The organism is Hoskinsella mucinilytica (assembly GCF_045223415.1).
Classification (GTDB): Bacteria; Bacillota_I; Bacilli_A; order Erysipelotrichales; family Erysipelotrichaceae; genus Hoskinsella; species Hoskinsella mucinilytica.
Genome location: NZ_JBEQZJ010000001.1, coordinates 57,672 through 115,342, shown reverse-complemented (window position 1 = coordinate 115,342; position 57,671 = coordinate 57,672). Strand labels below are relative to the sequence as shown.

Below are 57,671 nucleotides of genomic sequence, written 5' to 3'. Positions count from 1 at the left end.
CCCACACGAAGCGTAAAAAACATATCACGATATTGCTCAGGATTACTTGCACCATAAATACAAGCAACTGACGCAATGATAATGGTATCTCTACGCTCTAAAATAGAATTGACTGCTGCCATACGAAGCATATCTAGTTCCATATTCGTTGTCGCATTCTTATCGATATAGGTATCTGTACTTGGAAGATACGCCTCTGGTTGATAATAATCAAAATTAGAAACAAAATATTCTACTCGATTATGTGGAAAAAATTCTTTAAACTCACTATACAATTGTCCGGCTAGTGTCTTATTATGCGCAAATACCAACGTAGGCTTATTCACCTGTGCAATGACATTAGAAATGGTAAACGTCTTCCCTGTACCGGTAGCCCCCAATAAAACCTGTTGTTTCTTACCATCTTCAATTCCCTTTACCAACGCTTTGATAGCCTTCGGCTGATCTCCTTGAGGCTGATATTCTGAAACAAGCTCAAATAGTTTTTCTTCTTTATCCATTTGCTATTTCCACCGCCTTTTTCATTTGTAAATCATATTTGTCCTTATTCATGCTCCATTCATAGGATACGCTAGATAACAAATCTTTTGTTACAGAAGCATCGATTACACCGGTTACCTTTAAATGATGATCCTGTTGATATTGTTTCAATGCTTCAGAAGACGCAACAGAAAAATATTCATCGCTTCGATCCACTGGATATCCCAAAAACTTCAAATAGGATTGTACTGATTTTGCGGCCACATTAACTGTATCAGGTTGAAATGATTCATCCTCTTCTAGCTTCGGCATACCTAATGAAATCGCAGGATCCAGTTTTACCTCAACATCAGGTTTGATACCTACACCATTTATCTTGGCTCCTTTTGCACTCATCCATTCCGCAATGGTATATTTAAACATACTGCCATCTTTAAATGTCACCGGAATCTGTACCGTACCTTTACCATAAGTATTCACACCTACAACAGTAGCATTTAATTGCTCTTTGAGCGCTGCCGTCAACACCTCAGCAGCACTTGCCGTGTTTTCATTTACAATAAGAACGATCTTATCAAAGGTATAATGCTCATAACCAGACTCCGTTTTATACTCTGTTTTATTTCCATTTTTATCAATTTCATTAAAAATCACTTGATCCTCACCCAATAAATAACTTGCGACCTCTTGTGCTGCCACAAGATAACCGCCACCATTATCTCTGAAATCAATGATCAGATTTTTACATCCTGCCTTCTTCATATCTTTTAGATGCACACCAACCTCATCTCCGGTCGTTTCCGCAATGGAGCTGATTTCCATGATACCGTTTTTGCCTTTGATCTCACTAAATACAGAATCATTCACAGTACCTCTTTTTATTGTTTTTTTGATATGCTCATGATTTCGTATAAATTCTAATTCTAAGGTTGTTCCTTCCTTACCTGCAACCAAATCTTTTACACCATCGATATCCACTTCACTCAATAGCTTTCCATCAACAGCATAAAGCTGATCTCCACTCATCAATCCGACTTCTTCCGCAGGAGATCCTTTATAGACTTTAGATATGATATAAACACCGGTATCCTGTTCATAATAAGCAACACCAATACCAACAAAGCTTCCTTCCATAGAGCTCGTAAAACGTTCACTTTCATTATGATCCAGATAGGTGGTATGCTTGTCTCCACCCGCCGCAATCATGCCATCGATCGCTCCATTGATCAATGTATCTTTTAAATCTTCAATATCCTTACCAAAGTAAAAACCTGTATTCATACTATGATAGATGTCAAAAAACTTATCAAAATCTTCATTGGACGATACAGAGGTAGAGCTATTCCATAAATAATTACTTAAAAATCCACCAATAAAGAAAACAACACATGTTGCCACTGTTAAAATTCTTCTTTTTCTAACTTTCTTTTCTGCTTCTATCTCATCTGGCCATTTATGACGTACCAGTTTATATCGTACTACTTTTTTTGCCATGTGTTTACTCACCTCATATGTTTAATTTACGTGATATATCATACCATATTTATCCTTTAATGATAAGTCCTGCACTCTAAAACGAAAAGAATGTCGTTTCGACATTCCTTCTTCTTTAAAGCTGTTCTTGTATTTTCTTTAATTGTTCATTTGCTTCTTTGAACATAAACAATTGATATGCCATCAATATAACAAGATAAACATAGTAGAGCTTCAAAAATAAAGTTACATAATAAGGCACATTCCAAAGCAGGATACAGCTTATAATTAATATGAAATAGATCCATTTACTTTTTTTATAAATCATAGGTAAAAGATAACACCAGCATTCCATCCATAAAGCAGTAATACATGCGATCACAAAATGATACAACATGACTCCACCGCTAAACCCTGTCATCATACGTTCTTCCATTTGGTTTAAATACATCATTTGGATCATAGAAAACACGATACAGATAAAGAAAGTAGATACTGCATGGGAATACATTCTGTTTTTCATCTAATCACCTCTTTCTAATTTTGCTTTAAACATTTTCCAATATTGCCTAGAACACTCTAAACATACACCATTGACCATTTCCAGTGTATAACAAGAATTTAAAGCAGGCATGATACATTTGATCTTTCTTATGTTGGCAATCATACTTTTGTTGATCCTTATAAAGCCTTCATCTTCTAAAAGTGCTTCTGCTTCATATAAACGATAGGATATCGTATAGGAATGTTTCAGGGTATGAAGATAGGCTTCCCTACGATAACCTTCGATATAAACAATGTCATTGGTTAGAATCGGATACCATCGACCATCCTTTTGTGCCATGACGGTTTTTCTTTGTCGGTGCATCATTAAGTCTAATACCTCATGGAGTTCTTCTAACTGAGTTGGATCAAAAGTGATATGAACTCCTTTTGCTTCACAACCGACTTGAACCAAGGTTACTTGTAAATCAGCATAAGGTAATAATTCTAACTCCAGCTTCTTACGCTGACATTCCTCACAAATCAACCTCATGATACCTTCTCCAAAGGTAATTCGATGGTTTTATCTGATGCAGTTCCTCCCTGAAATACGATGATAAGTACAGCTTGATCATAATCAATCGTAGATTCACTTTCAAACACACGTTCATCCCATGATTGATTTCCTCCCCAATAAGCATCAAGATACCCTTGATGATATGGCATAAAACTGATATTCTCCATTGTGATCGTATTACTACGTGCGACTACGACATCTTTCTTACGATATTCCATTTGAAATTTCATTGTGTCATAATCTCGATATTGTGGTAAAGCAAGCATAGATATCTGCATATCCGGTGTTGTCAACAAGGAGGTATTTCCCGCTAAGATATGTTTTACACGAATGCCAGAACCCTTTCCTTCATAGACCAAAGCATCACGATTTTCAATTTCATAAGTCTGATCAAAAAGGACTTCCTTTTGTTTATCATAAAGGCAAACCTTCATCTCTATCACATCATTAGAAGCAACCTCTATGGAATCAAAGCGCATAGATCTATTCATACGCATTTGATAGCCTTCCGCTTTCTCCACAACTCTGGCAGTAACCATGTCATCCTTTTCATCTTCAACTTGTGTGCTTGTATCATACATATCGACCTTATTTCCATTCTTCAACAAGGTTACGTTCATATAAAAGGTTTGTTCCATCAAAGCTTCATCTTTTGTGTAGAAAAACGGTTCATCATATTCTAACCCTGTCATCACATTTGGCCATGTTACATCGATTCCCAAACCAGTCAAATAGGTATCGTCCACTTTTGAGCTTTCATAAAATATCGGTATTTCTTTTAGAGAAGATGTATTCGTCAGCATGCTCTTTAGATAAACACCTTGTGTCAAATATAACGCAACAATGGAAACGAATAGGATAGTGATCACAAGAACGGTATGCTTTTTTGTATGAGGAATGTGATATTCACGATATTCCAAAACTACCATATGTTCTAATTCTGAATTCACTCTACGACATAACAGAATGATCCAAATTGCCAATAGGAAACGTATGAAAACAATAGGAATCATGATCTGTGTGGTTAACACCTGAAACCCCGATAACAGATAAATACCTATAGATAAAACATATGTTGCCACATACAGTATTGTAAAATAACGCATACTTTTTTGAATCTTATCATTGCATTCTTTTTTTACCGCATAAAGTACACTTAATACCATCCATGGTTCTGTGATATCTATCAACCATCTTACCTGTTGATCTGGCAAGGTAAACACAAATACTGTTATAAGAATACACAGTATCATAGAAATAGACAATAAACGATGATGCATTCTTCGTTGTACCTGATACAGTCCCATGAGCATAAAAATATAGACCAACGAATGTAATCCCGAAAGTGGAATAAATAATGAAAAATTAAGTCTAATCGGAAACATAAGCAGAAAATATGCAAACGCCAATATTCCAAATCCCATACCATCACCTTCCTTCAACTATATTGTATCTATGATGTTTTTCTTCGTATAGCTTTTATGTTCCTACCTGCAAAAATCGCATATCAAGTTACATATAGTATAACAGATATTTCCTTCTAAAATAAAAAAACACATCTCATTTTATTTAAGATGTGTTTCATTCTTACTCTTTTACGATACTGTTATGCGTTTGCTTTTCTTTTAAACAAATAAACAGCAGCACCTGCCAAAATTACTAATCCTGACATATAATAAATTGAGTTATTCTTTGTTTCTACTACTTCTGCAGTTCCTTTGATAATATCGTTTGGTTTTGATCCATTACCATAATCCTTGATATTACCGATTTCAGATACTTTATCTTTTGGTACATAAACGACAGCAACTGGAGATAAATCTGGGAATGTTACTGTTACTGATTTAGTGCTATAATCAACAGCATCTGGAATCAATAATTCCCAAACATTACGTACAGTACTATAGTGAAGAATTCTGATAACACCGGCATTTGTTGTTAGATTTGGAACTTCCCATGTCATAGTGACATTTTTAGCATCTTTGATTGGTTCTCCTGTAGTTTGGTCAATCAATTCAAGATTCTGAATGCTAGTTAGCATTGCGACATGCTCCATCTTGACACCATCACCTGCTGGAAGATTTACCTTTTCATTGTTTAATACTTCCAATAGCTTTGTAGGATTTTCATTCAACTGTTCGATTTCTGTTACTACTGCAGCAGAAACTACCGTTTTATCGAATGTGGTTTTGAAGCCAGCCTTTACGCTATCCTTTTCGACTTTTTTGCCATCGATGATAATCTCATCAGACACAGCTCCGTTTTTTGTTACACTTCCTAATGCTGAGATGCTACCAAGACTTAATGCAAAAGCCATAGCAGCTGCCGCCATAATTTTGAAACTTTTCTTCATACTTTTCACCTTTACCTTTCTTTATAAAACAACCTAAGTATCAGATCATTCTTTGCGCTTTCATCGATCCAATATTCATCATGAAAATCGCCTTGTTTCTCTTTACCTGTCAGGTTGTAGAAACCATTTGTGTCAAAATCATATGTCATTACCATTTCTGCATAAGCATCCAATTCATTTAATGACAGATTTGTTGTCACTTGATCATACACACTCGCCATCTTTTTGACTGTGGTTTGAAAATCTGCTGTTAACATAGATTTCAGCTTTTTTATATATGCATCCATATATGCTTTTTGTCGCATGCGTCGCATTTCACTTGAATATGCCACATTCGTATTTCTAGATCTTAGAAATTTCTCTGCAGTATCTGCTGTTAAAGTAATTTCTTTTCCTTCATCCCATCCCATATTAAGATATGATAAGGAATCATCAGGAACAACTACGTTTAAATTACCGACAATATTTTGGAAAGAAGCAATCGTTGAGACATCAGCTGTCACAAAATTAATCACCGGTATATCATTCAACAGCTTTGAAACAGCTGACATTGTTAACATACTACCATTTTCTTCTGAAGAACCATATGCATAAGATAATGCTAGATGCTGTGTATCCCATCCTAAATCATTACCTGAGGCATCCTTCAACTGTATTTGGGTCATCGTATCTCTTGATATGGATAATAATTTCATGGTCTCTTTTTCACGATCCATCAATAGAAGTGATATAAAGTCTGCTTGACCCAGATTTTTAGTATCACTGGAATCCACACCTAATAGTAGGATACCAACCAAACTGCTATTGTATTCATAGCTTTTTCCATTTACTTCAACTTGATGATAATCGTGTTGTTCCTCTGTAGTAGCACTAACCTTCGTCTCTTGATTTTTCTTCATCATGACCAAGATACCCGATGTTAATCCCAACAGAATAACCACAATCGCAATGCTGATTTTTTTATTCATATGTGCCATAGTAGCCGTAGTAATAATCGTCCTGATATTTATTTACTCTATTTAATACCACACCAAGCAATTTACCACCATTCCTAATGATATCCTGTTTGGAACGCTGTACTACGATTTTCTTTACATAATCGTTTCTAACGACCAACACAACACCATCGACAACTCGACCAATTATTGATGTATCAGCACCAATACTAACAGGTGGAGTATCTAAAATAATGTAATCATAATTTGCTCTTAGCTTCTTAATAAATTTAGCAAACGTTTCAGAAGACAACAATTCAGATGGATTCACAGGACTCTTTCCACTAAAGATAATGGATAAGTTATCTGTATCTGTTTCATATAAAGCATCATCAATTTGACCACTCAATAATTCACTTAGACCATTGACCTTAGTACGTACTTTCAAAAATCGTTTCATATATGCTTTTCGCATATCGCAATCTATTAAGATCGTTTTTTTGCCAAGTTCCGCAAAACTTTTCGCAAGTTGAAATGATGTATTTGATTTACCTTCTCCAGCAACAGAGCTTGTTACCGCAATCACATGTACATTCTCCGTATATAGAAGATTTGTACGTAAGGATTTATATGCTTCCGCAAGCGCATGTTCTACTTCAAGATATTGAATATCAACCGTACCTATCATGTGTGTGCCTCCCGCTTCCTTTTTCTAGATGCTTTTTCATTTGTTGTTAAAATAGCACTTTCTGAAACGATACACAAAACCGGCAATTCAAGATATCGCTCAACATCCTCAACTGATGAAATACGATCATTAAGAATAAACAACAAGGTAATCGTACCTGCACTCAACAACAAGCCAAGCAACCCACCAATCATAAGATACATCTTATAAGATGGGCTTACCTTATCCTCATTAACAATTGCCTTTTCTATCATATATGGTTCTTTGGCATCGATTTCCTTTACCTCAGATGTACCATATTTTACTACGCTGTTTGTAATGTCTTTTGCTCTTTTAGCATCAACATCTGTTACTACGACTTTTAAGATTCGAGTATCCGTTGGATTACTGAAGCTAATCAAACTACCTAATTCAGTAACCGTCATATCTAATTTTAACTCTTTGATTACCTTTTCTAATACTGGTCTACTTTTATAAATGACTTCATAATCTTTTGTCAATTCAGCACCTAGCTGTAAATCCTGTAATGAAGTAATCTTTGAAGTAGAGCTACCTCGAATATAAATCAATGAAGACGATTGATATTTTGGTTTGACAAATCCGAATCCATAGATTCCGGCAAGTAGAACACCAATGATGATACTTACCATAATCACCCACCAATAATGTTTAAATCTTAACATTAAGGCACGAAGATCTATTTCTATTTCATCAGAAGCAACGGTATGTTCTTCTATCATTTCTTCCATCTGATTCCCTCTTTCTATTCCTATATGCTAAAAATGTTTATAAATGTATGATTTTTGAGATACTCATTTTTTGTGAAAAATTTCCAATAAATGGGTGAAAAAAGGCTATTTAAATAAAAAAAAAGACGATTTTCTAAGAAAATCTATCTATTTCATAACCTATACTAAAATAAACATAGCATGCCCATTTCTATCTATACGAATTCATTCTACTACATATGAATAACTTTTTCAAGAAATTTTAGCAATTTATGGTAAAATACTATACATAATTATCTTGTTTCATACATATAAATTCATTATCCTTTTTAAATACATCTATCGTTATTCATTAACAAATGGTATCCTTCATGAATTCTTTATACTTACAAGATTAAATCACAATCACATACAACATTCTTTCAAATAATAAAAGCATCGAATAACCTAATATATAAAGGTTATTCGATGCTTTTTCGATTTTAAAGTGTCAAACTTTAAATACTATTACATATGTTTGTTAGGATAAAGAGGAATATTATCTCTTCCAGTGAAGGTATTTGGTCGTTGAGAAGAAGCTTCCTACTAAACCTACTGCCATACCACTTATCAATAACAATCCACAAACCTGTAATCCGAATGGATTTACCGGCAATAATCCAAACATACTATTTACGATTTGTCCTCCCATCATATCATAGAGATAGGAATAACCAAAGTAGGCAATCAAACAAGGAATGATAGCACCTAGAAGACCAATCAACATTCCTTCAATCATAAATGGAACCTTGATATACCAATTGGCAGCCCCTACATTACGCATAATAGAAATCTCATTATTTCTTGCGTAAATGGTCATTTTAATTGCATTAGAGATCAGGAATATTGCCAGTGCACTTAATAATACAACGAAAATCAAACCGCCTGTTCTGATCTTATTCAACATTTGAACCATCTGAGAAACACTGGTACCACCATATTCCGATGCTCTGACACCTTCTATTTTTCTTATTTGTTCGTTGACTTCCTTAATCTTGTTTGCGTCTTTTACAGATACAAAGAATGCATAAGACATTGGATTCTCATCACCACGATACATGGCGAATTCTTCACCCATTTCTTTGATATATAACTCCAACTCTTGATCAGGATCAGATAAAGATACTTTTTTCACACCGGATATCGCTTCGATATTTTTCTGTACCTTTTCAATATCCTCATTCCTTGTGAGCTTAACATTCAACGTTGTATGTATTTGTAAATCTTGAGCAACGTTATCGGTAAACTGTCCAACATTTCCGGCAATCAATAAGAAAGCGGCGAACAAAATCAAGGTTACCGTAACTGCACTGGATGCACTTAAGGACATTGCCAAGTGACGGAAGATACTTAGAAATGCAGTTTTGATGTGCTTTGGTAGCGACTTAAAAAATTTAATCATGTTTCAGATATCCCCCCTTCATAATATCTGCGACAACATAGCCTTCTTCTAGACATATGGTACGTTTTTTGAAACGATCAACGATGGTAGAGTCATGGGTAACCATAACAATTGTCGTATGCTCTACTTCATTTATTTTTTCAAGTAATTCCATGATTTCCGCACTTTTCTCAGGATCAAGATTTCCCGTAGGTTCATCCGCAATCAAAACTTTAGGATGATTGGCAATTGCTCTACCTATGGTTGCTCTTTGTTGTTGTCCTCCACTTAATTCATTTGGAAATGATTTTGCCTTATCTTCTAAAGAAACAAGTTCTAAGACTTCTCGTACCCTTCTTCGGATATCGACCTTGTTCATTCCAATGACTTCCAAAGCGAATGCAATATTTTCAAAAATTGTCAGTCGTGGTAACAAACGATAGTCTTGAAACACCACGCCGATATTTCGACGATAAACAGGAACTTTGGAGTGCTTCAGTTTTCCAACATTGATATTTTCCACCATTACAACACCACTTGTCGGTATTTCTTCTCCATCTAACACTTTGATCAATGTTGATTTTCCTGAACCTGTGGGACCTATGATATAGACAAATTCTCCATCATCAATTGCCAGGTTGATATCTCTAAGTGCATGCACACCGTTTTTGTATTCTTTTGAAACATTTTCTAAAAGAATCATACCATCACTCCTAACTTCCGCTATTATATCATATAATTCATCGTTTATGATGATGAATTAATACCCGAAAATCTCTTCCGGTCTTTCTCTACATGGCGTAGCACCACTTGCGCTACAGATTCTAGACAAGGCACTGCTACCCCAGCCGGTTCCCCATGCAAAATCCGCATTGGATTGGAAATAACTGATTGCAGAAGACATGCTCATGGAGCCTAGATTGAATACTTCCACATGAGAATGTGGCCCGGTGACATTACCACTTGCACCAACGCAGCCTAACTGTTGCCCTTTGCTGACTTGCTGACCTGCACTGACCATAAAGTTTTCTTGAGCCATATGAGCAAAACTAACCGCATAAGTCGTAGATCCTACTTGCGTCAAAAACATAATGGTATTTCCTCCACCTAATGGCCATCCGACCCAATTACCGAGGAATCCATCATAGGTACCAACAGGATTATTTGCATATAAAATGATACCGTCATTTGGAGCATAAATCGGTGTACCAACACCTGCTGCAAAATCCATTCCCAAATGGACTCCGCCACCATCATAATACCAAGTACCGGCAGATCTACTTGCTTTGATTGGTGATGTCATCGTACCATTTCCACTGAAATCCAAATGAGAGGCAACAGATGTGTTGATATTAATGATATTACCTTGTAATTCACTTAAATTTGCTTTGACACTACGCATCTTTTGATTCAGATCTGCTTCTTCCTTTTGATATTGATTCAATAGATCTTGTTTCTTCTTTCGGATTTCTTCTGCAGATGCCTTATCAGATTCATTTTGTTTCTTGTTTTCCTCTTCATCCTGCTTCAAACGATCTTGTTCTTCTTTTGCTAAATCAAGCTTCGCCTTTTCTTCTTTTAGCTTATCGATCTCTTTTTGATCACTTTCGGTAATCTTTTGTAAGCCTTCTGCCTTACGAATCAAATCGATCAGATCGCTTGCGCCCATTAATATTTCAATATTGGTATTCGTACCGATAGAAGCTTGACCTTCTAACATACGTTCTGTAATGATCTTATTTCGCTTTTCAATATCACTTGTTTTTTGTTTGATTTCAACGGCTAGCTTTTCGATTTCAGCTTGGATGGTTCTTAAATTCGCTTCATTCAAACTAATTTGTTTATCTATTTTTTTAATTAATTCATCTTGCTGATTGATCGTTGATTGTATCTTATCGATATTGCCTTGTATACTGGAAATCTGCTTATTCAAGTTATTGATGTCATCTTCTAACTCTCCACTTTTTCCGGCATAATACTCTTTAAAGGAAGCACAACGTTGTGCTTCTTGAGTAGTCTCTTGAGCAACCGAACATTTACTCAACCAATATTCCTCATCACTAAAATCTTCTGCATATAGAGTTGATCCCGGCGCAGCCAATACGCTCATACAAAGCAAGGAGGCTGCCATCACTATGTTTACTTTTTTCATCTTCGCCACCTCAAATATTTCGTTACCGCAAAAAAACTTCCCAATACACCTACAATTGCGCCACATGCAAAAAGCATGAGCGAAATGTATAACAAGAATGGAAATGGTTTCTGTAACACAAACATATTACTCAAGAACATCCCATTCATGGATCGATACAAAACAGAATAGCCCACACATGTAAGAAGAATAGGAATCAATGCTCCTATCATTCCAATCAACATACCTTCAAACATAAATGGTGTTTTGATATATCCATTGGTAGCTCCTACATTTCGCATAATTGAGATTTCTGTATTTCTTGTATAAATGGTCATTTTGATCGTATTGCTGATTAAGAAAATCGCCAACAACGATAGCACAAGCACAAAGATAGAACCACCGATCCTTAATGCTTCGAATATTTTGATCATATCATCGATCTGTTCTCCACCATATTGTGCTAATTCAATACCATCCATATCATTTAACTTCTTTGTGATGGTTGGAATATCACTTGCTTGATTCACTTCTACAACAAAGGCCGCAGGCATAGGATTACGATCTTTATATCTTGTAAATACGGAACCATTATCATCAATTAAAGATGCCAACTCGTCTTCACTACTGGAATACTCGATCGCTTTTACTCCTTGAATTGCCTTAATGTCTTTCTGCATCTTTTCAATATCTTTTTCTGTCTGGATAGAATCAATACTTGCATGAATTTTTAAACTGCCTTCCACATGTAACGCAAATTGATTCATATTACCGGTGATCAAAACAAACATTGCAATTAAAATCAGCGTCACCATGACCGCAGAAGCACTGGAAAAGGTCATCGCAAAATGTCTGCCCAATCCCTTTAATGCGGAAATAAAATGATGTGGAATTTGCTTCATAAAGTTAATCATGCTGACGATATCCGCCTTTCGCCAGATCACTTACGATAAAGCCTGCATCTAAGGCTACCGTTCTTTTTTTATAAGTATTTACTAAGGATGAATCATGAGTTACCATGACAACCGTTGTATGTTCTACTTCATTGATTTTTTCCAGTAATTCGATGATTTCTTTTGACATTTCAGGATCAAGATTTCCTGTTGGTTCATCCGCAATCAATACCTTAGGATGATTGGCAATTGCTCTTCCAATGGTAGCTCTTTGCTGTTGTCCACCACTCAATTCTCTTGGAAATGCTTTTGCTTTATCTTCTAAAGATACCAGTTGTAATACTTCTCTAACACGTCTGCGAATGGTTACTTTATCTAATGCCAATACTTCTAACGCAAATGCAATGTTTTCAAATACTGTCATTGTTGGTAATAATCTAAAATCTTGAAATACGACACCGATATTTCTTCGATAAACAGGAACACGTGAATGTTTTAATTTTCCCACGTTGGTATTCGCAACCCATACCTCGCCATGATCAGGTATTTCCTCTCCATCTAAGATTTTGATCAAGGTAGACTTCCCACATCCGGTAGGTCCGATAATATAAACAAATTCGCCTTCTTCAATTTCAAGATTGATATCTCTCAGCGCTTTTACACCGTTTTTATATGATTTTGATACGTTTTTTAAAAGGATCATGTCATCACTCCTTATGCATTCCATTATAACATAAAAATTCTCATATCTACATGAGAATATGTTAGTAAATTCTTACAATTTCATGGGATAGAAAAAAAGATCGATTCTTCTCTTTCTTAACGAAGATATCAATCTTTTCTTTACATTTCTTGTTGATAGGTAAACCCTTCTCCTTGTACTTCGTTGACGTTACTTACTACCATAAAGGCTTCCGGATCGATCATTGTTACGACATGATTCAATGCCGCATATTGCTTTTTATATACGACCACCATGATGACAGGTTTTTCTGTATTGGTATATGCTCCATGTGCATGTAAAACCGTTACACCTCGATCGATTTCTTTAAAGATCGCTTCAATCATTTCTTGTCGTTTTTCTGTAATGATCATAACTTGTTTGGCATCGTGACCACCTAGTGTAATCACTTTATCGATCATTTTTCCACAGATCCACACTGAAATCAATCCTATCATTGCAGCTTCTACACCATAAACACTTGCGCCTAAGATCACAGTTAATCCATCAATGCACATAACTAAGGTAGGTAATGGTATTCCTGTATATTTGTTGATTACCAATGGAGGTATGTCCATTCCTCCTGTACTACCCCCAACTCGATAAACCAAACCGATTCCGATACCGATGCAAATACCACCGTAAAGTGATCCCAGTAAAGCATTTTCAGTGATATGTACATCTTGTAACATTGTAGTTAAAAAAGTGATAAAAAACGGATAAACAAAGGTACTGGCAATTGTTTTCAACGCAAATTTCTTGCCTAATGTCACTGCTCCGACAAGATATAATCCTATCGTCAATACATTTACGACCAACGTTTTATCTAAATGAAACACAGGTTGTAAGGCAACCGCAATACCCGCAACGCCTCCACTTAAAATATTGAGTGGAAATATAAACAATGCTACCCCTGCTGCTATGATAAAATTCCCCAACATAATTGTGATAATGGATATCACATTTTCTTTCATATTCTCTGACATATTCTTTAGCTCCTGACTTATGACTACCATTGCTTATTATAACACGTTTTTATCTTTTATGTGATCCTATATAAAAGCACATCATGAAGGAATCGACTTAAATTCAACATCAAGAATCTTGGCAGAAAGAAGCAATCGTTTGATATCTTTGTAACGTAACGATTCTACATATTGCCATAAATTATCTAATTTATAAATTTAAACTTTTTTTCAATCATACGATTATCACAAAACCCCTGTATCACAAAATTGGAAGCTACTTACTTCATTTTTGTTGATACAGGGGTATTTATTGTCATGATAATGATCCACACATTTGCCTTTTTCAAGAACTTCATAAATATGGCATTCTTTTAATTATTCATGTATCAAATCTTCCCTAATAAATTTAGAAATATAACCGTTATTATGGCAATACAAGAATTTTCCATTTTTATCTGCATACACTTCTGTTCCCCATTCTTGATTTGACTCGAGCTGTTTATTAGGAAGTGTATATGGATCAGAAGTAACACATTCTAATTTGCCAATAAAGTCAAAATTCTCAGGGATTGCCAATCTTTCATTTTTTTCAGTATCTAACCAATACAACTTATCATTATAGAATATTACCGGTTTATAGCCACCATCTGCTTCATCATTATTTTTATATTGCGAAATTATATTTGTATACTCTTTAAACGAACAATGACAATTATCCTTTCTACTAGATTCTATGTTTTTTGAACAACCACCCACTAGCAATGAAATTAATATAATTTCACTTACAAAATAAACCGAACGCATACATTTGACATTGATTGCCCGTTTCAAGCTGTATATTGCACTCATATACAGCAACGATAACGTTACACATATTATTTTTTTCATTTTTTTCTGTAATCTTTTTGATTACTTTCCCTCCTTTTATTGAAAAATCTTTTTAAAAATTATTAACATCAATTAGTATTCATTTGTTCCAGAAACAATAGTTATCATGCCATTGAAACAAAGTATCATATTATGTCAAAGATTTTTATGATATGTCTTATGCAGTGAAAATCAAAGTATTATTTTATATATAATAGTACACTTCGCCTTTTATGTAAAGCGCTTACTTTAAGACACTTACGTCGCTAATGAATTTCAATTCACACTGATAAGAAATATCATATGATCCATTATTCCATTAGGGCTTTTATAACAAGGTTACAGAAAAAAGGACCATATTCCTAATTCGGTTATATGGTCCTATGTGAATTTATACTAATGTTTTTAGATATGCGAAAATGAATGCATCTAAATCACCATCCATGACACCTTGAACATCATTGGTTTCATAATTCGTACGATGATCTTTTACCATACTATAAGGATGGAACACATAACTTCTGATCTGGGAACCCCATTCATTGGCTTTTTGTTCTCCTTTGATTTCCGCAAGTTTTGCTTCTTGTTCTTCTATCAGCTTTTGGTATAATCTACTTTTCAAAACACGTAAGGCTTCTTCACGATTTTCATGTTGACTACGTCCATTCTGACATGTCGCTACCAATCCGGTAGGTTTATGCACCATACGAACCGCACTATCTGTTTTATTGATATGCTGTCCTCCTGCACCACTTGCCCTTTTGGTTTCTACGATCAGATCATCCGGTTTGATATCGATTTCGATTTCATCGTTAAATTGTGGCATCACATCTAATGACGCAAAAGATGTATGTCTTCTTCCACCTGCATCAAATGGGGAGATACGTACCAGACGATGTACACCTTTTTCTGCTTTTAAATAGCCATATGCCATATCACCTTCAACCAAAAAAGTAACGGATTTGATACCTGCTTCATCTCCTGGTAAATAGTCTAAGACACTGACCTTAAAGCCTTTTTTCTCTGCCCATCTGGAATACATACGATACAGCATTTCTGCCCAATCACAGGACTCTGTTCCTCCGGCTCCAGGATGTAGCTCAAGAATGGCACTGGAATGATCATACTCATGCGATAACAGTACCTTGATTTCAAAGTCTTCAAACAAAGGTACCATTTCTTGATATTCCATTTCGTACAATTCAAAAATTTCTGCATCAAAATCTGTTTTCAAAAGCTCTCCGGTTTCTTGAAGTGAGGTCAATGCATGCTGTAGCTTTTCATATGCCTCTACCACATCTTTCAAGCCGTTTAATTGGCGAATGACACCTTGTGCATGATCAGGGTCATTCCAAAAACCTTCTTCCAAAGTCCGGCTATCAAGCTCCATAATTTTATGTTTTTTTTCTGCTAAGTCAAAGTGACTCACCAAGAGAAGTCAACTTCTCCTGATGAGTATTCACCCCTTGTCTGATTTCATATAGTTCCATTGATCGTACCTCTTATGCATTCTGACGCTGTACTTGAACCTTTAACGCAAAGAATACAACCTCTCTTGCTATTCTGCTCATCATTTCTTCAAACATTTGATATCCTTCTTCAATATATGCTTGAAGTGGATTGTTTTGTGCATAAGAACGTAAATGAATACCGTTTCTTAATTTATCCATCATATCAATATGTTCGATCCAGTTACGATCCATATTACGTAACACAATGGTTCTTTCAAATGGTGTAAATTGTTCACGAATATCGGCTACCTTACCATCATATAAAGACCAAACCTTATCGGAACATAATTTTGCTGTATCATCTTGGCTCTTACCACGAATTTCTTCTATCGTTACATTATCCACTTGTTCCAAGCCAAGCAGTTCCAAACCTTGAATGACACCTGCATAATCTACATTATCATCACGCTTGTTATGATCGACATTGGCCGCAACTACATCTTGAATCACACGATCGATCATATCATGTACGACACCATGAACATCTTCATTTTCCAAAACATAGTTTCTTTGTTCATACATGATTTCACGTTGTTTACGTAAAACATCATCATAATCCAACAATTGCTTACGTACATCAAAGTTATATCCCTCAACACGTTTTTGCGCTTGAGAAATTGATTTTGTGACCATCTTTGATTCGATCTGCTGATCTCCAAGGGTATCAAATAGTTTTTCCAACTTTTCTCCACCAAATCGTATCATCAATTCATCTTTTAAGGAAACATAGAAACGTGAGAAACCAGGGTCTCCCTGACGTCCACTACGTCCACGTAACTGATTATCGATACGTCTTGATTCATGACGCTCACTACCTAATACTGCAAGTCCACCCAATGCCTTTGATTCTTCTGTTAACTTAATATCGGTACCACGTCCTGCCATATTGGTCGCAATGGTTACTGATTTTGGACGTCCTGCTTTTGCGATGATATCTGCTTCTCTTGCATGGTTTTTCGCATTCAATACTTCATGTGGAATATGTGCTTTGACCAACATCTGGTGTACAAGTTCACTTTTCTCTACAGAAATCGTACCAACCAAAACCGGTTGTCCTTTTTGATATAACTCTTTTACTTCTTCTACCAAAGCATTGAATTTTAAACGTTCATTTCCGAAAATAGCATCCGGATAATCAAGACGTGCTACTGGTCGATTCGTAGGAATCACGATAACACGCATATTATAAATATCTAAGAATTCTTCTTCTTCGGTCTTAGCAGTACCGGTCATACCTGCCAATTTATCGTATAAACGGAAGAAGTTCTGGTAAGTAATCGTAGCAAGTGTACTCGTTTCTTCTTTGATGGATACCCCTTCTTTGGCTTCAATTGCCTGGTGTAGTCCATCTGAATATGCACGTCCTGGCATCGTACGTCCTGTAAACTGATCAACGATAACGATTTCATCATCTTGAACCACATATTCTACTTCATTCTTCATGATGTAATTTGCTTTTAAAGCCTGTGTAATATGATGTACCAATTGCGTATGCTCAATATCATATAAGTTCTTGATCTTAAAACGACGTTCCGCTGTTGTTACACCTTTTTCCGTCAACATGATCTGTCTGGTTTTTTCATCTATTTCATAATCATCGCCTTTTAAAGATTTCGCAAATGCATCTGCTTGAAGATATAGATTTGCTGTTTTCTTTGCGCCACCGGAAATGATAAGTGGTGTTCTTGATTCATCGACCAAAATAGAATCGACCTCATCGACGATTGCGACATGCAATCCACGAAGTACACGATCCTGAATTTTTGTTACCATGTTGTCACGTAGATAATCAAAACCTAATTCTGCATTGGTCGTATAAGTAATATCACATTCATAAGCAGCACGTTTCTCACTTGGTGTCAAAGGTCTGGAATTCACCCCAACACTTAAACCAAGGAAACGATAGATCTGACCCATCCATTCCGCATCACGTCCTGCCAAATAATCATTGACAGTAACCACATGTACACCTTTTCCTTCTAAAGCATTTAAGTATACACACATCGTAGAGGTCAAGGTCTTACCTTCACCGGTCTTCATTTCTGCGATGTCTCCACCATGCATTGCTGCTGCACCCATGATCTGTACCTTATATGGGTATTCTCCGATCGTACGCTTTGCCGCTTCTCTTGCGACCGCAAAAGCCTCTACCTTAATATCCTCTAGGGTTTCTCCATTCGCAAGACGATCTCTAAATACCTGCGTCTGGCCCTTTAATTCATCATCACTCATTGCCTCCATGCGTTGTGCAAGAGCAATCACCGCATCGGCTGTCTTCTCTAAATTATGCAGTATTTTCTTTTCACCGCTGAACATGCGTTCAAACACATTTGCCATAAATATCCTCCATGTATCTTCATTTTTTCTAATCGCTATATATAGAAAGCTTATAATACCCTAACATTGTATCACAAATGGATAAACTATCAAACCAAAAAAAACAGGCAATCGCCCGTTTTTTCAGATTCTTAAAGTTTTACGATATCGTGTGCCTGTAAACCTCTATCTGTTTCCACAACCTCAAACTCAACCTGAGCATCATTATCGATTGTTTTGAAACCATCCATCTTTAATTGTGAATAGTGGAAGAATACATCTTTTCCATCTTCTAAAGTGATGAATCCGTATCCTTTTTCCTGGTTGAACATTTTAACTTTTCCTTGCATTGCTTAATAAACCCTATACCTTTCTATGCTAATCAAATGCATATCAACATTATAGACATTTTTTCTCTAAAAATCAATTAGATTTCTGCTTTCTTAACTCAATTTACATGATTTTTTCTGAAATGTTTTTTCATAGTGTACAAATAATTTTCTTTGTTTTTCATAACGAAACAAACATGTTCACTTTTCCACAAAATAATAAAGAAAAACCACAATTAGCTACCTTACACTAATTGTGGTTTCGATTATGCTTGTGCTCTTTCCGCTTGTTTTTTTACAACATGCAAGATCATAGATCGTTCTGGTATTTCTTCTCTTTGTGCATAGTTGCCCATATCAAGTAATGCATCATGGATTTCTTCTTCATCATCAAGATTCAAGATCATGAATCTTCCATTAAAGGCATTAACCATATGCTTATTCGCATCATGATATTCCTGATTGTTTGTTAAAGCGATAACTTCTTCATATGTATCCAATAAAGAGTCAATAGTCGTTTCTAATTCCTTAGCTCTTCTCGTTTTTAAAAAGTAAACATGATCACTTTCTTCTGTCTGGAAACGAAAATCACCAGCGGAATCTAATAGTAATGCTAGCTTTTTCATCGTAACCCTCCTCGTGTGCTTTCTAGCACGGTAGCATTATAACTGAATGGAACCGATGCCGCAACCACTATATGGTAATATTTGGAATTCTTAAGACATTTTTGTATATGTAAAGGCTTACAGCTATAGAAGAAAGGCATTTCATTTGCCGTTTCAAACGAAATGCCTTCTTTTCCTTAGCACTTTTCTACGTTTCTAGCCTGCAGTCCTTTGTCTACCTCTACAATATCAAAGTTCACCTGCTGGCCTTCTTCTAAAGATTTATAGCCATCTTGAAGAATATGGGAGTAATGAACAAAAATGTCCTTTCCCTCTTCTGTTGAGATAAAACCATACCCCTTTTCTGTGTTGAACCATTTTACTTTACCTTTCATTGTTACTTCACCTTCCATTTCTTGCTACGTGTTCAAGTATAGAGAAACAATCGCAATGTCGCAAATCTTTTTTATCGCAGGATTCGACAAACAAAGGATGTGCACATAATACAAATGCCTCTATTTTATATGTATGCTCTTGAATCAGTTCATATGCTCTTTTCAAAGAAGAACCGCTCGTACATACATCATCGAATAGTAATAAGGGGGTTTGGGGTAATGGAATCGCAGGATCTCGCTGAATCACTTGATTGATTAGCTTACGGTTTTCAAAGTTTTGTAAGGATTGTTTATGGTTATTCAGTTTATAGAAAGGTTGTAATGTCGGTATGGAAACATTACGCAGCATTTCTTTTACAGGTTGAAAGCCTCGCTCTTTTCGTTTCTCCTCACTACTCGGTAACAACACGATATGATAGTGTCGATATCTGTCGATGAGTTTTTTACGTTCTTCATATAGAAAGACAGGGGCCAATGCGATATCTCTTCCTTCCTTAAATTGAAATAGCATGCTTTCTAATGCTTCATTATATTCATATATGATATGAAGTGGTATACCATTGAGTTGCGTATCTAAATCAATACGTTTTAATTGCTTTTTACACTGACCACAAAGTAAGGCATCCTGTTTCCACCAATCTTTCCAGCTTATTTCTTGTTCAATATTACCAAAACAATTCAGACATCGATCATGCTTCATTCTCTTTCCTCCCTTATCCACCACTTTCATTCATCTTTTTTAAGGATGCAATGCATTGTTTGATATCTTTGGTATCCCTTTTACAAAGAAACAGTCCTTTTCCAGTTGGCATATCAATATTTCTACCGACACGTCCGATCATCTGAATCAAACTGGCTTCATTGAATACGGGATGATCCGCAAACAAAATCACTACATAAATACCTTTGATGGTGATACCTCGTTCCAATACGGTTGTCGCTATCAAAAATTCATAAGCTTTCTGATGAAATTGTTCGATCAGTTGTTCTTTGTTTTCTGTCTTAGAGGTGAAGGCAGCACAGCGAAATCTGATATGTAACCAACGTTGCATGCGATTGGCCATCGCTATGGTAGGTACGAAAACCAATGTTTGTATTCCTTCTTTTCTTTGTTTATGTAGAAAACATAATAGGTATAGCATTTGCATCCAAACAAATCCACGCTTCACTTCTGGCACGATCAAAGGATATCCATGTGGGCGTTGAAATAACTCGATCAACTTTAGGTTCCCTTTTTTCACCTCTTCTTTCATTTCATCATCCGGTGTTGCAGTCAGATAGATTTTTTCTCCAACACAAGCATGCATCGCTATCGCCTTCAGTATCTGGTTCCCTCTGTATGGAAAAGCATCGACTTCATCCATGATTAGCAAATCAAAGGTCTGATGATACCGGTATAACTGATGCATGGTACAAATGATCAAATCGCCGTCCACGATATCGGTATATCCCTCGCATACCGCAACAATTTGTAAGCTTGGAAAAGCTTCTTTCATACGTTGTGCAATCTCTAAGACCACTTGTCTTCTCGCAATCGCAAAGCCAACTTTTTTTCCTTGGTTTAAATAACTCGCAATGGCTTCCATTACAATTTCAGTCTTGCCCGCCCCGCAACATGCGAACGTTAAGCAATCTTCATGACAGGATAAATGGTACATCAACAAATCGCTGGCTTTTTTCTGAGCTGGTGTGAGAGGATACTTTAATTGTGGGTGACAAGTATGCCGTTTTCTTTGATATTGTTTTTTAGGCGGCAGTTCATTTACATTCACTCTTCCAAAAGCGATACATTTTCTACAATACCATGTATCCTTATCTTGATAAAAATAGATAGGATCACTGTTTCCACATCTAAGACATTTCATTTTTTCACCTCCTTATATATCTATTACGTAAAAAGAAGGTAAAAATCCTAAATTTTCTTGAAATTTCTTAAAAAAACCTATATATACATAAGAAATTTAAAAGAACATGCTAATAAATTCGAGAATACCTGCCAATTTTGTATAAAAAAACTGATGATCATACATCCTTCTTTACAAAGAACTAATTGACATCAGATTTTTATATGATGAAATATTTAGAAATAGGATATTTCCTTTTGTGATCAAAAAACTCAACGAATATATTATATTATTATTCATCCCCCTCATTTCTTTTATGTTCAAAATCATAATCATTGACCAATACAATTGCATTTTGTGCTTTTTCAATAACTAATCTAAGTTCTTTCTTTTGCATTGGTTCTGGTAAAAAACTCAATTCCATTAATAAGGGTAAGTTGAATCCAGCTATAATATATGTGTTCTCCCGCTTTAAGTAAGGTATCATAAACTGATTGACACTTCCACCTAATAAATCTGTACAAACAACTACTTCATCTTGTTCTTCTACTTTTGAAAAAAATTTTTGTATCTCTTTTTGTGGATCACAATGCTCAACATAGGCACAGATATATTTAAATGCATGATTTTCTCCTAAAAACATTTTTAAAGATTCACTCACACCCTGGGCCATTTTACCATGACTTATTAATAAATATTTACGCATTCTCATCCTCCTTTATTTTCATATGCTGTAAGATCATATCTTTATATTTTTCTGCTTTTCCCATAACAAGCTTTGTTACAGCTCCTCCATATCCTTTTTCAAACTGCTTTTTTTCAACGACATAGGTTGTCTGCCCATTACTATAACCAAAGATCATACAAATTTTTGCTTTGGAATGACTTTTCAATTCTGCTCCAAGAGCAGCTGATAGTTCACATGGTAATATGAGTATTTGTAAATCTCCCATATCTATAATTGTAGTATCAAATATCATCTTTACTCTTTTCATATGTAAACGTTCTTCATAATCTTGAATTTCAGATAATAACCATTTTCTCTGATCAAAATCTGTCGTAGTCGGTAACTGTTTTTTCAAATTTTGTAAAGTGGCATTTGCTTCTTTTTCATTAAATATAGTTTCACTTATATATTGAAAAGTGTCAACCTTTGGACTTGATAATGACAATATCTGCTGATTCTTAAAATTCATAATTTGATTTACAATTCCAGAAGAAACTCTTTCTAATTCAGAAAAATCATTTCCCTGTCTATATAATCTAGTGCTCATATCTCCAGCTGCACCATTATTAACAAGTGGCATAATTTGTAATTTATCATTTACCTTTTTTCTTATCGCTCCTAATAAATCAGCACTAAGTTGATATTCTATAGGACTTAGGACAGTTGCATGACAAGCCATATTTAATAATGCTGCTATCACATTACCTTTGTCATCTATAAACTTGAGGAAATCTATATGTTGGTCACCAAACCAATTTTTATCATTTCTATTTCCATAATACCCTTCTGAAAATCCTGTACTACAGATAATTTTTTCTACCGGTTTCGCCCTTTCATGGGATTGTATTGCCTCTTCAACAAGTTTTTCTATAATTGTTTTACGATACTGCTTATCATATTGCTTTGTGCTGTCACGATGATTTATAAGAGGTCCTGAGTGCGTATGTGTAGCACTAATATGAATCTGATCTTGTTGAATTTTAATTTTTTGAGTGATTTTATCTCTTACTTCATTTGTAAATTCATAGTCTACACCTAAAAGATCCACTGCGACAAAAAGGAATTCTCGATCATCTACAAATATCCATAAAAGAACGAATAATATAGCATCATGTACGCCTTTACTTTTTTCTTTGCGCATAGAATGACCAAGTATATGAATAGGGTAAGAAGGAGTGACGTCAATCCATGATGTAGATACCTTTACCATTTTTCTATCCTCTCCTTATGCAATGATTCCAATTACAGAAAGAATAGTAGTGACAAAAATTATCAGCCAAACCATTCTAATAGTATTCATTTTCTTGACATTGAACCCTAAATATATAATAAGAACAGCTAGTGCTGGTAGAATCTTCGGAATAATTTTATCCAAAATATCTTGTATAAGCAAAGAGGATTCTCCAATGGTAATATTTAGTGGTGTTGTTATTTTGACATTTGTCGCAATCATAGCACCAACGACTATAATACCCATGACGGATATTGCAGTTCTTAAATTATTCAATTGATTTTGTCGCTCTCCAATAAATTTAAGTCCTTGATAATATCCAATCTTAACCATTTCCCACCTTACAAAAAATAATAGAGGTGTGCAAATGAAGAATAATAATGCACCTGTCATAAAACTTCCTTCAATAGCTGCATATGCAGAAAGAGCAGAAAACACAACTTTTGGTAGTGTATTAAATAGCGCATCGCCAATACCTGCAAACGGTCCCATCATGCTTGTTTTCATTGCCGCAGCTATTTCACTAGCATCAGCTGCCTTTGTTTCTTCTATTGCCAAAGCCGCTGCATTGATTGCTCCACCAAAATAATGTTGACAATTAAAAAATTGAAAATAAGTACTGAATTTTTTCTTTAATAACTCTGGATCATCTCCATACAATTTTTCCAAAAAGGGACCAATTGCAAAAACAATACCACAGCTCTGCATACTTTCATAATTTTGACATGCACCTGAAGCAATTAGATATCGCATATGAAACTGCCAAAGATTTTGTTTAGATATTTTATTTTCACTCATCTCCAATACCTCCCTCCAAAGAATACTGATTTTGATTCTGATTTTGTAGATTCTTATATACAAGAACAGCAATAATTGCTCCAATAATGGCGATTGGTAAAATAGGCAATTCAAAATAAACCGCTAAAATGAAACCTAATATCAAATAATGAAGATTCCCTTTTACTGGTAAGAACTTCAATAAAAGTGCCATTCCCAATGCTGGTAAAACATTACCAACTGTCGTTAACGCAATTGTAAGCCATTCTGGTATATTTGCCACTAGAGATTCTACAAATACTGATCCTAGAATTAAGAATAGCAATGTTGGATACGTATTTCCAACGGCTGAACGACCACCAAATAAATTCCCAAAGAATATGATACGATATCCTTTTTTAAATTTACCTTCATCCATGGCCTTTTGGGCAAGATGTAACCAAAAAGAGCCAATCATTTTAGCTAACACATCAAATTGCACACCTAATGTTGCAGTCGGAATACCAATGACTAAGGCTGTTTCTAAGCCACTTCCAGTCGCTATTGCAAAAGCAGTCCCAACTGCTGCTCCAACTTCATAATTAGGTATAGATGATCCTCCAACCCCTACTAAACCTAAACTCATTAACTGCATGGTTCCACCAATCAATAATCCCGTAGTTACATCCCCCATAACTAATCCTGTCAAAAAACCAGTTAGTAGAACATAACCAGGACCCTTTGTAAATATTTGAATAATTGTTGCATCATAATCTATTACAGTAACAATTATTGCTATAAGTAATATTTGCATAAATGTAAACACAATAACTTACCTCCTCTTTATCTATTTTTTTATTTTCGCATTCATTAATTGGTAAAAATCTTGTGGTTGATCATCAGGAACTAATTGAGCAATCAATTTTAATCCCTGGTCATGAAGATAAATAACCTTTTTTGCACTGCTTTCATCAACGGTTAAATATTTTGTTATTGCAATACCATTGGTTCGATTAATATTCCCATAATTTCCCATAGTACATTTTTCGATTGCTATATCATGATTTGATAATTCTATTAAAACTTCTAATTCTTTGATCACAATCATCAATCTTTCCATTCCATAACGATCTACTTTTAGATTTGAAATTGCTTTTTCAGGCGTAAGCACAGATAATCGAACATTTGTTGGAGTTGCCATTCTTAAAATATTCTTCATCACTGGATTCTCCGCACTTTCTTTATCTATCACGATTACGCGTTCGATTTGCAGTTTAGGAATCCATGTGGTCGCAACAACACCATGTACTAATCGATCATCTACCCTAACATTAACGATATTCATATGAAATTTCTCCTTTCTAAATTTCAAGAAATGCATTTCCTTAATCACATTATAAGTTGTTTATAAGAATTATCAATGAATTAAATTGCACTTAGAAAAGGAAGTAAAAATGAATCTTCATTTGAAATATTCATCATATAAAAAACATCAGGAATATTCATAACGATAACAGAGTCAGAAAGAGGTTAATAGCTGAAAATCTGCACTGGTAATCCTTCTCAGTAGACTTTGACCACCTAGCTGTATAACATGTTTGGCACACAAAAAAAAGATCATCCTCTTTAATGATCTCTTAATAGCCAAAACTTTGAATTAATTTCAAGATTGCATGGTAATCTACGTTATTTGCAATAGCTGATACGGCATCAAAATTTTGTATTAATGAACAAATTTCTCTTGTTAAATACTGATAGTTAGAAAAATTATTTTTACGTAGGCAAAACACAAAAACAACTTGTACTACTTCGCGTTTCCATAAAAATGGCTGTTTATTGACTATGATCATAAATCGCTCTTTCACAAATATATCATCATATAAAAAGCATACCGCAACATTATTGCCACACTCATAAGAAATGACCGACTCTTTACGAACTAATTCCCTAAGAAGTAATGATTTATCTATACATGGATAGAACTTTCCAATAATGCTTACAATTCCATGGAACATTTCATTTCTATCAATTACTTCCCATCCATAAAATAGATTTTCTTCATAAAAGATATCAACCAACTTCATCTGTTTCATGCTCATAAGAAAATACATAACAGTTGTTATATCTCTAGGTTCTTCCATTAAACTACTTACTTGACAGATTGGTATATTATTTATATTCAATAATTTTGTTGAACAATCACTAATGATTATATCTATTCCTAAAAAATCATCTTTTGTAGTCAAATAGTATTCTTTTACATCAATATTATTAAAATAGGCTTCAAATTCATCCTTTAATTTTTCTTTAATTAAATTACCAAACATGACCCCGGATATGGTTATGACTAAAGCATTTAATTTATGTTTTTTCTTTAAACTATTATGATAGGTCACAAAACAAGGTAAAAGATATAATAATTCATCTTCATTTATCATATAGCCATAGGTATGATAAAGATATTCCAAACAATAATAGGCCATATCTAATGCTGCTAAAAAACTCCTTCTTATCTTAACATATGAGATATAATCAATGCGGATCATAATCTTATAGTAATTACGAAGTTGGAAAGAACGAAGATAGCACGTGATATTCATTAATGTATCATTTGCGTCTTCTTCTTGTATACCTAGACTTTTCTGTACATAATGTAAACATTCATTTGCTATCGTATATAATTCTTTACGCAAAGTTTCTTTAGCGTAGCTAATGTTGGATAAGCGATATGACATCAACAAAATCAGAAGAAATAAAACATCATCTTTTGTATACTGCATTTGAAATTTTTCTTTCAATTCTTTTATTATTTTTGAAGATGTTGCATAGGTGATTGGAAATTCTCTAATCAAATTTCTATCGTTTGAGGTAAATGATAGAACATTACCTTCTCTATTTCTTATATGGGAGAGATAAAGATAATCCACAATCTCATCAACTGAAACTTTTGATATTGCCTTCTCTTTTTCTTCATGCAGGTAATTAATAACCACTTCTATGATTTGCTTTTTTTCTTTAGGATTCCCTTTATAGTTATGAAATGCTTTTTGTACATAGGTATAATTACGTTTTAATAAATTATGAATAAACACTCTTTTATTATGCTCTTTGCCATATAAGAAATAACCTTTATTACTTGATTTCAACGCTAAGTCATATTCTAAAAATACTTGAACACTATGATTTATACATTGATAAATACTATTTCTGTTGGAATACATTTCATCTTCCAAATCTTGTAGATGAATTGCCTTATTACTTTTTATTAGTAGACATTGCAACATGCTGTTTCTTTCTTCAAATACATTATATTCATCATAGATACTATATTTTTCTAGTATGGATGACACTGATTCATTATCTATAACGATAATTTGATAGCCGGTACCTTTTTTGGAAATGATATGAAATGCACTATCTTCACACTGTTCCTTAATTAGGCCGATTTCTGTTTTTATTGTTCTTTGTGAAACACCCATTTTTTGTGCTATCATTTGACTGCTAATTGGCTTTTTCATTTCTAACAAAAACTTAATGATGTGATACTGCCGTTGCGTAATCATCCCTTCACCTTCTTTCAACTATTAGATAATGATAGTGTTTATTAGAGATATTTATATGCACATTTTTACTATATCATACAATTTGACAAAAGGATATTAACTATTAAGTATCCATTTTTTATTGATATAAAATGATTATAAATTCACGAAAAGTGAAACTCTTTAGAGTCCACTGTATCCACCACTTTTTCATAGCAAACGCATATATAATATCATGAGGTTAATTAAAATATCACGCAATTTCCAAAATACATAAAACTAAAAAGCAAACTATATAATTACGTTTTCTAATGCACATAATAATATCTCCTATTTCCTATTTTCACAATATAGTCCTATATATAAAAGCGTAAATCAGTAAATAAAAAGAGCAAACATCGCCCTTTTCACCTCTATTTCATAAGATATTGTTCTATGATTTCCAATACACCGTCTAATTCATGGTGTGGTGCATGTAAAGGAAATTGTTCTAACATTGCTTGACTTCCGTTTTCCATCACATAGCCATACTTTGCCAGTTTCAACATCTCCAAATCGTTTTCCGCATCACCAAATGCCAGTACTTCCTCAGATGTAACATTCCATTTCTCCATCAATTTCTTTAAGGCATTTCCTTTATGTACGCCCTTAACGATCAAATCAATACACTCATGACCACTGGTTACCACGCTCATGCTTTCATCTACTGCCGCTTGAAGCTGACGTACAACATCATCGAAATCTTTTGTTGCCACCAAAGCAAATTTCAGAATTTGATCATCAATTTCATCAAAACTTTTCACTTTTTTCATTACCGGAAAATAATCGATATAAAGATTGTAATCCTCATCCGAAATGGTATCTAAAACATACGCACTGTTTTTTCCACAAATAATGGTCATAATAGAAGGATACTGTTTCAATACGCTCACAATGTGATCATAGGTATCCTTGGCAATTGATACAGAGAACATTTCCTTACCTTGATCTACGATATATGCCCCATTCTCTGATACAAACGTAATTTCATTCTTCATTTCTTCAAAAAAGGAAACTAATTGAAAATATTGATTACCACTAGCTACTACAAAATGAATACCCTGTTTTTTCATTTCCTCATAAAGACGTAAGAAACGTACTTTATCATAGCTTAAGTCTCTATGATAAAAGGTTCCATCTAAATCCGTTGCGATTACTTTGATACTCATAAATGCTCCTTTCGGCCTCTAGCCTAAATATTTACTTGCTTCCCTAATACTTAAAGGGTGCATATCAGCTTTGTATTGTTCGATAAACTCATAGACCCAGGTTGGATTGGTCTTAGAATATTCTCTTAAGCTCCAACCAATGGCCTTATTCACAAAAAATTCCTTACTACCTAAATTATTCAATAGAATAGCCTTAAGTAGCTTTGTATTGGTTTTTTCTTTCCTAGTCAATTGATGGTCAATGGCAAGTCTGTTCATCCAGAAATCATCATCCTTGGACCAAGTTAACATCAATCCATCTACTCTTTGATCACTAAGTCCGATATCTCCGATCAATGTATCAAATGCATCGATCGAATCCCACCATTGTTTGGTTCTAAGATATGGTTCTATTAATGCAATATCTTCATATCGTAACCATTTTTGCATCGCATTCAGTATATCGATCCCAATATATTGCATCTCTCTATGATCATCTTGAAAACAAGCATCCAATAGTTCCCAATCAATGCCCCCTTGTTTCTTCTCTTCCTTCAAGAAAGGGCGAATCAATTTCCTACGCTCTACTGTGGATATTCCATAAAACACGAAATGATGCTTCATATACGCTGCCATGCTTTCGGCATTATCAAGGGAGCGATGCTGTTCTAACAATTCTTTAAGCTCTTCATATTTATCTACAGCGGTTTTGTCTTTATGTTCCATTTTATCTACACCTCCATTCCATGACATATTCTATTTGTCCACTTTCTTCTTCGATTTGTTCCTGTGTGATCAAAAATCCTTCTCTTTCATAAAAACGAAGGGCACTTTGATTGCGTTTATATACATGTAAACATAAATATGGATACAATCGTTTCGCATACGTCAGCAATTGTTTCCCTATTCCCATACAACGATCATCCTTATGAACAAACAATCCTGCAATATATCCATCTTGAAGCCCGATAAAGCCAATGATCTTTCCTTGATGTTCTTGAACATATAATTCACCCTGATGCATCATTTCTTTTACTTCTTCATAATAGCCTAACCAATAGCTTTCATGGATAAAGCTATGTGCATCTAAATTCCCACTTAGCCATAGTTCCATGACCTGATCTATATCCTTATGTTTGAGTGCTCTGATTTCCATCTTCAATTCATACCTTTCTTCTTCATTTTATCATACCTTGTTGTAATTGAAGAACACTTTACGATGAAAATAACAAAAAAAAACAATAAAATCAAAGATAAGACTTCATTGGTTTTCTCAAGGATATTTATTAAAATAAATTTTATTCATATCCTTTTCTGAAATCATATACAACAACAATCTTACTAATAATAATAATTGATAGAACAATAATAAAGTTGATAAGAAATTCAAATATAACATTACCAATGATGTGAATTTTATGAAAGAGAACTGACTCATTAAGAAACCAGTAATAATGATTGCTTTATGTATACCGCTTTCCTTAATATGTAAACTTAATTTACTCCATATGTTCCATTATCAAAGGTGATTTATCTTCTTGGTTTAGGCAAACCGAATATTACTTCCATTATAAAAGCCGTCTATACGTTATTTTCTGATAACATTAGCTCTTCAATCATTTTTCTTTTTAATCCACCAAAGGCATATAAAGCATATCCTATATAGTCAGTGGTGGAATTTGTCTTACAATTAGTATTTTTTTCATGATATTCCCTCTCTTTTCTGTCTGCATTATATGATGATTCCTATTGTCACACAATCTCATATCGACCGTCTTGCGTTTAAGCATTACTAAGTTGCATTTTTTCTAATGAAATCAAAATGGTATGTTAGTGGCCGAACTCTTTATCACGAGCGTGATTTTATGCAAAGGGTAAGACGAATCGATTTTTATTTGATGCTGTAAAAGGTCGATCTACCACCGCCGTGACGTTCGATAAATCCCTCTTCAACTAATTGTTTTAAGGCCTTCTCCACGGTCGCTCTTTTCAGTGTAGGCAGAGTTTCAAGAAGCTCGCTTTTCGTGAATTTTCCCAAATGATCATTGATGGCCATTCGTACCATCTCGATCGCCGGCATCTTTTCTTCAATCAGATCAAGACGATCTTCAAAGTCCCGATAACAGGATAATAAAACACCTAAGAAATAAACAATAAAAGGAGTGCAGTCATTTTGCCCATCATGCCATCCTTGTTCGATATCTTGAAGCGCATTGTAATAAGCTACCTTTGTTTTTTCGATTTTGTTTTCCATGCTGATATATTTGCCTACTTCAAATCCGCTGCGATATAGCAACAAAGCCGTTAAAAGACGGGACATGCGGCCGTTGCCGTCGTTAAAGGGGTGAATACACAAAAAATCAGAAATAAAAAACGGAATCAGCAGCAAAGGCTCGATCTCTGCTTCTATGGCTTCATTATAACTGCTACAGATAGCTTCAATTGCCTGTGGTGTTTCGTAAGGAGCCAAAGGCTGGAACCGAACGATTTTGGTTCCGTCACTCAGTACCTCAGCAATATAATTTTGTGTATTTTTGAAATGACCGCCAAAGGATTCAAGAGTATAGGAATATAAATTCTTATGCAGTTGCAGGATATAGTTACTTCTGATTGGAATGTATTCATGACTTTCATGAATAGTGTTCAGAACATCCCTATAACCCGCAATTTCTTCCTCATTACGATTCCTAGGAGTGGTTTTATGATTTACTAATTGTTTAATTCTAGTATCCGTTGTAATGATACCTTCGATTTGATTGGATGCCTGTGTACTCTGAATTTTTGATATCTCTACCAATTTTTCTAACATCATTGGTTTCTGTTTGAGGTATAACTCTTGTTTTCCTTTATATTCATAGATCTTTGCGATCATGCTCAGGATCTCTAATTCCCATTTCATGTCTTTGATCGTTAAGTAATTGAAATTTCTCATTCTCCTATCACACCTTTTATTCTCCTATTATACGCAACAAATAGGAGAATATCAATTCAAATAGGAGGAATAGTTAATATTATTTCCTAATTATCAACCCAAATAGGAGATTATATACCATGAGAAAAAAGCCCTCATCATGAGGACTTAAATTAATTTTAGTGATTGAATTCTTCATCAAAGCTTTTTTTGTAACAGTGCTTGTAATCGATCTGGATTCTTCATCCATTTTCTCGTAGCCTTTGCTAAAGACCTTGATCTTTCTTCCATTCTCTTTTAGTTATGATATTTTCTAGTTATTCCAAAATCAAATGATTCTCCAGAATCGTTCACAAAGCTTATTTTCCATTTGCAACATCGTTTGGTACACCGTAATTATAATCTAACTGCAACAGATATTCTTTTTCATGTTCCATCAATGTAGAATAGGTCACAAACTGATATCCCGCCTTGTCTAATTGGGCAAGGATAGATGGAATGCTGTCTTTAGAAAACTCATGGATATCATGAAGCAAAATCACCATATTACCGGCTTTTGTATGAGAAACCACACTTTTACTGATTGCACCTGCTTCTTTGAATCTCCAATCGTTGGAATCTACATCCCAAAATGCGTAGCCCATTTGATTTGCTTCTAACACCGTATCATTTAATGCACCATATGGTGGTCTGAAATAGGAAGGCTCATGTCCTGTCAATTCATAAATTGCGTCCTGTGTGTTATAGATTTCATCAATGATACCTTGTTTATTCAATTCTCTTAGATCCGCATGATCCCAAGAGTGATTCGCCAATTCAAAACCACGTTGATATACATCTTTTACCACATCCGGATAATATCCGACATTTTGTCCCAGCATGAAGAAAGTAGCTCTTCCGTTATACTTTTCGAATTCCTTCATGATGGCTTCAGTATTACTTGCATGTGGTCCATCATCAAAGGTAATCGCCACAAGCTTTTTATTTTTATCCACCTTAGGTTGAGCACTAGGTGTTATAACATCTCCTTGATATAAGGAAGGAATGTTTTTATCTGCCAAAGCGATGTAGTTCGCATTTTCTTTATAATTTATCGTGATTTTTTGATCAACATCATTGTTTAAGTAAAAAGTGATATCATTTTTACCGATTTGAAAATTAGATAAATTCTCACTTGTAATAGCTTTTTTATCAATCTTATCATTTGCCTTGCTCTTCAACAGATTCAGATAATCTCTTCGAATGACATCTTTGACACCTAACATCTTATCTGTTTTTTTATCATAGTTATAAGAGTAATCTTTTTTCGCAAGTACCTTGTCATTTTCATCCACGACCTTTTGATGGAAGGTTAATGTTGTATAACGATCATACATGGTTTCGCTATCATAATCAACTGTAATAAATGCCATTCCTTCATGCTTGATATCTGTCATAAGTTCTTTATTCTTAAAATCAGCTACTGCTTGATCTAAGACCGGAATGTCATATTTGGGATAATATACAGATAGATAATATTGATCCTCTTCCTCATTGCTTTCATGTTTCATATCACCGGCAAGTTTGGTTTCTTCATTATAAGTATCATATTTCGCATATGGATTTGATGTGAATATTTTTACTACACCTAATACCACTGCAATCGGAATTAAAATACCTATCAATAAGATCAATATTCTGTCAATTCTCAATGTTCTCTTCTTTTTTATCTGTTGCATATTCTCAATCTCCTCATCCTTGCATATTATAGCATGTAGAAGGAGTTCTTGAACATTTTATTCCTTAAATAATGCTTAATTTCTTACATTTTTTGACCCTTTGTATCCAGTTTGTATCATAGCTGTATCACAGATGTTTCATTCAACCATCAAAGCCATACATTCTCCTAAAGTTACAACGGTATCATACTCATGAAGTTCCACTTTTTGTTCCTTAGGGAAGACGATCATGGTCATGCTGGATTTACCAGCAGTATGAAGTTTTTCTATATCTACCTTCACCAATGGATCTCCTTGTTTTATTTGTTGTCCTTGTTTCACCATGACATCAAACCCTTCCCCATTTAATTCAACTGTATCAATGCCAATGTGTATCAATACCTCTAAGCCATTTCTGCCTTTGATACCAAAAGCATGTCCAGTAGGAAACGCTGTGATTACTTCTCCATCCATAGGTGAAATAATCAAACCATCATTAAGATCGATCGCAAAGCCATCTCCTAATCGTTTTTTCGCAAAGGTTTCATCTTCTACCTCTTGTAGTTTCGTTAATGTTCCACTTGCCGGTGCGATAAAATCTGCGTTTATCTTTTGCGTTTCTTGTTGATCTTCCTTCATTGCTTCGGAAGGAATGGCGAATAGATAGGTCAATATAAAACACATTGCTGTACTGATCAAAGATATCAAGAAATACCATAGGAGTTGATGTCCATCATAAATATACATTAAATAGGAAGGTAAAACGGCTAAACCGTAAGAATTGGATTGAATATTTAAAATAGAAAGTAACGCAGCTCCTGTACCTGAACTTAACAACATGATGAATAAAGGCTTTAAATTAAATCGTAATTGAATACCGAATAAGACCGGTTCACTAATACCGAATAATTGAGAAAGCATGGCGCCGACACTTGTCTGTTTGATTTTATGATTTTTTGATTTCGCAAGAAAGGCAAGACAGGTTCCTACATTCGCAAAGCCATACATCGCACATAGTGTTATCAAGGGATTAAAGCCGGTATTTGCTAATAAAGATGTTTCGATCATTACATAAGTATGATGAAGTCCTGTGATGACTGCCAATGGATAGGTAAAGCCAATCAAGAAGCCTCCGATACCGAAAGGTAGATGAATCAGGTATTCAATGATATCCACCATTCCCAGCTCGATAGAATGCATGATCGGACCTACACCGAGTAAGATTACCAACATGGTAATCAACATGACAAAGAATGGGGTAAAGATCAAATCTAATACATTTGGCATGATCTTTCTTAACTTCTTTTCTAAATTAGATCCAAACCAACCTGTTACAATTGCGGTCAATACGCTTCCTTGACATCCTACCAATGGGATAAAGCCAAATGCCATGATGGCATCTACTCCACTTTTAGGGTCAGCGACAGAGTATGCATTGGGTAATGCAGGTGCGATCAACATCAAACCAATGACCAAGCCAATGACCGGTGTACCGCCAAATACTTTAAATGCTGACCATGTGATGATGGCTGGAAGAAAGGCAAATGCTGTATCGGTCAATACCGTCACCAACGTTTGAACATACACAGGAATATCCGCACTGCTTGCGCCAAACAAGGAAAGCACTTGATCATTGAAAATACATCCTTTTAATCCGAGAAATAATCCGGTTGCCGCAATGACAGGTATGATCGGCACAAAGATATCCGCAAGAATACGCATGATTTTTTTGATGCCTTTCTCTTGTTGCTTGACTGCTTCCTCTTGATCTTTTTTCGCTAAAGTTTTGATACCCAGCTGTTCCATTTCCGCATAGACCTTATTGACGATCCCTGTTCCTAAGATGATCTGATATTGACCACTCGTGAAAAAGACACCCTTTACTTCATCAATATGCTCTACAGCTTTATCATCGATTGCTTCACGATCCTTGACCATAACACGTAATCGAGTTGCACAATGTGTGATGGATATGATATTTTGTTCTCCTATGGTATTTTTGATATCTTTTGCGATTTGTTGATAATTGATCATTTGAACTTCCTCCTCATTTTACAGTAAACATCAATGCCTGAAATGGCAATAATGTGATACGATCCTCTTGTATTTCCATACTTGATAGATTATTTAACACCAACTCATCAAATGCTTTGTATTTTTCTACGTCTTGTTTTTGATTGGTAAAATTAAAATAGCATAAGATGGTTTCTTTTGAAGTTGACCTTTGATATGCGATCACATCATCTTGTGTTTCAATTGGTTGAATATCCCCGTAAATCAAGCAATCACGATAACGGCTATATTGACGCAAAGCAATGATTTTTTGATAAAAGGTGAATACACTTGATTGTTCATGAATTTGTGATTGTGCATTGATCGTTTCATAGCCTTGTGTCATGTTCAACCATGGTGTATGTTGACTGAATCCACCATAGGTATCCTTCGTCCAAGGAAATGGGGTACGTGAATGATCTCGACTTCGTAGGTTGATGAAATGAATAGCTTCTTCCTTTGTAAATCCTTCTTGTATTGCTCGATGATATTGATCAATACTTGAAATGTCATTGAACTCTTCGATGTTTGTTCGTACAGCATTGACCATTCCCAATTCTTGTCCTTGATAAATAAAGGGAGTGCCTCGTAAGAAGAAATACATGGCTGCCATCATCGTTATGGCATCTTTATGATGTGCATATTCTTTCAAATATTTGCTGGTTGCTCTTGGTTGATCGTGATTTTCAATAAAATTCGCTGCCCAACCAACCTTTTGTATTGCCATCTGTGATGTCATCAATCGCTGTTTTAGATCCTTTATCTGCCAATCAACTCTTTTAAACCATTCACTACCACTGGCAACATCTAGATCAGCATGTTTGAAATCGAAGATCATAGAGAAATAACCATTTTCACCAATGAAATCCTCTAGTTCATCATATTGAACACCCGGAGCTTCCGCAACGCTCACACAGTGATAACGATCGAAGGTTTTTTCTTTTAATTCCTTTAAAAATACATCAATTCCGGGTTGATTTCGACAGGTTTTCGTACATTTTACTAAGCCATCTGCCCCATCTGCTTCTTTACTTTCAAAGCTAAGATCTTTTTTGATAAACGTAATGGCATCTACTCGAAAGCCTGCAATGCCGAAATCAAGCCATTGTTGTACCATTTCATATAAAGCATTTCTTACTTCTGGATTTTCCCAATTCAAATCAGGTTGCTTTTTCCCAAAGGAATGAAAGTAATATTCATCTCTTCCTTCTACCTTTTCCCATACGCTGGTTCCAAAAACAGAACGCCAATTATTCGGTAATTCATTTCCTTTATGAAAGATATAATAATCATGGTATTTACTGTTTGGATCTTTCAATGCTTCTTGAAACCAAGCATGTTCATCGCTGGTATGATTGATCACCAGATCCAATATGATCTTGATACCCTTTTGTTTTGCCTCTTCAATCAAATGTTTCAGATCATCCATGGTCCCAAATTCAGGGGCAATCGCAAAATAGTCAGATATATCGTATCCATTGTCATCCATAGGTGATTGAAAGATCGGGCAGATCCATAACATCGTTACACCTAACATGGATAAATAATCTAATCTGGATCGGATTCCATTGATGTCACCGATGCCATCATTGTTGCTGTCTTGAAAACTTTTCGGATAAATTTGATATACGACCTCTTCTTGCCACCATTGTTTTTTCATATCATTTCAACCTTTACCTTTCTATGATGTTTCTTCTTTTCAATTCCAGATAAATGCCATCTTCCATGACATCCTCACAGATTCCATCAGCATAAGCAAATAAGCGTTCATCGCTTTGTTTCATCGCAATTCCCACATGACAATAACGTAGCATATCCGCATCATTCATTCCATCTCCAAATGCGATGGTATCCTTTTGTTCTATGCCGAGATATTGGCAAAGCATCTTGATTGCATCTGCTTTTCCACAACCGTTCAAGATGATTTCATAATATTGCTCTTTCTTTGTACTTGCTGTTTGTGCCAGCATCATATCATCTTTTAGGATTTCTTGTACTTGATGAAAAACTTCTTCCCTGGTCCATAAACAAATCTTATGAATGGGGTCTTTTTGATGAAGATGAAAATTATTTCGATATAGTATCTTTTCATTTTGCACATAAGCCTGTAGCTGTTTTTCATCACAACCCTTTATTTTTCTTTGATTTCTATCATTCAATATATCACATGCTTTTTGATTCATGAAAATATGAGTGGTACTTTCCATCGCAACTCCACAATCACTCGTTGACAAAAGCTGTTTGAGTTGTTGTATTTGTTCTGAAGGAAAGCTTTCATTTTTTAACACCTTGTCTTGATGTTTGATGTGACTTCCACCACCACTGATGACATTTTCAATCTGTAGCGCAAGTACATCGTTTTGAATCATAGAACTGCTTCTTCCGGTACAAAGACAAACAATATGTCCGGCTTTATCACATGCTTTGATTGCATGTATGGCGGATTTTGGTATCCCATAGCGTTCATCTCTTAATGTACCATCGATATCCAATAGGATCATTTTCTTCAAGGTATCCCTCCTCTTGACACTTATAGGATAACACGCAAAAAAAGGGCTTACAATGAAGGAAAGCCCTTTAACAACAATGTACGCTTACTGAACGTTATTTCATATTCCGGGAATATGTGCAGGTTTGGTAATGACGCTGATATTGTAGATATAACATTTCGATCAATATGAAATATGGCGTCGTAATTTCATAAGCAACACCATAGTCAGCCGGTACTTGTAAAGCATGAATATAAAGATTTTCCTCACATAATCCGGTCAGTGTATTCATCTTCATGCGTGTGATGGATACCATTGGTATTTGCCTTAATCGCAATTGTTTTGCGATATCGATCACATCTTTGGATTCACCATCCAAAGAAATAAAGACCACAAGATCTTGTTCCTGTACCATATTTGTAAAAGAGATTGCCATGTCAGATCCATGCATATCATAAATAATTTTGTGTGTAGGCAAAAAGATACGTTTCATTTCACTTGCGACCTTTGCTTGAGAATAACCATTGGCAAAGATCAAGATACGTTTCGCATGATCCATTTTTTCAAATAAAGATGTCAGATCACGTTTTCGCATATCTTCGATCATCGCATGATAATTATGTATGGCAACATCCAGAAAAGAAGAGGTTGCTTCTTTTTTTTGCTGTTGCATTCTTACGATAGAACGAAGCTCGCTATACCCGGGTAACTTAAGCTTTTGCGAAAATCGAGATAACGAACTTTTAGAGATATGATAGTTAGACGCAAAGGCTTCAATTGAACAATGCACACATTCATTCTTATGAGCAAGGATACAAGAGGCAATATAGCGATCATTCTCGCTGAAGGTGGTGTAGTAACGATTCATCAATTCTTCGATTCGCACGCTTCCACCTCCCTTTGATAATCTAAATAGTTGATAAATAATAAATCCAATAATACATAAAATGCTGATACCAGCTCATAATCCATGGTTTCTACAACCTTGGTCGCAACATAGAGATGCTCATTGCACATAGAGGATATCGTATTATTCGCAAGTCTTGTCATAGATATCGTATAAATATCACATTGTTGAAGCATTTGTAAAATTTGAATGCCTTCCTTTGTTTCACCGGATAAAGAAATCATGATAAACATATCCTCAGCTTGAAAGGTGGGTTTCATAAAAGCGACTTCTCCGATATCAAACAAATCAATGACACATTTTCCCGCACTCAGTAAAATACGTTTGCATTCTTCTGCCAAAGTTTTTTGCTCATTGCCTGTTCCATAAATATAAATGGTCTTACAAGCATACAAACGCTCACAAATAGAACGATAAGAAAATTTCTTTAATTCATCGATCAACGCATGATAAGTATCAAATAAATCAAATTCCAAAGGCATATCCTGTTGAGCTTCTTCCTTTAACAATAACTTTAAATCAGAAAAGGATACTAATGATATCTTTCTACATAAACGAAGTAGCGTAGCTCTGGATATATGACAAAACGTAGCGACCTGTTCACAAGAGTAGGAAGCCAATCGAGATCGATGTGTCAACAACAAACGACATACTTCCTTATCATTCTCATTTAACGCTGTATAATGCTGATTGATCAGCTCTTCTAAATGCATTGCCTTTGCCTCACAAATGGATCTTCAAACTGTTTCCTTCAACAGCCACACCTTTGGAATATGTGATCAATAGTTTTTGTTCCTCACTAAAGCCAATGGTTTCGCCATCTTTTAAAACAACATCTGAAGTAATCACATAATAAGCGATATCGTAAATGAAATCCAATAAGTCCGTTACTTTCATCTCTGCCCCTAAAATCTCCATCTCTTCTTTATGAAAGGCCTTCATTCCATAGGTATAACAACTGATGTTATCGTTGTCTTGATAGAAGCCAAAATAAACCAGATTCGTTAAAGGAAAACCTCCTTCTCGTATGACTTCTGCGCTGTCAATATACATTTGCGGATGAAATACGGTGCCACTGGTATAAATACCTAAAGCATGTCCACAACGCATAGCACTGGAAGCAAGCTTCACAAAAAGAATACCTGCTTCTTGTGCTGATTTATCATGTCCTAACACAGCTAACAAGATTTGTGATACATGTTGCTTGGTCGTATCGCACGCTTCCTTCCAAAAGTAATTGCTTTGCGCAAAATATTCAGCTTCACCATCCGGTACCGGAGCATCCATAAAACTAACAGCAGCTAGCATATCATCCACTTCAAATACGATGGCATTTTCACTTGCATCTTCTCCACTTGACACATCAACAGTGATATCCCAGTCTTTTTTCAGCTGTGCTACTACCTTCATGACATCAAATTCATGTGTATCCATTAAAATGAATCCATTAAAATTACCGCTATTATCCATTTCTTCATCTTGTAGATTATCATTCTTTTTGATTTCGTCTTCTGCCTGTTTCATCCAATAATCACGAATAAACTCCACAATGGATATCGCATCTTCCATCGCTGTTTCTTCATGATAGGTAAGATAACGAGAGAATACATGCCCACAATGTTCCATATCATGTTTTTCATATCCCCCACATACCCCTAATAACCATTCATCTTGTTCATGCTCCTTGAAACGAAACACATAATAATGTAGATTATGTAAATCGAATTCTTTATCACATTCAATGACTTCGGGTTGTTGTTTCAACACTTGATCATCCTCAAGCCATGTGAGCATAGCCTCAAGTGCCGCCTGTTTTTGTTTTTGCATCTTTCCACCTTCTTCTGTTTCCATTATACCGTATGCAGGATAAAGAAAAAAAGCTTTTTCTTCACTTTCCTAAATCATCTTGATCATATAGATCATTTTTCTTGTAATCTCTAGGAAATCTATTCTTTTTAGGCTATACTAAGATACAAGGAAGGTGTTTACATGAATAAAATAAAAATGCTGGTATTTGATGTTGATGGTACGCTCTATGATTGTGTTCATCATGAGGTTCCTGCCTCTGCCATTAAAGCCATTCAAAAAGCCAAGGATAACGGATATTATTTTGTAATTGCGAGCGGACGAGCACATTATGCATTAGGAAAAGCATTGAATGATCTTCAACCGGATTACATATTATCTGTTTCAGGTGGTGTTATCGTCAATCAACAACAGGAAATCATTTCACATCATGACTTTAAAGAAGAAGATGTTATCGATTTGTTGGATTTTTGTCATAAACAACAAGCCGGTCTTGTGTTTAAGTTTATGGATCATATGTATATTTATCAACATCCTGAAAAAATAGATTGGCTTGAAGGACAAATGCACAGTGATATCGGTACTGAACCGTTTATCGATTGTCCTACTCAAGATCGTCATTTACATGATATACCGCAAAGTGCCAGTGTTCATGCAGATCCAAAAGCAGTAGAATCAGCTTATGGAAACCATCCATCTTTGACTTTTCTTCCTTATTCTAAGGATGGCTATGATGTGGTATTGAAAGGTATTCATAAAGGTGTCGGATTACAGGAATTGATGAACTATTTGCATTTAGAAAAAGATGAGGTTGCTTGTATTGGCGATAATTATAATGATTTGGAAATGATGCAAACTGCAGGATATCGCATTGCGATGGGAAATGCCATTGACGAAATAAAAGAGATTGCCGACTTTATCACGACAACCTCTGATCAAGATGGTATTTATCATGCCTTACAACATTTAAAATGCTTCTAAGGGGATCTTATGATTCTCTTTTTTTGTTATCCTCTTTCCTTGATTTGTTTACTTAATTTTGTTTTATCAAAACCATCTTCTAATTCAATGAGCTTATCAAATTCCTCTAACTTCATTGGTTTATAGAAATAATATCCTTGTATCACATGACATCCTGCCTTTTTCACAAAATCCAATTGTTCCTTAGTTTCTATCCCTTCAGTGACCACTTCAACATGAAGGATCTGCGCAAGTCGTATGATGATATCCACAATGGCCTTGCCTTTTTCTTCATTGTGCTCTTCTGTTTTGAAAAAGCCTTGATCGATTTTAATGATATCAAAAGGAATTTGTTTCAACATACTGAGAGATGAATATCCACTACCGAAATCATCCATAGCGATTTGAAAACCTTGCGCTATCAATTCTTGTATAACCCCGAGAAGCTTTTCCGGTTTCTCAAAAATCATACTTTCTACAATTTCAATCTCTACATTATGTCGATTGACACCATAGGTATCTGTGATATCTGTCAAATGTTTGACAAAATGTTCATTGAAAATATAGGAACGTGATATATTGAAAGATACACTCAGATTAGGATCTATTTCTCGATTCCATTTGGCTAGACTCATACAAACGATATCAAAAGTATAAAAATCTAAATGCTCCAAAAAGCCATTACGTTCAAATAAAGGGATGAATTCAGAAGGATAGATTTCTCCAAGTGTTGGATCTTGCCAACGAATAAGTGCTTCCGCTGATACAATTTTATTCCCAGCTCTTGTATCAACCTTAGGCTGTAAGTATACCTTAAATTCATCATTTCCCAATGCATGATACATGCGATTTTCCATCTTTCGTTCCTTCATACGATTTTCATACATGGAATCTTCATAGATCATAATCTTTTGATCAGGTTTACAATATTTTTTACAATATTTCGCTTTATCGATACATTTTACAAAAGCGATATCGGATTCTTTGATTACATAAACACCGTAATACAACAACAATTCTTCATGATAACTTTTCGTAATAAAGCTTTCACAAATTTGATGATCGATGAATTCGATCCTTTTTTTGATAAGTTCAATATCATCCATTTGCCATAAGATAACGAAGCGATCGGCCTCTACCCTTACACAACGCTCTTCTTCCTTTAGATCTTGATGAATCATATCAAAAACATTCTTCAACAAGTGATCTCCTTCAATATAGCCAAGTAATGAGTTGATGATATTAAAATCTTTGATGTCACAATGAACGATACACCAGCCTTTTCGACTCGTCTGTTTTAACCATTGCTTGGTTACACTTAAGAATGCGGTATAATTATCACTCTCTGTGACATCATCATAACTCGCTATACGCTCTAATTCCTTCTTGGAAATGCGATGATTATGTATTACCTGATAGACGATAAATAAAACCGTACTTAAGATAATGATAGAAAAGGCAAATGCCAGGATATTTGCATTCCTTGTACGATTTGTAATGATATCTGCGGATATCATACTGACGGTATGCCAACCATTATAAGCAAATGGTTGAAAATGTAATAAAAACGCCTGTCCTGTATTACTTTCATAACGATAAAGATTCTCTTGATGCATCATCTCAAAATGATCCTTATCTTCAAAACCGTCTAACTCTTGACTCCAATCTACTCCAGTTGTCACAAAGTTTCCGTTTTCATCAATAATTGCGGTATAAATGGTTTCCTCTTGATTTCCCATAGATAACGTATTTACCAAGCATTCTTTTTTCTGAGTAATCAACAATACTCCGCAAACCTTCGTATCCTCATAAATCGGTAATGCATAAACGGTTTCTTTCTCTTTTACATTTTCATTTAATTCCGCATTGGATATGGTCGCTTCCCCTTTCATCGCTTTTTGAAAAAAGGAGGTATTGGATACATCCATTTCTTTTCCGTTTTTGGTATAACTATGACCATTTGCATCAGCATAAGACATTCTACTATATTCGATTCCAGGATCCAATTGTTTCAATTGAGAGATCACTCTCTCTTTGGTATCCAATGATTTATGATATAAGGATTTACTGGCTTCTTTCATTACATGAAGATTATTATCGATCTTCAGTTCCATGATTTCAGAATCTCTTACGGAAATATCATTTAAATAATTATACAGCTCAGTCTCAAAATTGTGATTTGTCTGATAAATATAAAGCATGCACATAAAAAAGAATGCACATCCTAAAAATAATATCAAAATAATATAACGCAATCTTATCTTTGTTGACCTCATACTGTGTTGTAACCCCCTCGCCATGTTTTATATCTTACTTATTAAAAATATGTTACTTCTTGCGTATCTAATGAAACAAGTGCCAATCTGGAAAAAGCGTTTTGTGCTGCACAACCACAATCAATATCCATAAATAACGTTTCTTGTAAAGCAGCCTTCCCGGTCCAGATCTGATAGGGTAATTCATTTTGATAGAACATTGTTGGTGTATGTCCCACTATAACGATACGATCTTGGAAAAAGGTTTCTTCCTTCATCACTCGATTCCATATAAAATCTTCCATTTGATAACCTGCATTTAATAACTTTGTACGATCCCATGTACCTTCCTTTATGGAAGTCACAGGAGCACCATGTACCAAATAATATGTATGATCTTGTACGCATAAATCACTGATCACCACCGGCAAATGATCGATGAACGTAAGTATTTCCTCTTGTTGTTCTTCGTCTAATCGTTCAAAGGCCTTTTTGGTTGGAGCACAATGATTTCTTTCCCAGCGTTCTATATAGATTGAAGCCTCTATTCCATTGAAAACATTACCTCTTTTAGCATCATAATATTGTTTCATCATATATTCGTGATTTCCAAGCAACATGATGACATTGTTTCTTTTCATGATGTCCATCAAGATAGCGATGCCATCTTCTCCTCTGTCAATGACATCACCTAATACATATAAAGTATCCTGTGGTTGAATCACTTCCATCATACGATCATATCGCTCTTTCCATCCGTGAATATCACTACATATATAAGAAGCCATGTTATCACCTGCTCTCTGTTTTATTTTACCATGTTTTTCTATCTTCTCAATAACTGGCATAAAATTCAGAAATCAAAAAGAAAAGAAGCATAATCTGCCTCTTTTCAGTATATAATCACAATTTTCTTTCCCATAAAAAATAAGCACCATAAGAATACAAAAAATAATGAAAGATATATAATCATTCCCGCAAGCCGTTTATCCCTTATTCAGCTTACGTTTATAGTTTATGTTTCCAATGGTTAAAAATCAACCTGTGACATCAACTGTGACATCTTTTCTGTCACTTTCTTTCAATCTTTGTTATAATAACGATAAGAAAGCGGGGTTATTTATGAGCGAATTTTCTAACTACTTCAAAGAATGTATTCATACGAACCATATCAACGTTTCTTTGTTGGCAAGGCAAAGTGGTATTCATCGAACACTTCTTCAAAAAATCATGACAGGGGCAAGATTACCTTCCGATGAAACTTTTTTTGAAAAGGTACTCCCTTACATGATGCTTTCCTTACGACAACAAGAAGATCTGATGAGTTTATACAATATTGAGAAAATCGGAAAAGAGCATTATTATCAACATATGATCGTTAAATCTTTCATTGAGCATCTACAGGTTAGAAGTCATATAGAATCTCCGATGTTAAAGTTGGAAATTGAAAGCCAGCCGAAAAAAGACACCTATTGTGTTCATGATCGATTTTCTTTGATTCAATGCATTTCCAGTGCGTTAGGCAGAGTCAAAGTCAGCAAGGATCCAAAGGTCTATTTACTGATGCAAGATGCCGATCCCAGTATCTATGATTTTATTGCCAGCGCTTTGTATGGTAGATCTGATGTTCGTTTTACACACTTGCTTTGTTTTCAATCCGCAGAGCTAACTTCGCCAAAACAATTACAGTTTAATATTCGTTTATGTGAGAGCATCACACCTATGCTTTTATGTGGATGCGATTATCATCCGATGTGTTATTACCACAGCAATGCTGAAGATCAATCCTATTATGCGCCTTATCCTTATGTCTTTTTAACCGAAGATTGTGTCATCAATATTCAAAAGGATCTTTCAGGAGCAATCATAGATCATGAGCCTTCGATCTTAAATCAGTTTCAAGAATTCATCGATAAACGTATGGCGATATCGATCCCTATCATACGCCAATATCAACAACCTGCCGAAATTTTAATGCCTTATCTTCAAGAACTAAGCAAAACACCTTCCACTGATACAGTGTATTCATTTATGCAAGAGCCTTGTATCCTTCCTTTATTCCCTGTGGAACTAACCTTAAACAAATTAAAAAAAGAAATCAAACAAGATACTATCATGATGGACATGTTAAAAAAATATTTGGAAATGGTTCACGATCATGATCAATTGATCATTTTCTTTACCAAAGCAGGCTTATATCGACTCATGGATACCGGAAGGATATCAGAAGTACCTCATCACCTTTATAAGCCTTTTACGATGGAAGAACGTTTGCTTGTCTTGAAAGCACTCATCACCGAGCAGAAAAAAGGAAGTTATCATGCTTATATGATCAATGATAAGTTTTCCTTTCATCAAGATCTTTCTATTTCTGTTTATAGTGAAAACAGAATCATCTTTCGCTATGGGATCGATGCCGATGGTTCCAGTTTTCTATTGAATGAACTTAGTTTCGGTACCATCCTTGTAGATTTTTTCCGCTATCTACCAAATAGTGATATGGTAGAAAAACAAGCCGATACCATGTTGTTTTTAGAACATGTGTATCGACAATATGCCAAACATCCAAATGTTTGATGATGGAAAAAGGAAGGCATACGCCTTCCTTTTCTCATTTTTTCAATTTTACCACCATCACGCATATACATCCTATGATAAATATCATGCCACATAGGATCAAAGCCATCGTAGCATCAGGAATATAAACGGATAAGGCAGCATTCACCAATAAGGAAAGGCCCCAAAAGGATAAAACCTTAGCAAACCGTTTATCACGTGTTGTGATATGATTGGCATACCATAACACAATGATTCCGATGATAAGCCATACCATAGCGATCAGGATAGAGATAAGATCACTTGATGCTATATTCATTTCTTGCTCATTTCCTTACTTCGATTTGCGCAGGCACGCATGCCTTCGATCAAAGCACTACGAAGTCCCATTTCCTCCATTTTCGCTACTGCTTCAATGGTAGTCCCTGCCGGTGAACATACCATATCTTTTAGTTCACCCGGATGTTTCCCTGTTTCTAATAGCATTTTTGCACTACCGATCATCGCCTGAGCCGCAAATATATAAGCATCACTTCTTTGCATTCCTTGCATCACAGCTCCATCTGCCATAGCTTCTAATATCATAAATAAATATGCAGGAGATGACCCAGATACGACCGTAACTGCATCCATTAATCGTTCTTCTACTTCTCTACATTGTCCAAAGCTTTCAAATATTTCTTTGATATCTTGTTTATCTTCTTCCTTACAACCGGGACCAAAAGCCAAAGCACTCATCGCTTCCTTGACCATTGCCGGTGTATTAGGCATTGCTTTTACCGTTTTCACTGTTTTTTCAAACATATCGATCACATCTTTATTTGAGACTCCGGCTGCAATATTTACGATCAATGCATCCTCTTTGATCAGATCCTTTATTTGATCGATCACGGTTTGATACATATATGGTTTGATTGCCAAAAAAATGATATCACTGTTTTTCGCAACACTCTCATTATCTGAAATATAACAGTCATAAATTTCAGACAGCTCTTTTAACTTTTCTGGATGAGCATTACTGACGATCATATGATCTCCATCCACCAAATCTGCTTTCATAATTCCTTCTACCATGGCTTTTCCCATGTTTCCACATCCGATAAATCCAATTGTTTTCATAGTTGCCTCCTTGTTTTATAATTCATAACGACGATCTTCAATCAATTGTTGAATCAAAGCTTCACGCTTATTTACATCATGAGCATCCTCAAATTCTTTGTCTGTGATTGCTATGATCCATAGCATATGCACCCCTTGCTTCTTGATACGAAACGATAGTGGCTCTTTCATAAAGTCATCATCGATGATCATCGCATGATGATGATCCTTAAGCTTCATATCTAGGGTATGCCCATGTCCGATACAACTGATGGTATGCCATGGTACTTCACATAAACCGGCAATCTGAGAATAAACCTCCATCAATTCCTCATTTGTCAAACTGCCAGGACGATAACAGAAGATAAATTCCCCTTTTCCTTCTTTTTGCCAATCCTCATAACATTCATGAGCCTGTGGCATAAAAAACATTCCACAGCCAATGGTTGCGCCATAGCATCGCTCATTTCCTTCAAAGGTCACAAGTAATCTTGTCGGGAATTCATCCTTATGCAGATCAAAGCATTGATTCGCCTTTTGAAACATTGAAACCAGATCTTCAAAATAAGATGTGTTATATTCCTTCCATGTCAAATTGAATTCTTGCGACCAGAAGGTTTTACCTGCTTCGATTTGTGGAATAAACAAAGCGCCCTCTGCCATTTTCCAAGCAACGACACTGTTTTCCTTGGCATATTTCGCAAAGCCACAACCATTTTCTTTTTTCGAATAAGGAAGCACACAAACTAGATCCCCTTGATGATATAGGCCTGCCATATCTCCTGCAGGATTCCAAACAATTTCTAAGTCTTCTTCCTTCCACTCCTCTAGATCCATTTCATCACAATATGCAACAGGTAAGGCAGGTTGCCCATTCCCTTGAATTTTTTTCTCATCAAACACCAAAGGTGCTTCCATCAAATTTTTCACCCAACATGCACAATGTGCAATCAAACGTTGCGTTTCAAAATCTAAATCATATAAGTAAAGATAGATGCTTTCTCCATCACTGATCACATCAGCCGCAATGGGGCATAACGGTGATTGAGAAAATAACAGACTTTTTTCTTTTTCCATGATGTACTCCTTTTCTTACGTATCATTATATCAAGTTCAGACAAGAAAAAATAGCCTAAAGAACCTTAGATGTTTTTGCATCTTTATCCTATGATAAACACTTTATGATGTTCTCTTATTTTGTTTTATGATATAAATTTATCGAATAACGATAAATTTATATTGATTTTCATGATTATCAATGATAAACTAAAGATATCAAAGGAGGTGTTTCTCATGTGGAATAAAGACTATTCTCTACAACTATCCCTATGGGCAATTCGTATTTTCTTTGTTTTATGGGTATTGTTCACCATATTTGGCTATTTTATCGTACAAGCCTATGTGGACTACAATGGTGCCATCAAAGCTTTTCAAACGATATTGATTACCCTATATTGTTGTTTATCCGTTGCGATTTTCTTGCTAAATGATTTACATCAATTACTTTGTAACATACGAAAAGATTACATTTTCACACAGGAAAATGTAACATGTCTTAGGAAGATTTCATGGCTCTGTATCGCAGTAGGCGTCATCACCTTGATAGCGGCAATCGGATATGCACCGTTTATTCTGGTATCTATCGCTTTTGCTTTTATCGCTTTGATCGTAAGAGTTGTGAAAAACATCATGGAAGCAGCCATTACATTGAAAGAAGAAAATGATTTTACCATTTAGAGGAGGCTTTTATCATGAGTATCATTGTAAATTTGGATGTCATGATGGCAAAGCGGAAAATATCCGCAGGTGAATTAGCACAAAAGATCGGTATTACCAATGCGAATCTTTCCATCCTAAAAAACAACAAAGCGAAAGCCATTCGTTTTTCCACATTGGAAGCAATCTGTGAAGCATTGGATTGCCAGCCAAGTGACATTTTAGAATATATAAAGGATTAAAGAAAAGAGGACAATCTTATGTTGAAAAAAAGCATCAAAACAGATGTTGTTTTAAGTGTACCCAAAAAACAATCGACCAGCTATCATCGTATCTTTATCATTGCTTTGTTATTGATTTCCATCCTCATGGCTCATGGAACTTCTTTCTTTCATGAGGATCGATTCAGCGCCATACTCATGGTATCTCTTCTCATCATAGCACTCTTGTATCAATTTCTATGCCATGATGGTGTTCAAAAACAAGATCGGTATCTTTGGCTATTCCTTTTGATAGATATTCTTCCGAATATCATTTATCAAGGACATGATTTTCTCAAAGCGCTCAATTTCCTTTTCGTCAATATCCTACTTGCTTATTGGTTTCTTGGCTGTGGACATCATCGTATCCAGGATAAGCCAAGTAATTTCATTTTGATTGATCTGTTACATGCGACCATACATGCACCTTTTCATTATTTGAAATCGATGTGTTCGTTTGCTCAAGCTTCATCAACTAGTATCGCCAACAGAAAAAACCTGATAAAAATAGGGATTGGTTGTGTATTGTCGCTTCCACTCCTTCTCATCATTTTACCTCTGTTATCGAGTGCTGACGCTACCTTTTCTTCCTATTTATCAAACATACAAATCAATCAAGCTTTTATCAATGAGCTATGTCGTACCTTATTATGTACCATACCGATCTTCCTATATTATCTTTCCATGAGCTATGGTAATATGAAAAACAAAGACACTCCCTTATATGATAAAGAAAAAGAATACCATAGACGTGAACAACTGGCAATGATTCCAACGATGATTTACACCGCACTGGAAACGGTTTTGGTCATCACCTATTTCCTATTCCTTATCGCAAGCTTTCAAAGTATTTTATCTTCCCTTTCATTATCTAAGGAATTATTCTCTTTCTCTGATTTTGCCAGACGAGGATTCTTTGAGCTTTGTATGATCTCCACCATCAATCTTTCTGTCATAGGTTTTGTTCGATTGACCGGAAATGGCAAAAGCAAATCCTTTGTACGTATGGAAAAGTTGTTGATCATCGAAACATTACTACTGATCATCAGTGCGATGACAAAAATGATTCTTTATATTTATGCCTATCAAGCCTTGACCTATCTTCGTATTTACGCTTGTTGGTTCATTATCGTTTTATTCGGTTTGTTTCTCATTCTCTTTTTTCAAACAGAATCAAGTAAACATACCCTATTGAAGATGACTTACTATGTTATGATTTGTTTCTTGATTTTGAATATCAGTAATGTAAGTTACTGGGCAAAAGACTCTGTAATGGATGTACCTTATGAAACATATGAAGAATACCGACAATAAGCGGCTTGTATTGCTACATGTCAGTATTACCATAGCATTCATACTGGCGTTATTTCATAGTACCTTCATCGATCATAATGATATCGTGTTTCAAATGTATATGAAATCAATGACTGTTTTTTCCATCATCTTATTTCTGCTGCTGTCTCTATACTTTTTATTTCAACTTGTGAAAACTAATTTATACAAAGGAAAAGGAATCGCTTCTATCTTATCGGATATGTTGCTTTATGATTTCTTTTTCTTGATGGAAGTTACTTCCCTCTTATTTGTGATCACCTTTATCTTACCTCCTTCTTTGATTCTTTTCTACGTTCTACTATATGGTTTTTTACTGAATTTGGGATATCTGATTTGCTGTTTGATACTATTATGCTTATTTTATATTTTTGCAATCACTTATGATATGGAATCCCAAAACTTGATGTTTTAGATATACCATATGAAAACAACTCATAAATAATGTAAAAGAATTGTAAACAGAATTGAAAATTAATGAAAAATGTGTGAAAGACCATTGACATATGATATGGAACGATTTATAATCAAACCAATCAAATTCAAGAATTCAGGAGGAGTAGCATTTCTACCCTATTCGATAGAGAGCTGATGATGGTGGAAATTCAGCGGATAGAAAAATGTGAATGGACCTGATAGAAGCGCAGGCGAACACAATGGTCATTAGCTTGTGACGCAATTCCAGCGTTATCAAAGGAAACAGACATGATGGTGTTTGTATAAGAGTGTAGTAATTACACAGATAGGTGGCTAAACGAAGCAGATTCTTCGTCCTATGATATGGACGTGGAATCTTTTTTTATATCAAAGACCACTCTTATACCTCCTGATAGAAAGGACGTATGAAAAATGAAAACAAAACATGTGAGATGCTTTTCCATAATACCCAGACGATGGTGCAACTGATTCTTTAGCCGCCTTACTTTAGAAAGGAGCATAAGAATGATGTATCATCCGGATATCGCCAGTTTGCGTATCTTACAGAAACAATATGAAGTAATCCCAATCTATTCAAGTATTCCCTATGATGGAACAGATGTATTAGATATTTATCATACATTTCGTGGGAAGTATTCCTTTTTGTTAGAAAGTGGCGTACAGACCTACCAGGGTCGCTATTCCATCATTGCATTACCATGTAATGACAGATTTATCAGTGATGGTGAAAAAAGCTATCTTATCCAAGATCACCATAAAACAGAATATCTTGGACATCCAATGAAACAATTAGAGAAACTATTAAAGAAACAAAGTCCCATTTATCCTGACATTCCTGTATTTACAGGAGGTGCCATCGGACATTTCAATTACGATGTGATCCGCCTTTATGAACAATTAGAGGATAGTGACAAAAATAAGCTAAATCTTCCTTTGATGCAATTTGGTTTTGTAAAGGAATTGATCGTCATTGATCATGAACGCAAACAAACCTATTTTATTGTCAATGCGGATGCCGAACACTGTCTTACTACCTATGAAGCACATTGTGAGCGCATTGATGAAATGATGAAACAATATCAGACGATCACACACTTTCATGCGGTACCTACACAACTTGAAAGAACCCTTCAAAGTTCTCAAACAAGAGAAAGCTTTCAAACAATGGTCAAACAAGCAAAGGATCATATCTATGCAGGAGATATCTTCCAAATCGTATTAAGCCAACGATTAGAAACAACGTATGAAGATGATCCTTTGAAAGCCTATGCAAATCTTCGTAAACTGAAAGCGTCTCCTTATATGTACTATCTTGATTTTGATTCCTATGTGATTGCAGGAGCATCTCCTGAATTATTATTACAGGCAAGAGGTGATCATATCAAAACGATGCCCATTGCCGGTACGAGAAAAAGAGGAAAAAATGAACAAGAAGATGCTTTGTTTATGGAAGATTTAAAGAACGACCCCAAAGAAAATGCAGAACATATGATGTTGGTAGATCTTGGTCGAAATGATATTGGCAAGGTTGCTAAATTCCATTCAGTCAAGGTTCGTCATTTAAAACATATCGAACGTTATTCTCATGTCATGCATATGACCAGTGAAGTTCATGGCGAATTAAAAGATGGATGCTCTGCCTTTGATGCATTTGCTTCCGTATTGCCAGCGGGAACCCTAAGTGGAGCGCCTAAAATAAGAGCGATGCAATTGATTGATGAATTGGAAAATACCAGACGTGAAGTATATGGAGGAGCCATTGGTTTTATTGGTTTTAATCAACAATTTGATACTTGTATCACCATTCGTACCTTCCTCTTTCATAATCAAAAAGTTTATATGCAAGCTGGAGCCGGCATCGTTAAGGATAGTGACCCTGATAAGGAATATCAAGAAACGATGCAAAAGGCCGCATCCTTGTTAAGTGCGTTAGGAATGGAGGTAACATTATGATCCTCATCATAGACAATTATGATTCCTTTACGTACAATCTTGTACAATATGTCGGAGCAATCGACTCAGATATCATAGTCAAACGAAATGATGAAATTACCGTTGAGGATATCATGATGCTTCAACCGGAAGCAATCCTGTTTTCTCCAGGTCCCGGACATCCTTCTAATGCCGGTAATATGGAAGCAATCATTCAAGCATATCATACAAGCATTCCCATGTTGGGTATTTGCCTTGGACATCAAGCGATCTGTGAGGTATTTCAAGCCAACATTGCTCATGCGAAGAACATGATGCATGGAGAACGTAGCACAGTTCAAATCATAAAGAATTGTGTATTATTTGATGGGTTAAAGGAACATATCATTGTCGGACGTTATCATTCTTTGATCGTAGAAGATGTGATTTCACCATTAGAAATTACCGCACTGAGCATGGAAGGTGAAGTAATGGCAATACAGCATCAAAACTATCCTGTTTACGGTGTACAATTTCACCCTGAAAGCTTATTGACCCCAAATGGTCAAACAATGTTATCAAATTTCATAAGGAGAGCAAAACAATGTTAAAAAAATATATTAAAAAGATCAGTGAATGTCAGGATTTAAGTAAGGAAGAAATGATGAATGCTATGGATATCATCATGGAAGGAAAAGCCAGTAAGGAGCAAGTAAGTGCCTTTCTTGTCGGTATGAGAATGAAGAAAGAAAGTCCTATTGAAATTGCGGCAGGTGCAAGTGTCATGGTCAATAAGGCAACCCCTTTGCCGACACATAAGGAAGGTGTTTTGGATATCGTAGGTACCGGTGGAGATTGTTTGAATACCTTCAACATTTCCACAACCTCAGCATTTGTCTTATGTGGTGCCGGTATCCCAATCGCAAAACATGGAAATCGTGGAGTATCCAGTAAAAGCGGTAGTGCAGATACGCTAGAGGCATTAGATGTGAATATTTCCATTCCACCGGAAAAAGCAAGCTATTTACTGGACAAAGTAGGAATCACCTTTCTCTTTGCTCAAGTATATCACCAAAGTATGCGCCATGTAGGGCCGATTCGAAAAGAACTTGGTATCAAGACCATGTTCAATATCTTAGGACCATTGACCAATCCAGCACATCCTGATACGTATGTCATCGGTGCTTATAATAAAGAAATGGCTGATATCATGATTCGTGTTTATCAAGAACTTTGCGTACCACATGCGATGGTGGTACATGGAGATAGTGGTATGGATGAAGTATCTATGACAGGTCCTACCTATATTACCGAAATCAAGCAAGATCAAATCATCTCATATACCATACGACCGGAAGATTTCGGTATGAAATCTTGCCAACTGGAAGAATTGGTTGGTGGTGACAGTCATGAGAATGCAAGAATTTTTCTAAATATCTTACAAGGAGAAACCGGTCCGAAAAGAGATGCGGTTTTATTGAACAGTGCATTGGCACTGTATGCACATCGAAGAGTGGATACCATACAGGATGGTCTAACCTTAGCAAAAGAAAGCCTTGATTCTAAGGCAGCGTTACACAAGTTTGAATTATTCAAGCATCTTTCCAATGAAGAGGTACGCTTATGATCTTAGACACTATCATAGAAAAGAAAAAAGAAACATTAGAACAAGGCTTTCTTCGCTCTATGCCAAAGCATAAAGGCCCCATTGCACATGCGATGAAAGAAAAGGATTCCTTGTATGTAATTGGAGAAATCAAAAAAGCAAGTCCTAGCAAAGGTGTCATTGTGGAAACATTTGATGTAGAAAAGTTTGCCAAAGAGTATACTACCGCAGGAATCGATGCTATGTCTATATTAACAGAAGAACATTTCTTTCAGGGGGCATTAGAAAATATCAAGCTGGCAAAGGCTTATACACATGTTCCGATCCTGCGAAAGGATTTCATCATGGATGCACGAGAAATCACTCAAAGTAAACAATATGGCGCAGACATGATCCTATTGATCGTCGCAATGCTAAGTGATGAACAACTTGCTACATTTTATCAAATGGCAAGAATGCTTTATTTAGAATGTATCGTTGAAGTGCATAATGAGGAAGAATTGAAACGAGCATTAAAACTTCAACCGGATATCATCGGAATCAATAATCGAAACTTAAAAACCTTTGAGGTATCGTTGGATACGACAAAACGCCTTGCGAAACTGATACCGGATACGATCTCTATTGTCGCAGAAAGTGGTATCTTTACCCACGATGATATGAAATTAGTAGCAGCGGCCGGAGCTGATGCTGTATTGATCGGGGAAAGTTTTATGCGCTGTGATAATGTTACACAGCACCTACAAACATTGCGTTATGGTACGTATTAAGATTTGCGGTTTGACCCGTGCTAGTGAAATCGATGCGATCAATCAACTCAAGCCCGAATACATTGGTTTTGTCTTTGCGCCAAGTAAACGTCAAGTAACCATTTCTCAAGCAAAGGATCTGATATCCAAAACAACTTACAGTCAATGTGTCGGTGTCTTTGTGAATGAAGATGTACAAAAGATCTGTGAAATCGCAAAAGTAACAAAACTTCATGTCATACAGCTTCATGGTGAAGAAACACAAAAGGATATCGATGATATCAAGGCGCATACCGGTTGTGAAGTATGGAAAGCATTACGTATTGCGGAAGTGGATGATTTCCAACAGCTAAAACAACTTCACCCAGATCGCTTTTTATTAGATAGCTTTCAAAAAGATGTCTATGGTGGAAGTGGAAAATGTATCGATGATGCATTGTTGAAGCAGATAGATACCACCTCTTTGATCTTATCAGGCGGTATCGATGCGATGAATATCAAACGCATCTTAGCTTATCACCCTTATGCCATTGATGTATCAAGTGGTGTAGAAACCGATGGAGTCAAAGATAAAGAAAAAATAAAAAGAATCATACAGGAGGTTAGAATATGAAAAAAGGTATGTATGGAGCATTTGGCGGACAATATGCACCGGAAACACTTATGGTAGCTTTAGAGGAATTAGACGCAGCTTATGCAAGGCTGAAAGAAGATGCTTGTTTTCAAGAAGAATTATCCTATTATTTAAAGGAATATGCAGGAAGACCATCCCTATTGTATGAAGCAAAAAAGATGAGCGAGGATTTAGGTGGAGCGAAGATCTATTTAAAGCGAGAAGATCTCAATCACACCGGTGCACATAAAATCAATAATGTTTTAGGACAAGTCTTGCTTGCGAAACATATGGGAAAAACTAAGATCATTGCGGAAACAGGGGCTGGGCAGCATGGTGTTGCAAGTGCTACCGCTGCGGCTTTGTTCAACATGGAATGTGAAGTATTCATGGGCGAAGAGGACATTAGACGACAAGCTTTGAATGTCTTTAAAATGGAGCTATTAGGAGCAAAGGTGCATAAGGTAACCAATGGCACAGGTACCTTAAAAGATGCTACCAGCGAAGCAATGAGAGCATGGGCACAACGCTGTGAAGATACCTTCTATGTATTAGGATCTACTGTGGGACCTCATCCTTATCCTATGATCGTACGTGATTTTCAAAAGATCATTTCAGAAGAAACAAAACGTCAATGTTTGGAAAAGGAAGGTAGATTACCGGATTATGTAATTGCATGTATTGGTGGTGGCAGTAATGCCATGGGAAGTTTTTATGATTTTATTCCAAACGAAGAGGTTCATTTGATTGGATGTGAAGCAGCAGGAAAAGGGGTAGATACCTCATTTCACGCCGCTACCATGACCAAAGGAAGTATCGGTGTCCTTCATGGAATGAAATCTTTATTTCTACAAGATTCTTTTGGTCAGATCATGGATGTATATAGTATATCCGCAGGGTTAGATTATCCCGGAGTAGGGCCGGAACATGCCTATCTTCATGATAGTAAACGTGCAGAATATGTACCTATTACAGACAAAGAAGCTGTAGCTGCCTTTTTATATTTAACCAAAACAGAAGGGATCATCCCTGCCATAGAAAGCTCTCATGCATTGGCTTACGCAATGAAACTTGCGCCAACACTACCTAAAGACAACATCATTGCAGTCACTCTATCGGGAAGAGGCGATAAAGATGTAAAAAGTATTGCGGAAT

At 35.5% G+C, this 57,671-nt stretch carries 57 protein-coding genes (2 of these 57 cut by a window edge); 12 read left to right on the top strand and 45 right to left on the bottom strand.

Annotation, left to right across the window (positions count from 1 at the left end):
- The 40 genes from uvrB to UGRO018_RS00340 form a co-directional block, all read right to left on the bottom strand.
- A protein-coding gene (uvrB, locus tag UGRO018_RS00535) for an excinuclease ABC subunit UvrB (protein WP_416324495.1) crosses the window boundary here: on the bottom strand, window positions 1–500 show its start. It extends 1,486 nt beyond the left edge of the window; the window shows 500 of its 1,986 coding nt (coding positions 1–500); it begins with the start codon at window positions 498–500; the stop codon falls past the left edge of the window.
- Window positions 493–1,974, bottom strand: coding sequence for a S41 family peptidase (locus UGRO018_RS00530; RefSeq protein ID WP_416324494.1), 1,482 nt, complete (start codon window positions 1,972–1,974; stop codon window positions 493–495). The genes uvrB and UGRO018_RS00530 overlap by 8 nt, the downstream gene beginning before the upstream one ends.
- 115 nt (window positions 1,975–2,089) lie before the next feature.
- Window positions 2,090–2,476 carry a hypothetical protein gene (locus UGRO018_RS00525; RefSeq protein ID WP_416324493.1) on the bottom strand — a complete coding sequence of 129 codons (387 nt, stop codon included), beginning with the start codon at window positions 2,474–2,476 and terminating at the stop codon, window positions 2,090–2,092.
- Entirely contained in the window at window positions 2,477–2,989 is a 513-nt protein-coding gene (locus UGRO018_RS00520; protein ID WP_416324492.1) for a LytTR family DNA-binding domain-containing protein, read from the bottom strand.
- Window positions 2,986–4,437, bottom strand: a complete 1,452-nt coding sequence (locus UGRO018_RS00515) for a hypothetical protein (protein ID WP_416324491.1) — start codon at window positions 4,435–4,437, stop codon at window positions 2,986–2,988. Before UGRO018_RS00515 ends, UGRO018_RS00520 begins: the two co-directional genes overlap by 4 nt.
- A gap of 182 nt (window positions 4,438–4,619) precedes the next feature.
- Window positions 4,620–5,366, bottom strand: a complete 747-nt coding sequence (locus UGRO018_RS00510) for an LPXTG cell wall anchor domain-containing protein (RefSeq protein ID WP_416324490.1) — start codon at window positions 5,364–5,366, stop codon at window positions 4,620–4,622.
- An 11-nt stretch (window positions 5,367–5,377) separates the two neighbouring features.
- Entirely contained in the window at window positions 5,378–6,334 is a 957-nt protein-coding gene (locus UGRO018_RS00505) for an LCP family protein (RefSeq protein ID WP_416324489.1), read from the bottom strand.
- Window positions 6,327–6,989: a CpsD/CapB family tyrosine-protein kinase gene (locus tag UGRO018_RS00500; RefSeq protein WP_416324488.1), complete on the bottom strand. Its 663-nt coding sequence runs from the start codon at window positions 6,987–6,989 to the stop codon at window positions 6,327–6,329. Before UGRO018_RS00500 ends, UGRO018_RS00505 begins: the two co-directional genes overlap by 8 nt.
- Entirely contained in the window at window positions 6,986–7,738 is a 753-nt protein-coding gene (locus UGRO018_RS00495; RefSeq protein ID WP_416324487.1) for a YveK family protein, read from the bottom strand. The genes UGRO018_RS00500 and UGRO018_RS00495 overlap by 4 nt, the downstream gene beginning before the upstream one ends.
- A gap of 517 nt (window positions 7,739–8,255) precedes the next feature.
- A complete protein-coding gene (ftsX, locus tag UGRO018_RS00490) occupies window positions 8,256–9,158 on the bottom strand; it encodes a permease-like cell division protein FtsX (RefSeq protein ID WP_416324486.1) in 903 nt (300 codons plus the stop codon).
- Window positions 9,151–9,840, bottom strand: a complete 690-nt coding sequence (gene ftsE / locus UGRO018_RS00485) for a cell division ATP-binding protein FtsE (protein WP_416324485.1) — start codon at window positions 9,838–9,840, stop codon at window positions 9,151–9,153. The genes ftsX (UGRO018_RS00490) and ftsE (UGRO018_RS00485) overlap by 8 nt, the downstream gene beginning before the upstream one ends.
- A gap of 57 nt (window positions 9,841–9,897) precedes the next feature.
- On the bottom strand, window positions 9,898–11,289 hold the full coding sequence (locus UGRO018_RS00480; RefSeq protein WP_416324484.1) for a murein hydrolase activator EnvC family protein: 1,392 nt from the start codon (window positions 11,287–11,289) through the stop codon (window positions 9,898–9,900).
- Window positions 11,286–12,170 (bottom strand): permease-like cell division protein FtsX, encoded by an 885-nt coding sequence (gene ftsX, locus UGRO018_RS00475; RefSeq protein WP_416324483.1) that lies wholly within the window; start codon window positions 12,168–12,170, stop codon window positions 11,286–11,288. The genes UGRO018_RS00480 and ftsX (UGRO018_RS00475) overlap by 4 nt, the downstream gene beginning before the upstream one ends.
- 4 nt (window positions 12,171–12,174) lie before the next feature.
- Complete coding sequence (gene ftsE, locus UGRO018_RS00470) at window positions 12,175–12,864, bottom strand: cell division ATP-binding protein FtsE (protein ID WP_416324482.1); 690 nt, start codon at window positions 12,862–12,864, stop codon at window positions 12,175–12,177.
- 140 nt (window positions 12,865–13,004) lie between these two features.
- The gene (locus tag UGRO018_RS00465) at window positions 13,005–13,868 is read right to left on the bottom strand and encodes a YitT family protein (protein ID WP_416324481.1); all 864 of its coding nucleotides are present in this window, start codon (window positions 13,866–13,868) and stop codon (window positions 13,005–13,007) included.
- Window positions 13,869–14,225: 357 nt separating this feature from the next.
- On the bottom strand, window positions 14,226–14,738 hold the full coding sequence (locus tag UGRO018_RS00460) for a hypothetical protein (RefSeq protein ID WP_416324480.1): 513 nt from the start codon (window positions 14,736–14,738) through the stop codon (window positions 14,226–14,228).
- 370 nt (window positions 14,739–15,108) lie between these two features.
- Window positions 15,109–16,207, bottom strand: a protein-coding gene (gene prfB / locus UGRO018_RS00455) for a peptide chain release factor 2 (protein ID WP_416324479.1) whose coding sequence is annotated in 2 segments (ribosomal slippage) — window positions 15,109–16,134 and window positions 16,136–16,207 — 1,098 coding nt in all. Because the reading frame shifts where the segments join, the coding sequence is not laid out codon by codon here.
- 12 nt (window positions 16,208–16,219) lie between these two features.
- Complete coding sequence (gene secA, locus UGRO018_RS00450; RefSeq protein WP_416324478.1) at window positions 16,220–18,565, bottom strand: preprotein translocase subunit SecA; 2,346 nt, start codon at window positions 18,563–18,565, stop codon at window positions 16,220–16,222.
- Between the two features lie 131 nt (window positions 18,566–18,696).
- Window positions 18,697–18,894: a cold-shock protein gene (locus UGRO018_RS00445; RefSeq protein ID WP_416324477.1), complete on the bottom strand. Its 198-nt coding sequence runs from the start codon at window positions 18,892–18,894 to the stop codon at window positions 18,697–18,699.
- A gap of 245 nt (window positions 18,895–19,139) precedes the next feature.
- Window positions 19,140–19,499 carry a hypothetical protein gene (locus UGRO018_RS00440; RefSeq protein ID WP_416324476.1) on the bottom strand — a complete coding sequence of 120 codons (360 nt, stop codon included), beginning with the start codon at window positions 19,497–19,499 and terminating at the stop codon, window positions 19,140–19,142.
- A gap of 176 nt (window positions 19,500–19,675) precedes the next feature.
- Entirely contained in the window at window positions 19,676–19,873 is a 198-nt protein-coding gene (locus tag UGRO018_RS00435; protein WP_416324475.1) for a cold-shock protein, read from the bottom strand.
- Between the two features lie 7 nt (window positions 19,874–19,880).
- Window positions 19,881–20,573, bottom strand: a complete 693-nt coding sequence (locus UGRO018_RS00430) for a ComF family protein (RefSeq protein ID WP_416324474.1) — start codon at window positions 20,571–20,573, stop codon at window positions 19,881–19,883.
- Window positions 20,574–20,586: 13 nt separating this feature from the next.
- A complete protein-coding gene (locus UGRO018_RS00425) occupies window positions 20,587–21,738 on the bottom strand; it encodes a helicase-related protein (RefSeq protein WP_416324473.1) in 1,152 nt (383 codons plus the stop codon).
- A 271-nt stretch (window positions 21,739–22,009) separates the two neighbouring features.
- Window positions 22,010–22,423: a PTS sugar transporter subunit IIA gene (locus tag UGRO018_RS00420; RefSeq protein ID WP_416324472.1), complete on the bottom strand. Its 414-nt coding sequence runs from the start codon at window positions 22,421–22,423 to the stop codon at window positions 22,010–22,012.
- On the bottom strand, window positions 22,416–23,654 hold the full coding sequence (locus UGRO018_RS00415; RefSeq protein ID WP_416324471.1) for a neutral/alkaline non-lysosomal ceramidase N-terminal domain-containing protein: 1,239 nt from the start codon (window positions 23,652–23,654) through the stop codon (window positions 22,416–22,418). The genes UGRO018_RS00420 and UGRO018_RS00415 overlap by 8 nt, the downstream gene beginning before the upstream one ends.
- A 15-nt stretch (window positions 23,655–23,669) precedes the next feature.
- A complete protein-coding gene (locus UGRO018_RS00410; RefSeq protein WP_416324470.1) occupies window positions 23,670–24,473 on the bottom strand; it encodes a PTS system mannose/fructose/sorbose family transporter subunit IID in 804 nt (267 codons plus the stop codon).
- Entirely contained in the window at window positions 24,466–25,257 is a 792-nt protein-coding gene (locus UGRO018_RS00405; RefSeq protein ID WP_416324469.1) for a PTS mannose/fructose/sorbose/N-acetylgalactosamine transporter subunit IIC, read from the bottom strand. Before UGRO018_RS00405 ends, UGRO018_RS00410 begins: the two co-directional genes overlap by 8 nt.
- Before the next feature lie 21 nt (window positions 25,258–25,278).
- A complete protein-coding gene (locus tag UGRO018_RS00400; RefSeq protein ID WP_416324468.1) occupies window positions 25,279–25,776 on the bottom strand; it encodes a PTS sugar transporter subunit IIB in 498 nt (165 codons plus the stop codon).
- A 292-nt stretch (window positions 25,777–26,068) separates the two neighbouring features.
- Window positions 26,069–27,994, bottom strand: a complete 1,926-nt coding sequence (locus tag UGRO018_RS00395; RefSeq protein WP_416324467.1) for a BglG family transcription antiterminator — start codon at window positions 27,992–27,994, stop codon at window positions 26,069–26,071.
- Between the two features lie 392 nt (window positions 27,995–28,386).
- Window positions 28,387–29,181, bottom strand: a complete 795-nt coding sequence (locus UGRO018_RS00390) for a Cof-type HAD-IIB family hydrolase (protein WP_416324466.1) — start codon at window positions 29,179–29,181, stop codon at window positions 28,387–28,389.
- Window positions 29,182–29,199: 18 nt separating this feature from the next.
- On the bottom strand, window positions 29,200–29,886 hold the full coding sequence (locus UGRO018_RS00385; protein ID WP_416324465.1) for a DNA alkylation repair protein: 687 nt from the start codon (window positions 29,884–29,886) through the stop codon (window positions 29,200–29,202).
- Window position 29,887: 1 nt separating this feature from the next.
- A complete protein-coding gene (locus tag UGRO018_RS00380; RefSeq protein ID WP_416324464.1) occupies window positions 29,888–30,316 on the bottom strand; it encodes a GNAT family N-acetyltransferase in 429 nt (142 codons plus the stop codon).
- 735 nt (window positions 30,317–31,051) lie between these two features.
- The gene (locus tag UGRO018_RS00375) at window positions 31,052–32,092 is read right to left on the bottom strand and encodes a Fic family protein (protein ID WP_416324463.1); all 1,041 of its coding nucleotides are present in this window, start codon (window positions 32,090–32,092) and stop codon (window positions 31,052–31,054) included.
- A 338-nt stretch (window positions 32,093–32,430) separates the two neighbouring features.
- The gene (locus UGRO018_RS00370; protein WP_416324462.1) at window positions 32,431–33,789 is read right to left on the bottom strand and encodes a polysaccharide deacetylase family protein; all 1,359 of its coding nucleotides are present in this window, start codon (window positions 33,787–33,789) and stop codon (window positions 32,431–32,433) included.
- Between the two features lie 138 nt (window positions 33,790–33,927).
- Window positions 33,928–35,802: a PTS beta-glucoside transporter subunit IIBCA gene (locus UGRO018_RS00365; protein WP_416324461.1), complete on the bottom strand. Its 1,875-nt coding sequence runs from the start codon at window positions 35,800–35,802 to the stop codon at window positions 33,928–33,930.
- Window positions 35,803–35,815: 13 nt separating this feature from the next.
- Complete coding sequence (locus tag UGRO018_RS00360) at window positions 35,816–37,480, bottom strand: glycoside hydrolase family 13 protein (protein WP_416324460.1); 1,665 nt, start codon at window positions 37,478–37,480, stop codon at window positions 35,816–35,818.
- Window positions 37,481–37,493: 13 nt separating this feature from the next.
- Window positions 37,494–38,321, bottom strand: coding sequence for a Cof-type HAD-IIB family hydrolase (locus UGRO018_RS00355; RefSeq protein WP_416324537.1), 828 nt, complete (start codon window positions 38,319–38,321; stop codon window positions 37,494–37,496).
- A gap of 103 nt (window positions 38,322–38,424) precedes the next feature.
- Window positions 38,425–39,195 (bottom strand): MurR/RpiR family transcriptional regulator, encoded by a 771-nt coding sequence (locus UGRO018_RS00350; RefSeq protein WP_416324459.1) that lies wholly within the window; start codon window positions 39,193–39,195, stop codon window positions 38,425–38,427.
- The gene (locus UGRO018_RS00345) at window positions 39,177–39,929 is read right to left on the bottom strand and encodes a MurR/RpiR family transcriptional regulator (protein WP_416324458.1); all 753 of its coding nucleotides are present in this window, start codon (window positions 39,927–39,929) and stop codon (window positions 39,177–39,179) included. Before UGRO018_RS00345 ends, UGRO018_RS00350 begins: the two co-directional genes overlap by 19 nt.
- A gap of 10 nt (window positions 39,930–39,939) precedes the next feature.
- Window positions 39,940–41,043 (bottom strand): DUF4261 domain-containing protein, encoded by a 1,104-nt coding sequence (locus UGRO018_RS00340; RefSeq protein WP_416324457.1) that lies wholly within the window; start codon window positions 41,041–41,043, stop codon window positions 39,940–39,942.
- Window positions 41,044–41,205: 162 nt separating this feature from the next.
- On the opposite strand from UGRO018_RS00340, the gene UGRO018_RS00335 reads away from it, so the two are divergent.
- Window positions 41,206–42,003, top strand: a complete 798-nt coding sequence (locus tag UGRO018_RS00335) for a Cof-type HAD-IIB family hydrolase (protein WP_416324456.1) — start codon at window positions 41,206–41,208, stop codon at window positions 42,001–42,003.
- A 26-nt stretch (window positions 42,004–42,029) separates the two neighbouring features.
- On the opposite strand, the gene UGRO018_RS00330 is transcribed toward UGRO018_RS00335, so the two are convergent.
- Window positions 42,030–44,096 (bottom strand): bifunctional diguanylate cyclase/phosphodiesterase, encoded by a 2,067-nt coding sequence (locus UGRO018_RS00330; protein ID WP_416324455.1) that lies wholly within the window; start codon window positions 44,094–44,096, stop codon window positions 42,030–42,032.
- Between the two features lie 203 nt (window positions 44,097–44,299).
- Window positions 44,300–45,025: a metallophosphoesterase gene (locus UGRO018_RS00325; RefSeq protein WP_416324454.1), complete on the bottom strand. Its 726-nt coding sequence runs from the start codon at window positions 45,023–45,025 to the stop codon at window positions 44,300–44,302.
- Window positions 45,026–45,359: 334 nt separating this feature from the next.
- Here UGRO018_RS00325 and UGRO018_RS00320 point away from each other — a divergent pair, with 334 nt between their 5' ends.
- Window positions 45,360–46,814, top strand: coding sequence for a hypothetical protein (locus UGRO018_RS00320; protein ID WP_416324453.1), 1,455 nt, complete (start codon window positions 45,360–45,362; stop codon window positions 46,812–46,814).
- A gap of 34 nt (window positions 46,815–46,848) precedes the next feature.
- Here UGRO018_RS00320 and UGRO018_RS00315 read toward each other — a convergent pair whose 3' ends face one another.
- Genes UGRO018_RS00315 through UGRO018_RS00305 form a run of 3 tightly spaced genes read right to left on the bottom strand, consistent with a single transcriptional unit; the run spans window position 46,849 to window position 48,968 of the window.
- Window positions 46,849–47,112 carry a hypothetical protein gene (locus UGRO018_RS00315; RefSeq protein ID WP_416324452.1) on the bottom strand — a complete coding sequence of 88 codons (264 nt, stop codon included), beginning with the start codon at window positions 47,110–47,112 and terminating at the stop codon, window positions 46,849–46,851.
- Complete coding sequence (proC, locus tag UGRO018_RS00310; protein WP_416324451.1) at window positions 47,109–47,912, bottom strand: pyrroline-5-carboxylate reductase; 804 nt, start codon at window positions 47,910–47,912, stop codon at window positions 47,109–47,111. The genes UGRO018_RS00315 and proC overlap by 4 nt, the downstream gene beginning before the upstream one ends.
- Window positions 47,913–47,927: 15 nt before the next feature.
- Window positions 47,928–48,968 (bottom strand): suppressor of fused domain protein, encoded by a 1,041-nt coding sequence (locus tag UGRO018_RS00305; RefSeq protein ID WP_416324450.1) that lies wholly within the window; start codon window positions 48,966–48,968, stop codon window positions 47,928–47,930.
- Between the two features lie 216 nt (window positions 48,969–49,184).
- Between UGRO018_RS00305 and UGRO018_RS00300 the strand changes: the two genes are divergently transcribed.
- From UGRO018_RS00300 to trpB, 10 genes are all read left to right on the top strand, one after another.
- Window positions 49,185–49,628 (top strand): DUF2975 domain-containing protein, encoded by a 444-nt coding sequence (locus UGRO018_RS00300; protein WP_416324449.1) that lies wholly within the window; start codon window positions 49,185–49,187, stop codon window positions 49,626–49,628.
- A gap of 14 nt (window positions 49,629–49,642) precedes the next feature.
- Window positions 49,643–49,849 (top strand): helix-turn-helix domain-containing protein, encoded by a 207-nt coding sequence (locus UGRO018_RS00295; protein ID WP_416324448.1) that lies wholly within the window; start codon window positions 49,643–49,645, stop codon window positions 49,847–49,849.
- Between the two features lie 18 nt (window positions 49,850–49,867).
- Window positions 49,868–51,181 carry a DUF4153 domain-containing protein gene (locus UGRO018_RS00290; protein ID WP_416324447.1) on the top strand — a complete coding sequence of 438 codons (1,314 nt, stop codon included), beginning with the start codon at window positions 49,868–49,870 and terminating at the stop codon, window positions 51,179–51,181.
- Window positions 51,153–51,614, top strand: a complete 462-nt coding sequence (locus UGRO018_RS00285; protein ID WP_416324446.1) for a hypothetical protein — start codon at window positions 51,153–51,155, stop codon at window positions 51,612–51,614. Before UGRO018_RS00290 ends, UGRO018_RS00285 begins: the two co-directional genes overlap by 29 nt.
- A 527-nt stretch (window positions 51,615–52,141) precedes the next feature.
- Complete coding sequence (gene trpE / locus UGRO018_RS00280; protein WP_416324445.1) at window positions 52,142–53,590, top strand: anthranilate synthase component I; 1,449 nt, start codon at window positions 52,142–52,144, stop codon at window positions 53,588–53,590.
- Window positions 53,587–54,159 (top strand): anthranilate synthase component II, encoded by a 573-nt coding sequence (locus UGRO018_RS00275; protein WP_416324444.1) that lies wholly within the window; start codon window positions 53,587–53,589, stop codon window positions 54,157–54,159. Before trpE ends, UGRO018_RS00275 begins: the two co-directional genes overlap by 4 nt.
- A complete protein-coding gene (gene trpD, locus UGRO018_RS00270) occupies window positions 54,153–55,175 on the top strand; it encodes an anthranilate phosphoribosyltransferase (RefSeq protein ID WP_416324443.1) in 1,023 nt (340 codons plus the stop codon). Before UGRO018_RS00275 ends, trpD begins: the two co-directional genes overlap by 7 nt.
- Window positions 55,172–55,924 carry an indole-3-glycerol phosphate synthase TrpC gene (trpC, locus tag UGRO018_RS00265; protein ID WP_416324442.1) on the top strand — a complete coding sequence of 251 codons (753 nt, stop codon included), beginning with the start codon at window positions 55,172–55,174 and terminating at the stop codon, window positions 55,922–55,924. The genes trpD and trpC overlap by 4 nt, the downstream gene beginning before the upstream one ends.
- Complete coding sequence (locus UGRO018_RS00260) at window positions 55,911–56,516, top strand: phosphoribosylanthranilate isomerase (RefSeq protein WP_416324441.1); 606 nt, start codon at window positions 55,911–55,913, stop codon at window positions 56,514–56,516. Before trpC ends, UGRO018_RS00260 begins: the two co-directional genes overlap by 14 nt.
- Window positions 56,513–57,671 carry the 5' portion of a tryptophan synthase subunit beta gene (gene trpB, locus UGRO018_RS00255; RefSeq protein ID WP_416324440.1) on the top strand. It continues 26 nt past the right edge of the window, so the window shows 1,159 of its 1,185 coding nt (coding positions 1–1,159); the start codon lies at window positions 56,513–56,515; the stop codon falls past the right edge of the window. Before UGRO018_RS00260 ends, trpB begins: the two co-directional genes overlap by 4 nt.

What these genes read in the sequence shown, in the direction of transcription:
- UGRO018_RS00375 (WP_416324463.1), bottom strand. Translation starts at nt 32,092, where the DNA reads ATGAGAAATTTCAATTACTTAACGATCAAAGACATGAAATGGGAATTA.
- UGRO018_RS00400 (WP_416324468.1), bottom strand. Translation starts at nt 25,776, where the DNA reads ATGAATATCGTTAATGTTAGGGTAGATGATCGATTAGTACATGGTGTT.
- UGRO018_RS00275 (WP_416324444.1), top strand. Translation starts at nt 53,587, where the DNA reads ATGATCCTCATCATAGACAATTATGATTCCTTTACGTACAATCTTGTA.
- UGRO018_RS00420 (WP_416324472.1), bottom strand. Translation starts at nt 22,423, where the DNA reads ATGCGTAAATATTTATTAATAAGTCATGGTAAAATGGCCCAGGGTGTG.
- UGRO018_RS00305 (WP_416324450.1), bottom strand. Translation starts at nt 48,968, where the DNA reads ATGGAAAAAGAAAAAAGTCTGTTATTTTCTCAATCACCGTTATGCCCC.
- UGRO018_RS00505 (WP_416324489.1), bottom strand. Translation starts at nt 6,334, where the DNA reads ATGAATAAAAAAATCAGCATTGCGATTGTGGTTATTCTGTTGGGATTA.
- secA (WP_416324478.1), bottom strand. Translation starts at nt 18,565, where the DNA reads ATGGCAAATGTGTTTGAACGCATGTTCAGCGGTGAAAAGAAAATACTG.
- UGRO018_RS00320 (WP_416324453.1), top strand. Translation starts at nt 45,360, where the DNA reads ATGAGCGAATTTTCTAACTACTTCAAAGAATGTATTCATACGAACCAT.
- UGRO018_RS00530 (WP_416324494.1), bottom strand. Translation starts at nt 1,974, where the DNA reads ATGGCAAAAAAAGTAGTACGATATAAACTGGTACGTCATAAATGGCCA.
- UGRO018_RS00525 (WP_416324493.1), bottom strand. Translation starts at nt 2,476, where the DNA reads ATGAAAAACAGAATGTATTCCCATGCAGTATCTACTTTCTTTATCTGT.
- ftsE (WP_416324485.1), bottom strand. Translation starts at nt 9,840, where the DNA reads ATGATTCTTTTAGAAAATGTTTCAAAAGAATACAAAAACGGTGTGCAT.
- UGRO018_RS00465 (WP_416324481.1), bottom strand. Translation starts at nt 13,868, where the DNA reads ATGTCAGAGAATATGAAAGAAAATGTGATATCCATTATCACAATTATG.
- UGRO018_RS00500 (WP_416324488.1), bottom strand. Translation starts at nt 6,989, where the DNA reads ATGATAGGTACGGTTGATATTCAATATCTTGAAGTAGAACATGCGCTT.
- UGRO018_RS00345 (WP_416324458.1), bottom strand. Translation starts at nt 39,929, where the DNA reads ATGCATTTAGAAGAGCTGATCAATCAGCATTATACAGCGTTAAATGAG.
- UGRO018_RS00290 (WP_416324447.1), top strand. Translation starts at nt 49,868, where the DNA reads ATGTTGAAAAAAAGCATCAAAACAGATGTTGTTTTAAGTGTACCCAAA.
- UGRO018_RS00365 (WP_416324461.1), bottom strand. Translation starts at nt 35,802, where the DNA reads ATGATCAATTATCAACAAATCGCAAAAGATATCAAAAATACCATAGGA.
- UGRO018_RS00430 (WP_416324474.1), bottom strand. Translation starts at nt 20,573, where the DNA reads ATGAAGCATGATCGATGTCTGAATTGTTTTGGTAATATTGAACAAGAA.
- UGRO018_RS00440 (WP_416324476.1), bottom strand. Translation starts at nt 19,499, where the DNA reads ATGAAAAAGCTAGCATTACTATTAGATTCCGCTGGTGATTTTCGTTTC.
- UGRO018_RS00460 (WP_416324480.1), bottom strand. Translation starts at nt 14,738, where the DNA reads ATGAAAAAAATAATATGTGTAACGTTATCGTTGCTGTATATGAGTGCA.
- trpE (WP_416324445.1), top strand. Translation starts at nt 52,142, where the DNA reads ATGATGTATCATCCGGATATCGCCAGTTTGCGTATCTTACAGAAACAA.
- proC (WP_416324451.1), bottom strand. Translation starts at nt 47,912, where the DNA reads ATGAAAACAATTGGATTTATCGGATGTGGAAACATGGGAAAAGCCATG.
- UGRO018_RS00495 (WP_416324487.1), bottom strand. Translation starts at nt 7,738, where the DNA reads ATGGAAGAAATGATAGAAGAACATACCGTTGCTTCTGATGAAATAGAA.
- ftsX (WP_416324483.1), bottom strand. Translation starts at nt 12,170, where the DNA reads ATGAAGCAAATTCCACATCATTTTATTTCCGCATTAAAGGGATTGGGC.
- UGRO018_RS00285 (WP_416324446.1), top strand. Translation starts at nt 51,153, where the DNA reads ATGAAACATATGAAGAATACCGACAATAAGCGGCTTGTATTGCTACAT.
- UGRO018_RS00340 (WP_416324457.1), bottom strand. Translation starts at nt 41,043, where the DNA reads ATGCAAAAACAAAAACAGGCGGCACTTGAGGCTATGCTCACATGGCTT.
- UGRO018_RS00295 (WP_416324448.1), top strand. Translation starts at nt 49,643, where the DNA reads ATGAGTATCATTGTAAATTTGGATGTCATGATGGCAAAGCGGAAAATA.
- UGRO018_RS00355 (WP_416324537.1), bottom strand. Translation starts at nt 38,321, where the DNA reads ATGATCCTATTGGATATCGATGGTACATTAAGAGATGAACGCTATGGG.
- UGRO018_RS00515 (WP_416324491.1), bottom strand. Translation starts at nt 4,437, where the DNA reads ATGGGATTTGGAATATTGGCGTTTGCATATTTTCTGCTTATGTTTCCG.
- UGRO018_RS00300 (WP_416324449.1), top strand. Translation starts at nt 49,185, where the DNA reads ATGTGGAATAAAGACTATTCTCTACAACTATCCCTATGGGCAATTCGT.
- UGRO018_RS00260 (WP_416324441.1), top strand. Translation starts at nt 55,911, where the DNA reads ATGGTACGTATTAAGATTTGCGGTTTGACCCGTGCTAGTGAAATCGAT.
- UGRO018_RS00315 (WP_416324452.1), bottom strand. Translation starts at nt 47,112, where the DNA reads ATGAATATAGCATCAAGTGATCTTATCTCTATCCTGATCGCTATGGTA.
- trpC (WP_416324442.1), top strand. Translation starts at nt 55,172, where the DNA reads ATGATCTTAGACACTATCATAGAAAAGAAAAAAGAAACATTAGAACAA.
- ftsE (WP_416324482.1), bottom strand. Translation starts at nt 12,864, where the DNA reads ATGATCCTTTTAAAAAACGTATCAAAATCATATAAAAACGGTGTAAAA.
- UGRO018_RS00325 (WP_416324454.1), bottom strand. Translation starts at nt 45,025, where the DNA reads ATGGCTTCTTATATATGTAGTGATATTCACGGATGGAAAGAGCGATAT.
- UGRO018_RS00480 (WP_416324484.1), bottom strand. Translation starts at nt 11,289, where the DNA reads ATGAAAAAAGTAAACATAGTGATGGCAGCCTCCTTGCTTTGTATGAGC.
- UGRO018_RS00370 (WP_416324462.1), bottom strand. Translation starts at nt 33,789, where the DNA reads ATGCAACAGATAAAAAAGAAGAGAACATTGAGAATTGACAGAATATTG.
- UGRO018_RS00385 (WP_416324465.1), bottom strand. Translation starts at nt 29,886, where the DNA reads ATGGAACATAAAGACAAAACCGCTGTAGATAAATATGAAGAGCTTAAA.
- UGRO018_RS00415 (WP_416324471.1), bottom strand. Translation starts at nt 23,654, where the DNA reads ATGGTAAAGGTATCTACATCATGGATTGACGTCACTCCTTCTTACCCT.
- ftsX (WP_416324486.1), bottom strand. Translation starts at nt 9,158, where the DNA reads ATGATTAAATTTTTTAAGTCGCTACCAAAGCACATCAAAACTGCATTT.
- UGRO018_RS00335 (WP_416324456.1), top strand. Translation starts at nt 41,206, where the DNA reads ATGAATAAAATAAAAATGCTGGTATTTGATGTTGATGGTACGCTCTAT.
- UGRO018_RS00520 (WP_416324492.1), bottom strand. Translation starts at nt 2,989, where the DNA reads ATGAGGTTGATTTGTGAGGAATGTCAGCGTAAGAAGCTGGAGTTAGAA.
- UGRO018_RS00445 (WP_416324477.1), bottom strand. Translation starts at nt 18,894, where the DNA reads ATGCAAGGAAAAGTTAAAATGTTCAACCAGGAAAAAGGATACGGATTC.
- UGRO018_RS00425 (WP_416324473.1), bottom strand. Translation starts at nt 21,738, where the DNA reads ATGAAATGTCTTAGATGTGGAAACAGTGATCCTATCTATTTTTATCAA.
- UGRO018_RS00330 (WP_416324455.1), bottom strand. Translation starts at nt 44,096, where the DNA reads ATGGAACTGAAGATCGATAATAATCTTCATGTAATGAAAGAAGCCAGT.
- UGRO018_RS00395 (WP_416324467.1), bottom strand. Translation starts at nt 27,994, where the DNA reads ATGATTACGCAACGGCAGTATCACATCATTAAGTTTTTGTTAGAAATG.
- UGRO018_RS00380 (WP_416324464.1), bottom strand. Translation starts at nt 30,316, where the DNA reads ATGGAAATCAGAGCACTCAAACATAAGGATATAGATCAGGTCATGGAA.
- UGRO018_RS00410 (WP_416324470.1), bottom strand. Translation starts at nt 24,473, where the DNA reads ATGAGTGAAAATAAAATATCTAAACAAAATCTTTGGCAGTTTCATATG.
- trpD (WP_416324443.1), top strand. Translation starts at nt 54,153, where the DNA reads ATGTTAAAAAAATATATTAAAAAGATCAGTGAATGTCAGGATTTAAGT.
- UGRO018_RS00360 (WP_416324460.1), bottom strand. Translation starts at nt 37,480, where the DNA reads ATGAAAAAACAATGGTGGCAAGAAGAGGTCGTATATCAAATTTATCCG.
- UGRO018_RS00390 (WP_416324466.1), bottom strand. Translation starts at nt 29,181, where the DNA reads ATGAGTATCAAAGTAATCGCAACGGATTTAGATGGAACCTTTTATCAT.
- UGRO018_RS00510 (WP_416324490.1), bottom strand. Translation starts at nt 5,366, where the DNA reads ATGAAGAAAAGTTTCAAAATTATGGCGGCAGCTGCTATGGCTTTTGCA.
- UGRO018_RS00435 (WP_416324475.1), bottom strand. Translation starts at nt 19,873, where the DNA reads ATGAAAGGTAAAGTAAAATGGTTCAACACAGAAAAGGGGTATGGTTTT.